This window comes from Enterococcus sp. AZ188 (genome assembly GCF_050544075.1).
Classification (GTDB): domain Bacteria; phylum Bacillota; class Bacilli; order Lactobacillales; family Enterococcaceae; genus Enterococcus_D; species Enterococcus_D entomosocium.
This window is the reverse complement of the sequence record NZ_CP172943.1, coordinates 2,573,867-2,631,537: the sequence shown is the minus strand read 5'-3', so window position 1 is coordinate 2,631,537 and position 57,671 is coordinate 2,573,867. Positions and strand designations below refer to the sequence as shown.

The window sequence follows — 57,671 nt, the reverse complement described above, 5'->3', positions numbered from 1 at the left end:
ATAAAGCAGCAACTCAGTCTAAAAAAGACTTGTTGTTTGTGGTGCCGCATTTGTTGCTGTTGATTTTGACGATTATCGGCTTAGTGAAGTTTAATTACGGCAAATTCGGCTCAGAGATTTTCTACGGCAGTGTGTTGACCTTCTGGCTGCTGACCCATTTCTTTAACTTAACCTTTGCGGTCTTATTTTATCTCGGTCGCCCGATTTATCGAACGACGGAACGGTTCAGAGCCCATTATCCTGTTGAAGTTTCCGACCAAGACGCCAGCTATTCTTTGATGACAGAAAATATCTCAGAAAATGGCTTGTCCTTCGTTTCTGACGTTCCTCTTTATTTTCCGCCAGATGCGCCGCTGACTTTTAAAATCACCCGTAATGGCTACCAAGCAGAGATGACTGGAAATATTGTCCGCGTCTTTTCTGGAAAAGATCGTTGGGTCTATGGCGTTGCTTTAAACCAGTTGACAGAAAAAGATTACTTAGCCTATCTGCAGATCATTTATGATGGCTTCAATCAAAGCCTGCCGGTTCTGCGGGATCCGTGGATGACCTTCTTTGACAGTCTTTTTGAAAATCTCGGTAAGCATCTGCTGCAAGCCAAACAAAAGCCATTGCCGCCTCAACGAGTGCCCATACTGACCATTGATCAAAAATGGCACTTTGATGAAGGAACCTATGCGGTCACAACATTTGGTTTTGATCAGTTCACGTTGGCAAAAACAGAGGAGGTCGAGATGCCGGTCCATCTAAACTTACCGATCAGTAATCTTGTGCTTCACGCTGAAAAAGCGACGCTTCAGCCAAAAGAAAATCAAGTGATATATCAAGTAAGCAATCTTTCAGAGCTGCGTTCCACAGTAGCCCTCCAAGAATGGGTAGACAGCTTGCTGAGAAAGGAGGCAGACGATGATCGAGATCCTGCTGCGATTTAGTCTATTTGGTTTATCATTAGCTGGCTATGCCTATCTTTTTGTACGAGTTTGCCATTTTCCTAAACACATCAGCTGGATCGCTGCTTGCTGTTTGCCGATCCTCGTTCTTTCCTTTGTCGCATATGGTCCCAAAGGATGGTTGATCTGGGGGGCCTGGGTTTTATTTGGTCTTGGCTTACTATTATGCGTTTGGCGTTTTTGGCAGGAGCGCTATCAGGTGCATTGGGGCTTGCAAGAGCCCATCATGCTGTGGTTTTACGGCTATTTTGCTTTGTTCGTTTTAACATTGCTTCACAGTCATTTGACCCACTATGACAACTTCTCCCATTGGGCGACGATCGTTAAATTCCTTTATACGCAGGGACAATTGCCAACGGCAGCCGATGCCATCATCAGTTTTACTTCCTATCCTTTAGGCAGCTCGCTATTTGTTACTTATACAGCGATCATCGTTGGCTATCATGAGAATGTCTTGCTGATTGGTCAATTGATTTTGATTTTCTGTAGTCTGTATAGTTTTTTTGCGATTATTCGTGATCCGAAAAGAAAGCTGGCTTTTGTCTTGGTCTTCACCAGCATGGCCGTATTCAATTATTTTAATATTGCGATTCGAATGAATAATTTGCTGGTAGACTTCATTCTTCCCGTTTTAACTTTGGCAGGCATCGCCGGGTTATTTTCCTTAAAAGGCAAAGTGCTGCCTTCAATCAGCTACTTTCTTTTGATTGGTGCCTCTCTTGATTTGGTCAAAAATAGCGCCGTCTTTTTTCTGCTGATTTTAGGCGGCTATTTACTAGTCTGCTTATGGCAAGCTTCGATTCGTTGGCGACAACGACTAGGATTGATGATTGTAGGGTTAGCTACCATTGGGCTATCTGTCCTGCCGGCGATTCTTTGGAACTTGCATGTCAAAGCGAATTTTCCAAAATCGAAGCATGAAGTCAGCGTGACCGCTTATAAACAGATTTTTGGTGAAAAGGATTCGCAGATACTGCAGCAGATTACGGATGTTTTTGTCAAAACCATCACGGATATTGCGACGATCTCCACGCAAGGGATTCTCTTGATCCAGGTCATCCTGTTGGGCAGTTGGCTATTTGTCCGATTAATCATGAAAAAACGCAATCCATTTTTAAAAGAACTGCTGTTGATCGATGGTATCATTGTGGGATATTATTTAGGAATCTATGCCATGTTCTTGTTCTCGATGCCCACTGATGAAGCACTGTCTTTGGCAGGGTTCGATCGCTATGCCTCAAGCATCGTGATTTTAGCACTTGGCTTAATGACCTTTTTCATGGTCCGAGGCATTGATCATTTGTATCATGAACAAGCGATCGATCGGCGAAACTACCGTAGCTTTGCCAGTTTGACCACAAAAAAAATCTATCAATACAGCACCTTGATTCTGCTATTTTTTGCGACATTGCTGATCCTTTCAGAAAATAATGGCATGCGTTATACCAATCGTGAATATGCTGATTCGATTCCAGCACAGGTTTCAGCCGTTACTGGCGATCACTTTGACCTGAACCAGAAAAAATATTTGGTGGTCAGTACCAACAAAGAAGCAGTAGACAGCTACTTAGTTGGCTATGTCGGCAAATATTACTTGTTTTCACCCAATGTCGATGGCCGAGAGAATTTCCTCTTATCAGATGCAGATTTTCGCACGCTATTAAAGCAATACGATGAAGTCGTCGTCCTAGAAGAGCACTATACCTTTAATGCCATGACGAAGAAGCTAACAGGCAAGACCTTTGCCCCTGGTGTCTATTCGGTGGCGGAGGTGTTGGGGCAATAAATGAAGGAATTTCTCAAGCGCATCTCCTTATTAGAGAATCAATAGTAAAAATACCAATGAAACAGACGTATCGTTTGTTCATTGGTATTTTTTTCTGTTCCCACTGAGTAATATCCTCTATACTATGAAAATACCAAAGGATATGTAAATAATCTGGATTAAACGAAAGGGTACACATGAATAAAAAAACGGCGCAATATTTTCAGTGCCTATGATTTACTGTAATCAATGCAGTAAAAGTAAGTGTTTTCATTTTTTTGAGAAACAGCTACCATTAGAAATGTAGACGAGGTGAAAGTTTCATGATCAGTGAACGGGAAAAAGCAATTATTCGATATCTCTTAGAGAATGGACCAACAACGGTTGCTAAAATTGGGTTGCATATGTCGCTTTCGCAAAAGACAGTTTCGCAATCGCTAAAGAGAATTGATGAATTTTTGCAGGAAACAGCAATAAGGCTTGTTCGCAAACCTAGAGTAGGTGTATTTCTTGATGGCGATTCAGCTGAAATTCTAAAGTATCTTGATGGGAACGAGGAATCAAACTTACCGACGAGCAAAAAAGATCGTATTCAGTTTCTTTGCTTTGAAATACTGAAACAAAAAACGTATTTTACGCGTCAACAACTGCAAGATGCACTCTACATCAGTAAATCAACTTTAGAAAATGACATGGGGCAGGTAAGCGAGATCTTTCGTCATTTTAACGTTACGATTGAAGTTTTACCGGGGAAGGGTTCCTTTTTGAATTTGTCAGAACAAGAAAAACGTCGTTTAGCATTTGATTTGATCTACTATTTCTGGGGTGGAAATTGGAAAATAACACAAGAGCAGCAACGCTATTTGCATTCGATTCAAGGAATTCCTCAGTTTGTTAATGATTTTATTGACCTGACAAAAATTTCTTTAGTTGATACGCTCTTACAAGAGTATTTGAAAAAAGAACAAATTACGCTTAATGATGCTGCCTATCACTCACTATTGCTTCATCTAATCATCATGATTGATCGGGTCAAAGAGAAGAATTATCTGACTTTCGAAGAAAGAAGCCATCCTTTGATGGAGAATAGAGCTTTTTATCGATTTATCGCATCAATAGAAGAAACGTTTTCTCTGTCGTTGCCAGTTTCGGAAGTTCATTATATTTCGCTTCATATCTATGGGGATTCGTTGATGAAGAAGAATGACTCCGATGATTTTCTTGATGAAACGATACGAAAATTGATTCATGAGACGATCTCCCTACGCAATGAAAGTCTTTTGTTAGGATTGGTATCACATATCAAAGAAGCTATTTATCGCATTCAAAAAGGATTAGTCATTCATAACCCGTTTCTAAATGATGTGAAGAAGAATTTCCCTTTGTCTTTTGAGGAAGCGCTTCGATTAGCTCATGCCTTAAATTGGCAGTTTTCGATTTCGATCCCCGAAGATGAGGTTGCTTTTCTGGCCGTACACATCCAAGTGATGAAAGAACAGCGAGAAGAAAAACAACCGCAGAAAGTGAGTGTCTTATTAGTTTGTAGCAGTGGGAAAGGCACTTCACAACTATTAGCTGCTCGCATTCGGAGAAATTATGAGCAAATCGATATTTCCAGAATTCTTTCTATTCAAGAGTTGATTCAGACCAATATTTATGAGGACTTGATTTTATCGACAGTGGATTTAAAAATCGATTCGATTCCAACAATCAATGTTTCACCTGTACTGAATAAAGATGAGCAGCGAAAAATAGAAACCTTTTTAAAAAATGTCGAAGAAAAGCAAAATGGTTCTTTCAGTCAGTTTGCGAAACTGATTCACGAGGACTTGATTTTTTTAGATCATCATTTTGAAAATTATCAAGAGGTGATTACATTTATTGGAGAGCAGTTGGTTACTCGTGGGTATGTGATCGAGGAAATGATTGATTCTTCCCTAAAAAGGGAACAGCTTTCCTTTACTTCTTTTGGACGATTCGCAACGCCTCATGGGACGCCAGAATACGTGAAAAAATCAGCGATTGTATTTTTACGTCTTAATAATGAGATCCACTGGGGAGAAACAAAGGTGAAATATGTCTTTTTCATCTGTATCAAGGATGAAACTGTACAAGACCTTGAGGAAATCTATGACACGATGCTTAATGTGATGGAATCAGATGAACGAACCTTCCTCCTTAAAGGGACGAAAGATGAATTAAAAAAGTATTTACAAGGGGGAACATAAAATGAATATAGAAACACTACTACCTTTTGAACATATTGTTCTTGGTCTAGAGGCAACCACTAAAGAAGAAGTGGTCCGTCAATTAGCAAAAATATTAGTAATTGAAGGAATCGTTCAATCCGAAAATGAGTATGTTCAATCAGTCATGGAAAGAGAAGATCACTCGACCACAGGAATAGGCAATAATATAGCTATCCCTCATGGAAAAAGTCGTGCAGTTTCTGAACCCGCAATCGTTTTTGCTCGGTTAAAGGCACCATTAGAATGGCAATCTTTAGATGATGAACCGGTAACGGTTGTGATTATGCTTGCTATTCCTGAAGAACATCAAGGAGACACCCATTTACGGATTTTATCAGAAATTGCCATGAAATTGATGGATGAAGACATCACAGAAGCGCTGAAAAGCGAAACAGATAAAGAGATTATCGCGAAATTATTAAGCGAATAAAATGGAGAAAAGGGGAAAGACGAATGAAGAGAAAAATTATTGCAGTAACGGCGTGTGCCACAGGAGTTGCTCATACCTTTATGGCGGCACAGGCGCTAAAAAAAGCAGCAGCGAAACGTGGCGATTTAATCAAGGTTGAGACACAAGGAGCAACAGGTATCGAAAATGAATTGAACGAGCGGGATTGTCAAATTGGGGAAGTCGTGATTTTTGCCGTTGATACGAAAGTGAGAAATGAGGAGCGTTTCAATGGCAAAATGATTCTCAAAGTCCCGGTAGCAGCCCCTATAAAAAACGCAGAAAAAGTAATTGAAGATGCATTAAAGCTGATTGATCAATAAAGAGGAGGAAAATCAGATGAAAAAGTTGGCAAGTGAAATGAAAAATCATGTTTTAACAGGAATATCTTATATGATTCCTCTAGTGATTGCCGGAGCAGTTATCATGGCGATTTCTCGAGTAGGTGGATCAATATTTGGGATTGTTGATATTTGGGACGCCTCTCATGGAGAAAGTGCGAATACGATTATCCGATTACTCCATAGTTTAGATGGATTCGGTGGCATTGCGTTAGGACTGATGTTTCCCGTAATATCGGCATTTATTGCTTATTCGATTTCCGATAAGCTAGGGATTGCCCCTGGTCTTGTTGGAGGTATGTTAGTAAAAGACATTAACGCAGGCTTCTTAGGCGCAATTGTTTCAGGGTTGATCGCTGGGTACATCTGCTTGTGGATCAAAAACCATATCAAACTGCCAAAATCGATGGCATCGGTAGTTCCAGTGTTCTTAGTTCCTGTTTTAGGTACTTTAGTCACTGTCCTACTTGTGAACTATGTGATCGGTACACCATTTGCAGCTATCAATGTGGGCTTAGAGTCATGGTTGAACGGATTGAGTGGCGGAAATGCGGTCGTGATGGCGGCAGTTGTAGGGGCAATGGTTGGATTTGATCTTGGAGGGCCAGTAAATAAGGCAGCTGTGACAACCGCGATGGCTTTATTGACAAGTAACGTTTATGCACCAAACACTGCAGCACAAGTGGCGATTATCATTCCGCCAATTGGTTTAGGATTAGCGACTGTTTTTGCAAAGAATAAATACAATAACGAACTAAAAGAAGCAGGAAAATCGTCGATCATTATGGGACTAGTAGGTATTTCAGAAGGAGCGATCCCATTTGCGGTGGAAAATCCACTAAAAGTGATCCCAGTGAATATGATTGGTTCAGCGATTGGTTCTGCAATGGCTGTAGGTCTAGGAGCTGTCAATACAGCGCCAATCTCTGGTTTTTATGGTTGGTTCACCGTAGAAAAATGGCCACTGTATGTTTTATCGATTGCTACTGGCTCATTATTCATTGCGATTTGTACAAGCTTGCTACGTTCAAAAGATGCGGGGAAAGAAACAGATGCCACGATGGAAGAGTTTGACGAAGCGGCTTGGGAAGAGCAGTGGGAAGCATAGCTATGACAAATGTACACATAGTAAACCACACCCATTGGGATCGTGAATGGTATTTTACTTCGATGGACTGTGTCGTTTTGAGTGACCAATTATTTAGTGATGTACTAAAAGAACTAAAGAGGCAACCGACTGCATCTTTCGTGCTAGATGGACAACTGTCTATTCTGGACGATTATTTAGAACTCTATCCTGAGCGCTTGACTGAGGTCAAAGAGTTGATCGCCAATGGTCAATTGTTCATCGGGCCTTGGTACACCCAAACAGATGCCTTTTTCGCTTCTGGTGAGTCCATCATTCGAAATGCCATGATTGGTATATTTGATAGCAAAAAATATGGCAGCTATATGCCGATCGGTTATTTGCCAGATACATTTGGTTTTAATGCTCAAATGCCAACCATATTGAACGAAGTTGGACTTGATAACATTATCTTTTGGCGAGGCATCGATTTAGGGGAACAGGTCAAATCCCCTTACTTTAAATGGACGAGTTTAAGTGGGCGAGGTTCACTGTATGCGGTGAATTTTCCTCAAGGATATGGTGCACAGCAGCAATTGGAGCCAACGAGCAGTTATGTAGATGGCAGACTCGATAGAGGTGTTGATTTTATTAAGAGCTACGCGAATGAACCTGAAATCTTGATTCCAACTGGAAATGATCAGTTAGGCATTGTTTCTGCCATAGAAGAAAAACTAACGAAAATCAATCAGCTTGGAAAATACAAGTATCAATTGAGCACCTATCCAGCATTTATGGAGATCGTCCGTCAAAAAGAACTGGAAGTTTATCAAGGAGAGTTTCGTGCACCGGTGTTTGCACGGGTTCACAAAACGATTGGTTCTGTACGAATGGATCTGAAACGTGAGATTTTTCGATTAGAAAACAAATTAGTTTTAGAAATTGAACCAATGTTAGTTATTGCGAAAGATTTAGGGATCGAATTAAGCAATCGCTTGCTAATGAAAGCTTGGAAAAAGTTATTTGAATGTCAAGCCCATGATAGTTTGGCAGGCTGTGTATCAGATAGTGTTGCACAAGATATCAGTCATCGGTTAAAAGAAATCAGTGAGATTTGTGAGAGCATTGAAAATTTGATTTTAAAAAGAATCAGTGAAGGACTCGCTTTACAAGCCAACCAATTTCTGATTCTTCATCCAACACCAGTGCCATTTCAAGGAGAGAAATTAGTTAAGATCGTATCCAGAACCAACAATATCAAGGTTATTGGAGCTGATTCATCTGTACTTGAAGCAGTGTATATCCCAAGCAGGAAAAATATTATGGAAGAAACTCCGGCTGCCAACCGTTTTATTGAAGAAGAGGGGTATTATCTGTTAACCGTTCAAGTGACCTGTGCCTTTTCAGGCCTTGGTTATCAAGTCCTTACATTTGAAGAGCAAGAGACAACTCCCGAATCGTCTTTAGATCAAAACACATGGATTAGAAATGGAAAATACATGCTTTCCTTTGAAGACGGCCACCTGATTTATTCAGATGGAAAACAACAGATCGTGGATTTCTTGTCGATCATCGATGATAGTAATGCCGGTGATACGTATGACTATTCGCCTATTTTGAATGATCAACCGATCACGCTTCGTTTTGCCAGCTGCAAAGGGAAGCAAGAAACATTGGCTTTGGAAGGAAGTTTACAGCTACCGTATACGATCGAAGAACGGATGAAAGGAATCGCCACCAAAACATTCGATTATACATTGACCCTCCAACTGACAAAAAATGGTGAGGTAAACGCAAAGCTACGTTTTAAAAATACGCTTTTAAATCATCGGATTCGAGTGAAAGCTCGATTAAACAAGCCGATAGAAAGAGCGGTTGCGGCCATTCAATTTGGCTATCTTGAAAAAAGAAATCAAACACTGGAAAATTGGCAAGAAAAATATGCAGAAAAACCTGTCAATATTGAACCATTTGAAAAACAAGTGGTTGTTTATGATCAAGAGAACGCCCTCGTTTTTTATAGCGATCAGAGCAAAGAGTATGAATATATCGATGACTCCTTATATGTAACGGTACTAGCTACAACCGACTCTTTAGGAAAACCAGATTTGTTGTATCGACCAGGTCGTGCTTCTGGCGATACAACCAAAAAGGGACATATTATGATGGAAACACCTCTTGCTCAAATGGAAAACTATGAGATGGTCTTCGATTTTTCCCTAAGGGTCGCATCAACAGCTATTTCTGAAGAGTTGTTGGCTACTTGGAAAACTGTTAAAGAACAGCCATCGATTTCTTATCAATTGCAAGATTTGAATTACTTTATTTATCGTATAGACAATAAAATTCAAAAGCACATTGATCCATTATCTCTGACCGACATGTCTCTTTCTTTGTTGTCTTGCAGCTTAGAACCAGGTGTGGGAGTCAGTGCGCTCCATAATGCGTATTACTCTGAGGGAATCGTTGTCCGTTTCGTCAATTCAACGAACAAAGAACGTCCTCTTGAGCCCAAAAAATTATTTAATGGGTACGAATATCAGCGAATCAATGCCTTAGAAGAACCGCTTGAAGCGGATCATATCATCCACGCTTATGGAGTAGCAACCTATTTATTAACTAAAAACTAGGAATAAAGAACACAAAATTTGTCGAGAAGGAATTGCTTCTGTAACGTTTTCCTCTACAAGATTTTGTGTTCTCGCTTTTTTACAATATTTAGAAGGAGTTTTTATGTCCGTACAACTTTTATTGCTTGCCTCACTGCCTGCACTAGGATGGGGCTTAATGCCAATCGTCGCTAAATTGATGGGAGGAAAATCAGAGGAACAACTGCTAGGAACAACAATCGCAGCCTTGATTTTCGGTAGTGTATTTGGTTTCTTGAATCAAGTGAGTTATGCCATGGTGCCATTTTTCATCAGTTTATTATCTGGGGTTTTTTGGGCTTGCGGACAATACTTCCAATTTCTCGCTTTGGAGAAAGCGGAGGTTTCTAAAGTAATGCCCGTCTCCGTCGGGACCCAATTATTATTTGTTACATTAGCATCTGGCTTCTTTCTCAAAGAATGGACAGATTTAACGACTGTAATTTTCTCAATCATGGCATTAGGAGTCATTCTAACAGGTGTTTTCCTTGTAACTAAGACAACTCATCAGCAAACAGGCTTAACACAGCAAGTACTTCTTTATCTATGTTGTTCTTCAGCTTTTTTGATGCTATATGTGACAGTCACTGGTCTGTTTCAGATAAGTGGCGCACAGATTTTCTTGCCTCAGGCAGTAGGGATGTTTCTCGGGGGAAGCGTAATTTCCTTGAAAAGTAAGCAACAGTTGCGTTTCCGCAAAATAATCCACAATTTAGGTACTGGTAGCACATGGGTTATCGCGAATACTTCGTTATTCGCTGTATCGTCTTCTTTAGGTGTAGGCGTAACCTATTCATTTTCTCAAATGAGCTTACTTGTTGCTACTTATGGAAGTATTGTCCTCTTAAAGGAACAAAAAGTTGGCAGAGAAAAGCAATTTGTAGCTCTTGGTAGCTTGCTCTATATTATTGGTGTATTAGGGATGAGTTGGTTGAAATAACTTTGCACCTGAGCAATTTTAGTTAGTGATCAATAAAGTAGCAGATAACAGTTTAACCAATAAAGAACTTATCTTAAAAATCAAAGAGTGGGTAACCACTCTTTTTTTTGTTTAGAACATGAATATTTAACTTATACCACATTTTTTTATTTAAGCAAGTAGCGACATAGAATCATTTTTTCTTTTTTGGCGTATGCCCATAATACAGTTTGTATTTTTTATAGAAAAAAGTGATATTGGTGAAACCTGCTTCAGCCGCACATTGGGTGATTGGTTTGGTGGAGGAAGCAATTAAGTTGTGGGCGAGATTCAATTTCTTTTCGATAATCAATTCGGTCAAATTTTTACTAGTTTCTCGTTTGATCAATGCACTTAAATAGGAAGGAGAATAGTTAAAAAGGGTGGCGAGTTTTGGCAAAGTAACCGTTTGGAAGTTCTCTTCGATATAGGTCAAGATCGCTAGAATGTGCTGTTTTTTTGCCGCTTCTTGCTTGTTGGTCTGATAGTCGAACTCACGTACGAGAAAAGTGAAAAGAATGGCTATTAGATTGCTGATGATTCGTTTACTACCAATGGCTTTTTCATAAGTTTCTTTCAGCATTTCTTGAATCACAGCATGGATCCGATCATCTTTATTGTTCTTAAAGACAATATATTGGTCATGCGCGTGCTTGTCTGACAATGCAGTCAGAACAAAATCAAGCACGACCCCTTCATTAAACTGTTCTCGACTAATCAATTGAGCGAAATAATCCCGCTTGATCAAAAGATTGATCAAAACATCGTCTTCACCAGTCATTTCAATCGAATGGGGAATTCCGGTATCAATCAGACAAATTTGTCCTTTTGTCAGCGTAACTTTCTGATCATCGATCAATTGGGTGCATGTTCCTGAGTAGATATAATTTAATTCGATAAAACTGTGGTTATGATAAGGAACTGGACTGAAGCGGCTTTGCTTTAACAGAGTAAAGTTTTCTTGTTCTTCCATCAGATTATCGAATAAGTAAACTTGTCGGCCATTGATCATCACTTTTTCCAGCTGTTGATAATAGTCAGAAAGGTGGTTTGGATGGTCTCTGTGATAGCATTCCCGCTCAGATAACTGAAAAAGCTTTTTTTCCATTTCTTCGGTTGTCATTATGATCTCCTCCTTTCGTAAATCTAAAAATGTGATAATTATCTGCAAAGAAGATGACATTGTTTCAATCTGCAGAATTGCTTATGATACATTTGAAAGCGTATTTATTATGATTTTAAATGAAGTTGAATGAGAAAGAAAGAGGAATTTGTATGAAAAAGATAACGAATTTATTGAACGAAAAATATGATAATCATATTTTTCCGTTTTTATGGATGCATGGAGAAGAGAAGGAGACGATTCAAACTTACATCAATAAAATTTACGAAGCCGGCATCCGATCTGTCTGCATCGAATCACGCCCTCATGAAGAATTTTTGAAAGCGCAATGGTGGGACGAGTTGGCGATCATCATTGAAGAGTGTGAAAAAAGACAAATGACACTTTGGATTTTGGATGACAAGCACTTTCCAACAGGCTACGCCGCAGGAGAAATTGAGAAGAATCATCGACATTTGCAGAAAGAATTTTTGAATTTTCGACAATTTGATTTTGTAGGCCCAAAAAAGAATGCTGGAATTATGTTGGATTGGTGTTTCAATGCAGAGCGACCGAATATTTTGAATTCCGAAGGGGAAACGGTTAACGAGAGTGGCAAATCATTTTTTTCTGCTGAAATCATCAGCGCCGTTGCGGTCAAAAAAACTGGATTTAAGCAGATCAGCGAGGAGGAGTGGATCGACCTTACAGACTCAATGATTGATGAGACATTGTATTGGTCTATTCCTGAAGGAGAGTGGAGTATCTTTGTCTTTTACACGACACAAGAAGGAGGGGAAGCTTCGACACAAGGGTACTTGAATCCTTTGGTACCAGAAGCAACGGATGTTTTGCTGGAAACGGTTTATCAAAGTCATTATCAACACTTTGGAGAGAAATTTGGCACAACGATCCAAGGATTTTTCTCAGATGAACCGCGGTTTGGGAATATCAAGGGTCCTGATGCAGTCCTTGGAAAAGTAGATATGCCATTGCCGTGGCGGTATGATTTGTTGACTTTGTTAGCAAACCAGCTAGCCATATCTGAAACTGAGCTGCGAGGGCTGTTGCCGGCTCTCTATCGTGGTGAATCAAAACAGACGGCTAAGATTCGTTACAATTATATGTCGTTGGTTTCTGAGCTATATAGTCAACACTTTTCTCAGCGGATCGGACGCTGGTGTCGGGAACATAAGGTCGACTATATCGGACATGTGATTGAGGATAACAATGCCCATGCACGTTTAGGCTATGGGGCAGGTCACTTCTTTCAATCGATGAAAGGACAATCGATGGCAGGGATCGATGTCGTTTTGCATCAATTGATGCCGCAACAAAATGACGGATACTTTGAAGCCATGACATCTACTGGCTGGGATGGCGAATTTTTCCATTACGCATTAGGGAAAATGGGGGCATCTTTAGGAAACTTAGACCCTGTGAAACAAGGTCGAACGATGTGCGAAGTATTCGGTGCATATGGTTGGTCAGAAGGAACCAAACTGATGAAATGGCTAACCGATCACATGCTGGTGCGAGGGGTCAATCATTTTGTCCCTCATGCTTTTTCAATGAATGACTTTCCTGATGCCGATTGCCCGCCACACTTTTATGCGCAAGGCCATAATCCACAATTTGAGGGCTTCAAACAGCTGATGACGTATATGAATCGTTTGAGTTATCTATTTAGCGACGGGAAACATCAAGCGGATATTGCTGTGCTGTACCATGCTGAAGCGGAGTGGGCAGGCGCTTATATGCCGATTCAAAAAGTTGCTCGTGAACTGATGGAACATCAATACGAATTTGAAATCGTTTCGGTTGAGATGATGCTTGATGCGCAATTTACGGATCAAACGTTTGTCATCAATGAGTATGCCTTTCAAACACTAGTCATTCCATATACTGAGCGAATGTCTGGTCCATTGATCAAAAAGCTGACAGCTCTCGCAGAATCTGGAATTCAAATTATTTTTGTTGAGGAAATGGTGAAAGAAGCCCTTGAACAAACTCTGCTTACCCATGAACTGCGGCTTCTCGCTCGCCTTACGGAAGTAACACCGCTCACAGCACTTACTGATAACGTTGGCTTGAAGGTACGGGATCGTTTAGAAACATCAAAAGCTCTGCCGTATTTGCGCTACTATCATTATCAGCAGCAGACAGATGAAATATTCATGCTTTTCAATGAAAATGACAGTGAATCGCTGCAGTTTCAGGCTGTTTTTCCTGCTAAGAAGCCTTTAGTTCAATATGATCCAGTAGAAAATAAACTGAAACCTGTGTCATATAAAAATGGCAGCTATGAGATTCATTTAGCACCAGCAGAGAGTATGATTCTTTTTGAAGCTACCTCGGAACAACCATTGCGTATTGATAGAAGCAAACCAGTGAAAGAAGTTCATCTAAACGATCAGCCATGGCAAGTCACTTTCGAAGGAATCGGGAAAGAGCAAGCGGTAGTTGCCTGTCAAAAACAATATTCGTCATTGCCTTTACTGGGAGTCGGTGATGACTTCAGTCGGTTTAGCGGGAAAATCACTTATACCGTGGACTTCCTTAAAGCAGCAGGAGAGGTTTTATTAAGTATTGAAGATGCTTCAGAAGTTGTGACTGTTTCAGTGAACGGTCATTGTGTAGGCACAAGAATCAGTACACCGTATACATTTGAGTTGACGGACCTGCTTCAAGAAACGAATAATTCCATCCAGATTGAAGTGATCAATAATTTAGGTCGCAGTATGCGGGATTATCTTTCACAGTTTGTCCTGTTCGAGCCTTTGGGGATCACTGGCGAAATCAAACTTTTTATTGAGGAGGAGCAAAAATGAACAACCAGCAGTTGGCAACAGAGGTTTTAAAGGAAATTGGTGGAAAAGCCAATATCGAATCGGTGACCCATTGCGTCACACGTCTACGTTTTGTATTGCATGATACAGATACCCCAAGTAAGGAGACCATTGCTAGTCTTGACGGAGTGATTTCAGTCGTTGAACAGGGCGGACAGTACCAGATCGTTTTAGGAAATCGTGTAAACGATGTCTATGAAGCGGTCCTGCAACAAGTCGGCGAATTAATAGAAGACACTACCCATGAAAAAACAAAAAAATCTCTTTTTGATCAGTTTACCTCCACGATTTCAGGGATTTTCACGCCAGCTTTAGGCGCTATGGCTGCGTCAGGAACGATCAAAGGGATCTTGACGATTTTATCAGTAGCAGGCATTTTGTCAGAAACTTCGGGAACCTATATCGTTTTGTATGCATTGTCTAATGCTTTCTTTTACTTCATGCCAATCTTATTAGGTGCTTCGGCGGCAAATTATTTTAAATTAAACAGCTATGTCGGAATGTTGATTGGGGCATCATTGATCTATCCTACTTTGCTGCCGTATGCGACAGAAGGTAGTTTGACCTTTTTGTCGATTCCCGTGAATATGATGGACTATACTTCTTCCGTTTTTCCGGCAATCATTGCTGTCTGGGTGGCAGCCAAAATCAATGGCTTCGTTCAGAATTGGCCGTTGAAAGATTTGCGATTCATGGTACAGCCTCTTATCGTGTTACTAGTTTCTGTCCCCTTTGCCTTGCTGGTCGTTGGTCCAATTATATCCAACTTATCAAGTCTACTGGCAACGCTTGTTAATAATGTTTATCACTTCAGTCCGGTTTTGGGCGGGCTGGTGATTGGGGGACCATGGATCTTGATGGTCATGTTCGGATTGCATTGGGCATTCATTCCAATTTTTCTTAACAACATGGCGATGCAAGGATTCGATCCTGTGATGGGTCTGCTCTTAGCGAACCAAATGGCAATGGCTGGAGCTGTCGTGGCGGTTGGTCTACGAACGAAAAACGATAAAACGAAAGCACTCGCATACTCAACAGGTCTGACAACCCTGATTGGTGTCAGTGAACCAGCATTGTACGGAGTATTACTTCCTTATAAACGTCCGTTGATCGCTGCTGTCATCGGTGGAAGTTTAGGTGGTGTTATTGCAGGATTTATGCAGACAGTGCAGTATTCTTTTGGTGGTTCAGGATTGTTGGGTATTCCTTTGATTATCAATCCAGCAGGAATCGATGGTGGATTTTATGGTGGGATTGCTTCGCAGGTAGTAGGGCTTGTTGCGGCATTTCTAATCACCTATTTTTGGGGAATTGTAGAACCTGAAAAAAGGAAAGCAGTCAATTCAAAAGAGCCAGTGAATACAAAAATCAATTTTCAAGAAGTCGTTCAAGGAGAAGTCGTTCCCTTAACAGAGGTTCCTGACAAAGTTTTTTCAGAAGGCTTGATGGGGCAAGGGAAAGCAATCAAACCACAATCAAACACCTTTTATGCCCCTTTTGATGGCGTGGTCACTGCTTTATTTCCAACAAAGCATGCGATCGGCTTGACCAGTGATCAAGGCGTTGAACTTTTGATCCATATCGGTGTTGACACAGTAGAGCTAGAGGGAAGGCACTTTACGACCCTTATTGAAGCAAATCAAGCAATCAAAAAGGGCCAGCCGCTGATAAAAGCCGATCTCGCAGCTATCCAAGCAGAGGGATATGCGACCATTACGCCAGTTGTGGTAACGAATGCGTCAGCATTTGAGAAGATCATGAATGAAAAAGAGTCACTTATTGTTGCCAACTAAAACCTTAGATTCAATGAAAAGAAACATGAAATCAGTGAATGATTTCATGTTTCTTTTTTACCGTCCATTCTCCGTTTGTCGATAATCACTAGGTGAAATGCCGACTTTTTTCTTGAATAAACGGCTGAAATAGGAGGTGTTTTCGATGCCGATCGCCAATGAGATCTCTTTGATGGAAAGACGAGAATAGCGCAAAAGGTCTTTCGAGTAAGAGATGCGTTTGCTGATCTGGTACTCGATGGGGGGTAAGCCCATGTATTTGGAAAACTCCTTGACGATTTGATACTTATTGATATGGTACCTTTCCTCCAAAGATTCCAAGGTGATCCCTTGACGGAAATCCTCTTCTAGCTGGTCACGTATCTGCAAAATATAAGGCGGGATCTCACTATCCGAAAAATCGAGATGATATTTTTGCAGGAGCAGTTCATTGAGTAGCTGATGGATCAAAACAGAGCTTTGGAAGGCAGTTTTCGCATTTGGTTCTGGCTGTAACATTAATAAATCTTGTAAGACCAAATGGATCGGATTTTGGCGGCTGCTGGCAGGATTTGTGTGAAAAACTGGACTGCCATTTTTGAGAAATTCATCATAAAACGCTGCGACGTTGGCGCCATATAGATGGATCCAGTCCATTTCCCAGGGTTCTTGACTAACGGTGTGGTAGTACTGATAGTCTAGGCAGTCGATAAAAAACACATCACCTGCTTTTAATTGATAGCTTTTTCCTTTGTAGCGCAATTCACCGCAACCGGACAATGTATATTTGATCAAATAAGAAGGCAGGTTCTCTCGTTCTGTAAAGTAAGGTTTGCTGGCTTTGAAATAGCCGATTTCTTGAATGTAATAGAAAAGTTCACGCTGCTTTTGGGTTGAAGTATTGATGTAACGCAGTGAATCGGTTGACCATGAGTGGTTGGCTTTTTCCCAGTAATCCATCGGATCCTCCTTTTTACCAAGATTGTGCAAGTCTTTATCAAAATTGTGTGATGAAACTCGTTGATTGTCAAGCTAAAATTGAGTAATCAAGAATGAATCAGTAAATTGTAATCGATTTATTTTTAAACAAGATAATGAAAGGTGGAGACCAGTGAACACATTTATCGCAATCGATATCGGCGCATCAAGCGGTCGTCTGATGTTGAGCCGTTGGGAAAATGAGCAGATCACTTTAGAAGAGATCCATCGCTTTAAAAACGGCTTTCGTCCCCATGAAGGCTTTGACCGCTGGGCGATCGATTATTTGATCCAAGAGATTTTAGTAGGACTGCAAAAAGTGAAACAAGCCGGTATCAATGACTGCTTCGTCGGAATCGACACCTGGGCAGTGGACTACTGTTTGATCGATCAAGCAGGCGAACGTTTAGGCGACCCAGTCGCTTATCGAGATAGTCGCACCAATGATGCGATCGCGGCTTTTGGCCAGCGCTATTCTTTGCAAAAACTGTATGAGAAAACAGGCATTCAGCTGCAGCCCTTCAACACGATTTTTCAATTAGCCACAGAAGAAGCGCAACTGTTGCAAAAAGCCGACAAACTGCTGTTGATTCCAGATTATTTGGGCTACGTTTTTACCGGCAAGATGGTCACGGAAAAAACCAATGCCTCGACGATGCAGCTTCTAAATGCCAATACCCAAACATGGGATGTAGAATTATTAGCTGAGATTGGCGTAACAGAAGGACTGTTCCCACCATTGGTTGATGCTGGGACGGTTTTAGGCGCACTGCAAACTCAGAAGTTTCCAGCCTATGATTTGCCACAAGCGACCTTTGTCACTGTCGCTAGTCATGATACGGCTTCGGCGATCATCGGTACACCCGGAGAAGGGTCAGAGTGGGGCTACATCAGCAGCGGGACATGGTCATTGCTGGGGATCGAAACCAAAGTACCCAATGTTTCCCTTGCCGCCTTTGATGAAAATTATACGAACGAATGGGGTGCCCACAACACGATTCGCTTTTTAAAAAATATTATGGGCATGTGGCTGATCCAAGAAGTGGCTCGGCAGCAAGATTATCAGTATTCCTATGCAGAACTGGCGGAATTGGCGCAAGCAACGCCTGCTTTTCAACAGTTTGTCGATGTCAATGATCCTCGTTTTTTGAATCCAGAAAATATGATTACTGAACTGCAAGCGTATTGTCGAGAAACCCAGCAGAAAGTTCCAGAAACCGCAGGGGAACTGGCTCGCTGTGTGTATGATAACTTAGCGCTTTGTTATGCCAGCGAATTGCAAAAGCTGGAACAGCTGACAGGTACGACGAACAAGCTGCAAAAACTGCATATCGTGGGGGGCGGTTCCAACAATCGCTTTTTAAATCAACTGACGGCTGATGCTGCGCAGCTGACGATCGAAGCTGGCCCAAGTGAAGCAACGGCGATCGGCAATCTTTTAATGCAGATGATGAGTGCTGGCATCTTCACGTCGCTGGTTGAAGCACGCCGCGCGGTCAAACACTCATTTCCTTGCAGTGTTCATGAACCACAGCCTTTTGATCACAAGATTTTAAGCAACTATCAACGTTTTATAGAAGGAGAAGGAAAAAATGACAACGATTCAACAGCGTTATGAAGAAGCTAAGACAGCATATGCCAAATTGGACGTCGACACGGATGCGGTTTTGAAAAAATTAGCCGATGTGAAAATCTCGATGCATGTTTGGCAAGGGGACGATGTGCAAGGATTTTTGAGTGATGAAGCGTTATCTGGTGGGATCTCTGTAACAGGGAATTATCCTGGTGCTGCGCATACCCCTGAGGAGTTGCGCCAAGATTTAGAAAAAGCCTACTCTTTGATTCCTGGAAAACACAAATTGAACCTTCACGCCATCTATTTAGACACCGAGGAAGCAGTGGATCTAAATGAATTGGAGCCTAAGCATTTTGAAAAATGGGTCGCTTGGGCGAAAGAACAAGGCTTAGGTTTAGACTTCAATCCAACCTTTTTCTCACATCCCATGTTCAAAGATGGCTTTACCCTTGCTTCACCAGATGAAGAAGTTCGTCAGTTTTGGATCGAACACGGCAAACGTTCGCGTCAAATCGCTGCCTATATGGGCAAAGAAACTGGGCAAGTCTGTGTCAATAATTTCTGGGTGCCAGATGGCTACAAAGACAACCCGATCGATCGTTTTACACCACGGGAACGCTTGATGACAGCATTAGATGAGATTTTTGCTGAAGAATTGCCAGCGGAATACACAGTGGATGCCGTGGAAAGCAAGTTGTTTGGTCTTGGCGCCGAAGCCTACACCGTCGGCTCTCATGAATTTTATATGGGCTATGGCTTGACGCGCGATAAACTGATTTGTTTGGATGCTGGACATTTTCATCCAACTGAAGTGATCTCCAATAAATTGTCTTCATTGGCACTATTCAGCAAAGGCATTTTGCTGCATGTCAGCCGTCCCGTACGCTGGGATAGTGATCATGTCGTGATCATGGACGATGAATTGCAAGAGATTGGTCGCGAATTGGTTCGCAATGACTTATTGCCAAAAACCAACATTGGGTTAGATTTCTTTGATGCAACGATCAACCGGGTCGCTGCGTGGGTGATCGGGACGCGCAATACTCAAAAAGCGTTGCTAAAAGCGATGCTAGAACCGATCGAAGAACTAAAAGCAATCGAATTGTCAGGTGATTTCACCACTCGTTTAGCCATGACGGAAGAATTAAAAGACTATCCGTATGCAGATGTTTGGAATTACTTCTGTGAAAGCCAAGGGGTACCAGCAGGTCTGGATTGGCTATCAGAAGTGAAAGCCTATGAAGAAACCGTCTTAAAAGCCAGAAAGTAGGAGAACGATGAAAAAGATTGATATTTTACAAGCGAATTTTGTACAAGAAATGATGGAAACGACAGCAAACCTTTACCGTTTAGGGTGGGATGAGCGCAACGGCGGCAATATTTCTTACTTATTAACAGAAGAAGAGATCTTGCCTTTCATCGATCCGCAAAGCGTCTTGCGGGAAATTCCCATGATTTTTGATGCCACGGCACTAGCTGGCAAGTACTTTATCGTGACAGGTTCAGGAAAATACTTTAAAAATGTAGCGGCACATCCAGCGGAAAACCTTGGTGTGATTCGAGTCAAAGAAGATGGGCAAACATTGGAATTGCTTTGGGGCTTGGAAAATGGTGCGGTGCCAACGAGTGAACTGCCAAGTCATTTCATGAGTCATATTGCTCGCTTGTCGGTCGATCCAGAAAACCGAATCATCATGCATAACCACGCATCGCATCTTTTAGCCATGAGTTTTACCCATGAGTTGGATGAACGCAGTTTCACACGGACCTTGTGGCAAATGTGTACGGAGTGCTTGGTGGTCTTCCCAGAAGGCGTTTCCATCATTCCTTGGATGGTCCCAGGAACGAATGAGATCGGCGAAGCAACGGCTGCTAAAATGAAAGAGACCCGTTTGGTTCTTTGGCCGCAACATGGGATCTATGGTGCTGGCAAAGATATGGACGAAGTTTTTGGCTTGATTGAAACGGCAGAGAAAGCTGCGGAAGTGTACACCTATGTCAAAGCGCAAGGCCCATTTTTACAAACCATTACAGATGAAAATCTGAAAAAATTGGCTGACGCTTTCAAAGTCACTCCCCGAGCAGGTTATCTTGAGGTATAATCAATGGTAGAAGAATAGAAAAGGCTTTCAGTCTTTTCTATTTAAAATATATTGTGAATAAACAAACAAATGGAGGTAGGAAGAATGGCAAATAGAATGATTTTGAATGAAACATCGTATTTTGGAAAAGGAGCGATCGAGAACGTACCGACTGAATTCAAGGCACGAGGGTTTAAAAAAGCGGCAGTGATCACCGACAAAGATTTGGTGAAATTTGAAGTTGCGACCAAAGTGACGAAATTATTGGATGAAGCAGGTGTCGATTATGCGTTATATGATGGGATCGTGCCGAACCCAACGATCCAAAATGTCAAAGACGGCTTAGCGTTTGTCAAAGAAGCCCAAGCCGATTGTATCATTGCGATTGGCGGTGGTTCACCGATCGATACGGCAAAAGCGATCGCGATCATTGCTACGAATCCTGAATTTTCCGATGTGATTAGTTTGGAAGGCGTGGCAGACACGAAACATCCATGCTTGCCGATTTTAGCGGTACCGACAACTTCTGGGACTGCAGCCGAAGTAACGATCAACTATGTGATTACAGATGAAGACAATCATCGGAAATTTGTTTGTGTAGATCCTCACGATATTCCTCTGGTAGCCTTTGTGGACAGCGATATGATGATGGGGATGCCTAAGAGCTTGGCAGCCGCAACGGGAATGGATGCCATGACCCACGCCATCGAAGGCTTCATTACCAAAGGCGCTTGGGAAATGACTGATATGCTACACATCAAAGCAATTGAGATCATCGGCCGCTCATTGAGAGATTCCGTGAATGGCGATCAAGCAGGACGAGAAGCGATGGCGTTAGGACAATACATTGCCGGTATGGGCTTTTCAAACGTCGGCTTGGGCTTAGTCCACGGCATGGCCCATCCATTATCCGCTTGGTACAACATTCCTCACGGAGTAGCGTGCGCGTCCTTGTTGCCAACCATCATGAAATACAACAAAGACTTTACGGGTGAAAAATACCGTGAGATCGCGATCGTTTTAGGCATTGAAGGGGCAGAAACGATGTCACTTGAAGACGTCCGCGATGCTGCTTGCCAAGCAATCGATCAGTTAAGCAAAGATGTGGGCATTCCAGCGACCATTTCTGAATTAGGCGTCAAAGAAGAAGATATCCCAGCCATCGCCAAAGATGCCTTGAACGATGTCTGCACACCAGGCAACCCGCGGGATACGACTTTAGAAGAAATTATTGAGCTTTATCGTTCGTTGATGTAAAAAGCTCAAATCATTCCTTTCAATGAGAGTGGATATTTTGCTTGCTGCACAAGCCATTTAAATCTGGATTGCTCCTTAACGGGGTTTGAAGGGTTTCGATAAGCGGCGTTTTCCTTCTCGTTTTATTGGAACTAGCAGCTTTTCTTATTCCAACAGTTGAATAAGGAACATTGATGATAACACAGATTTTGTTACAGCCATTTTGAAAAATGGCTGTTTTTTTTGTCCTTATCGTTGTATTGTAATTCTTATTATCGATCGTCTTTGTCCCTTGAAGGGGACAAAGAATGATAGAACGCTTACATTTCCTGGTGCTATGATAAGTGTGTAGAAAGGAGAACGGTTACATGACTGTTATGGAACAACGAAAGAGAAAAATCATCCATATTCTTTCCAATACGAGAGAATTTGTCACAGCCGATGAACTATCCGCAGCGCTTCGACTTTCTACAAAGTCGATTTATCGCATCGTAAAAGCGATCAATGAGGATGCCACGATTGACTATGTGATTCTCTCAGAAAAAGGGAAAGGCTACCGCTTAAGTTTCCATCATCAAGAAAAGCCCCAGAATCAGAAAGCGGAAATGCCGAATGCACTGACACCAGTGGAACGCCGTAACAAGGTGATGGAGGAGCTATTGCTTATTTCACCCAAAAGAAAGAATATTTTTTCCCTGTATCAGCCTTTTTATGTGAGTGAAACGGTCATCAACAGTGATGAGAAATTAATTTCTGAAGCTTTGCAGCGTTTTGAGCTGACGGTTTCCCGCAAAAATAAAATGATCGGGGTGAACGGTGCAGAAAAAAATATCCGTCGTGCATTGCAGGAGTATATCCAACAAACCCGCAATATCCGCTTGGATGATCTGCATATGACGAATGAGGCGTTCAACCGTTATGATGCGGAGTTTGTTTTGCGACAGCTGAATTTGATTGAAAATCACCTAGGCTTAGTAATTCCTCACCCATACAACATCAATCTTTTTTCTCACCTGTATATCTTATTGCGACGGTTTCGCAAAGTAGGGAATTCGTTTAACGAGGATATTTTAGATGAGAAAGAGAAACAGCAAATGCAAGAAAACCCAGAGTTAGCCACCATCGCCAAAGAGATCATTGGCAATAGCGAACAGTACTTGCATACGAAATTACCAGAAAACGAAAGCTATTATATGTATCAGTACCTCGTCTCCTCACGGATGCAAAAGGCCACGGATGAATTAGAGGATCTGTCAGAACAAGTAAAACTGATTTCCAATGCATTTATAGAAAAAATGAGCACCCAGCTGCAGCGCTCATTTGAAGACGAGGAGTTATTCGGTAAATTGGCTCGCCATATCAAACCAATGATCAATCGATTGCGACATGGGATTGAAGTCAAAAACAATCTTTTGGAGCAAATCAAATTAGAATACACAGATTTGTTTTTTGCTACCGAAGAGACTGCAAGAGAAATCTGCCAAGTGTACGATTTGCCAGCGCTCACAGAAGATGAAATCGGCTTTGTCACCCTTTACTTTGCTCAAGCGATCGAAGAACATCCTCAACAACTCAAGGTTATGATCGTCTGTACTACGGGAATCGGGACCTCCGAATTATTAAAAGTAAAAGTGCATAAGAAATTTCGTGAGTTGGCAATCACCGCTGTCCTACCTTCTCGTGATGTGGAAGCGGCTTTAAAGCAACACCCGGATACGGAGATGATCATCTCAACCGTTCAATTAACGATCGATAGTCCGATTCCGGTCGTGATCGTGAGCGCCATGCTGACGATGGAAGACCAAAAACGCCTTGAAGTGATGATTGGGAGGGTGAGAAATGACTAAATTCCCTTTGTCCCTTACTTTAGTTTCAACAAAAGCAGGAGAGACGAAAGTCGATGTTTTAAGGAAGATTGCAGCTGTTAGCCAAACAATCGGGCTGACGGAGAGCAAAACCCTGCTATTTGAAGCACTGCAAGCCCGAGAAGCGAGCGGCAATACGATGATTGCTGAAGATTTTGCGCTACCACACATTGAAAGTGCTGTGGTGAAAAAAAGCGGAATCGTCCTAGTCAGAGGTGAAAAAGTCCTTTGGCAGGGAACGCTGCAAGCAAAAACGATTTTTGCGATCCTGATGAAGACTGACGAAACAACCGCGGTGAAACAAGCAGTCATCCGCTTAATGAAATGTTTCGCCTATGAAGAAAATCTGCAATTCATTGCAGAAAAATCAAAAGAAGAAATCGAAGCCTTCCTTCTCAACCAACGCGGCTGATAGGAATGAATGGTCAATTCAGTAAGGCAAGAGGTACTCAACTAGAGGAGGAAAACGAATGGATATTTCAACAGTGATTGATCCAAAAATAATCAAAACCAACATGGAGGCAGCTTCTAAAGAAGAAGCCCTGCAGCAATTGAGTCAGCTTTTATATACCAATGAGTACTTGACGGATCAGGCAGCATTTTTAAAAGATGTCTATGAGCGGGAAGCAGTTGGTCAAACAGGGATTGGTAATTACATTGCCATTCCTCATGGAAAAAGTGCTCATGTGAAGGAGATCGGCGTAGCAATCGGGGTTTTAAAACAAGAGATCCCTTGGGAAACGTTGGATGGCAAGGGAGTGAAAGGAATTATCTTATTCGCCGTCGGTGATGACATGGAAGGGGCGCAAAAGCATTTGAAACTGCTCTCTTTGTTCGCTCGGAAATTAGGAAATGACGAGGTGACGGCTGCCTTGTTGAAAGCAAAAGAGCCGCAGCAAGTGATTGAAGCATTTCAAGGATAACAGAAAATTTAAGGAGGAATTATTTATGAAAATCGTCGGAGTATGTGCATGTACAGTAGGGATCGCTCACACTTATATTGCGCAAGAAAAGTTAGAAAATGCGGCTAAAAAGGCAGGTTACGAGATTCATGTGGAAACACAAGGAACGATCGGTCGTGAAAATGAATTGTCACCTGAAGCGATTGCGGCTGCAGATGTCGTGATTTTAGCAGTTGACGTCAAAGTAGCAGGACGTGAACGATTTGAAGGGAAACGGATCATTCAAGTGCCGACCGAAGTTGCCATCAAGTCCCCAAGCAAATTGTTGGAAAAAGCCAAAGAGGTCGTCCAACAGCAGGCGGTCTAAGCAAACCGAAGGAGGAAGGAAACTATGGAAAAAATCAAAGCATTGAATTTAAAAGGACATTTGTTGACAGCCATCTCCTATTTGATTCCGATCGTCTGCGGTGCCGGATTCTTGATTGCCATTGGCATGGCTTTCGGCGGCACCAGTCAGGGACAACTGGTGCCAGGTGAATTTACGATTTGGGATGCTTTAGCTACGATGGGAGGCGCAGGACTCGGGTTGCTTCCGGTGGTCATTGCGACAGGAATTTCTTATGCGATTGCCGAAAAACCGGGGATCGCGCCAGGGTTTATTATTGGTTTGACAGCCAATGCCATTGGTGCAGGTTTTATTGGAGGAATCTTGGGCGGCTACTTAGCTGGATATCTAGTAATTGCTATTTTACGATTTATTAAAGTACCAAATTGGGCGAAAGGCTTGATGCCGACATTGATCATTCCCTTTTTGACCTCTTTGATCGGTGGTCTGATCATGGTCTATATTATCGGTACACCGATCACTGCCTTTACAAACTTACTAACGAACGCATTAAATAGCTTAGGCTCCTCTTCATTATTGGTTTTTGGTGCGGTCATCGGCTTGTTGAGTGGCGTTGATTATGGCGGACCAATCAATAAAACGGTCTTTGCTTTTGTTCTGACGATGCAAGCAGAAGGGATCAATGGACCGATCACTGCGTTGCAATTAGTCAATACTGCAACACCAATCGGTTTTGGTTTAGCATTCTTTATTGCAAAATTGTTCGGCAAAAACATCTATACGCCTGTAGAAGTGGAAACGTTAAAATCTGCCGTACCAATGGGTGTGATCAATATCGTTGAAGGGGTGATCCCAATCGTTATGAACGATATCGTCCGAGGGCTGATCGCAACAGCTATCGGTGGCGCTGCTGGAGGTGCTGTTTCAATGGTCTTAGGGGCAGATGCAACGGTACCGTTTGGTGGTGTGCTGATGCTGCCGACTATGACTCGTCCATGGGCTGGGGCAGTAGCTTTGTTGGTAAATATAGTAGTGACTGGGATCACCTTGGCTTTGATCAAGAAAAATGTCACTGAAGAACAAGTAGCCGTACAAGCAGAAGTGGAAGAAGAAGAAATCGATTTAGATGATATTCAAATTTTCTAAAAAAGCGATTCAATTGAAAGAAGAGTCGTTCCTCTCAGTACAAGACTGATTGAGGAGAAAGGATAAGTCTATGAACAAAGTTGAATTTTCACCGTCATTGATGACGATGGATCTAGATAAATTTAAAGAACAAATCACTTTTTTGAATGACCAAGTGGACTCCTATCATATTGATATTATGGATGGTCATTACGTACCCAATATTTCCCTATCTCCATGGTTTATTCAAGAGGTCCGCAAAATCAGTACGTTGCCTCTGTCCGCTCATTTGATGGTCACTGAACCTGCTTTTTGGGTGCAGCAGCTGATCGATATCAACTGTGAATGGATTTGCATGCACGCTGAAGTTTTGGATGGATTAGCATTTCGTCTGATCGATCAAATCCATGATGCTGGATTAAAAGCCGGGATCGTTTTAAATCCTGAAACGCCAGTATCGGTCATTTTGCCTTATATCGATCGTTTGGATAAAGTCACGATCATGACAGTTGATCCAGGGTTTGCTGGCCAACGCTTTATTGAAGGGGCGTTAGATAAAATTGTTGAACTACGGGAATTACGGGAAGAATACGACTATCACTATGTCATTGAAATGGACGGTTCCTCCAACCGGAAATCCTTCAAACGGATCGATGAAGCCAATCCAGACATCTATATTGTCGGACGCAGTGGATTGTTTGGTTTAGATGACGACATTGCCAAAGCATGGTCGATCATGGTCGCAGATTATCAAGAAATGACTGGAAAAGTTTTGAGCAGCTAAGCAAAGCCAAAAGCAAAAGAATCGGACGACCAAAGTTAGGACTGTTAAAAAGAGGAGCATTCGTTGCCTATTAGCCAGTAAACTTTGGACGTCCGGTTCTTTTCTATTGTGAAAAGGCAGTGAATAGAAACATGCTGGCTGAAGAAAGTGAAGGAGGCAATTTAATTGAAAAAACTATTTGATAAAATCGATCAATTAGGAGTGAACACCCTTCGTACATTAAGTATCGAAGCCGTACAAAAAGCCAATTCTGGACATCCAGGATTACCGATGGGGGCAGCACCCATGGCCTATGCCTTGTGGATGAAACACTTGAAAGTCAATCCAACGACTTCTCGCAACTGGGTGGATCGTGACCGTTTTGTTTTGTCTGCTGGACACGGTTCGGCGTTATTGTACAGCTTGTTGCACGTGTCTGGTTACGATGTGACCATTGAGGATCTAAAAAACTTCCGTCAATGGGATAGCCGCACGCCAGGACATCCAGAAGTCGATCACACAGACGGCGTGGAAGCAACCACTGGACCTTTAGGACAAGGGATCGCCATGGCAGTCGGTATGGCAATGGCCGAAGCCCACTTGGCTGCAACCTATAATCGCGAAAAGTATCAAGTCATCGATCACTATACCTACGCTTTATGTGGCGATGGCGACTTGATGGAAGGTGTTTCGCAAGAAGCTGCATCCATGGCTGGTCACATGAAATTAGACAAACTGATCGTCTTGTACGATTCAAATGACATCTCCCTAGATGGCCCAACTTCAAAAGCCTTTACAGAAAATGTCGGTGCGCGTTTTGAAGCGTATGGCTGGCAACACATTCTCGTTGAAGACGGCAATGATTTAGAAGCGATCTCGAAAGCGATCGACGAAGCAAAAGCTGAAAGCGACAAACCAACCTTGATCGAAATCAAGACTGTGATCGGATACGGTGCGCCAAATCAAGGCACCTCTGCCGTTCATGGTGCGCCGATCGGTGCCGAAGGCATTTCTGCAGCCAAAGCGATTTATGGTTGGGAATACCCAGAATTTACCGTACCTGAAGAAGTTGCCGCGCGCTTCAAAGAAACCATGATCGATGAAGGACAAAAAGCTGAAGCCGCTTGGAACGAAACTTTCCATGCCTATGAAGCAGCCTACCCAGAACTTGCGGCGCAATTCAAACAAGCCTTTGCGGGTGAATTGCCAGCAGATTGGGATGCAGCATTACCAAGCTACGAAGTTGGCAGCTCACAAGCTAGCCGGGTATCCAGCAAAGAGATGATCCAAGCCTTATCCAAAGCCGTCCCTAGTCTCTGGGGCGGATCGGCTGACCTTTCTGGTTCCAACAACACGATGGTGGCAGCAGAAAAAGACTTTGAACCTGGCCAATACGAAGGCCGCAACATTTGGTTTGGTGTCCGAGAATTTGCGATGGCGGCAGCGATGAACGGAATCCAATTGCATGGCGGTACGCGAATCTATGGCGGAACCTTCTTCGTCTTCGTTGATTACATGCGTCCAGCGGTGCGCTTGTCTGCGATCCAGCATGCACCTGTGATCTATGTCTTGACGCATGACTCCGTGGCGGTGGGAGAAGATGGACCGACGCATGAGCCAATCGAGCAATTAGCCAGCGTCCGGTGCATGCCAAATGTCCAAGTGATTCGTCCAGCAGACGGCAATGAAACCCGTGCTGCCTGGAAATTGGCCATGACGACAACGGATAAACCAACGGTCTTAGTCTTAAGCCGACAAAATCTACCAGTGATCGAAGGCACGCAAACCGGTGCGGATGAAAATGTCGCAAAAGGTGGCTACGTGATTTCAAAACAAGCTGGTGAAACACCAGCGGGGATTTTGATCGCCACAGGTTCTGAAGTGAATCTTGCGGTCCAAGCACAAGCTAAATTGGCAGAAGAAGGCATCGATGTATCGGTGGTCTCCTTACCAAGCTTTGATTTGTTTGAAGCACAAAGTTCAGAATACAAAGAAAGCGTCTTGCCAAAAGCAGTGAAGAAACGGGTAGCGATCGAAGCGGCTTCCCCATTTGGTTGGGAACGTTACACTGGCTGTCATGGAAAAGTGATTGCGATCGATCATTTCGGTGCATCCGCACCTGGTGACAAAGTCTTAGCGGAATTCGGCTTCAGTGTTGAGAATGTCGTGAATACCTTCAACTCACTATAATCAAAAAACAGGCGATCTTTAGAGGGAACATTCCTTTGAAGATCGCCTGTTTTTGTTTACTAAAGAAGCATGGCCAAATCTGCGCTTAATTTTTCTCTATTGTTAAAAGGAGCCATGAAATCATCTCTCGATAGCAGTCATCAGCGATCGCATTTGGTGTCCGATCAAAGTCATGCTGTTCTAAGTCGAGCCAAAGTGTTTTGGCACGGGGGACTTGTGCAGCGAAAGCTTCGGAGGCGCTGAAGGGAACGTCTGGATCTTTTTTGCAATGAACGACAAAGCAAGGAGGAAAGTCTTTGTAAGCGGCAGCAGGAATCGCCAAGGCTGCCAGCTGTTCCCGATTGCCTAAATAACGCTGCCAGTTGCCATATTGACGGGCGGAAAGGTACAAAGGGAATCGTTTTTCTAACGTGCCGTGGGTGATTGGTTGGCTTTCGATCATAGCTTCGGCGTCGAGTGGCGGGACTTTCGGAAATTGCGTGTAAAAGCGTGCCGGCTGCAAAAATTCTTTATAAAACAACTCTTGGTATCCGTAAAATCGGATCAAGCCTTTTTGCTCCGGATGCTTTGTGCGTGCGGTCAGTAAGGTCGCTAAAAAACCGCCGGCGGAGCGACCGAATAGAATGTACTCATTTGCACCAACGCCGCTGAAGTGCCAGCCCTCTGTCAAAAACCATTCCACTGCCTTTTTTGTATGAAGGTAAATGTCGTTCAGCGCTACTTCGGGAGCCAGTGGATAATCAAAGAGATAAAGGCTAACACCGGCAGCCAGCAATTGGTGGACATAATCCTGCGGAAGGTCTTCCCGCTGACCATAGAGGAAGCCACCACCATGAAAATACAAAAGGCTGATCCGAGGCTGCGCTGCTTTTAGGATCGTCACTTCTAACGGCAAAGTGCCGTAGGTGTCAAATTGGATTTTTTCTGTTTGCGCAAAGGCATTTTTAGGATAAACCATTGTTTTCTTCCTTTCTCTTCTTCGATAGTATAAGGAAGAGTATAGGAGAAGGAAGCGGTTTAAAAAACAGCGTTATGACTAAAAATAGAAACGGTTTTGTCGAAAGTGAACAATGATGTCCTTCAGTAACACGCTTACAATAACCGTATAAATTAAAGGAGGCAGAACAATGGAGTTGAAAAAAGAAGTAGCGGCAATGATCGATGCATTATCTCAGATTGGGAATGATCCAACTGGAGGAATGACTAGACTGCTTTATACCGATTCATGGAAAGAAGCGCAATCATTTGTAGAAAAACAATTAAAAAAAACTGGCTTAACGACGTCCTATGATGCAGTCGGCAATCTCTTCGGCAGAATGGAAGGCAGCCAGTATCCAGAAGAAACGATTCTTTCAGGGTCACATATCGATACCGTCGTCAACGGTGGCACATTAGACGGTCAATACGGGGTCGTTGCTGCTGCTTTAGCGATCAAGTATTTAAAAGAGACCTATGGGCAACCTTTACGCTCCTTGGAAGTCATCTCAATGGCAGAAGAAGAAGGCAGTCGTTTTCCAACCGTTTTTTGGGGAAGTAAAAACTTTGTCGGAGAGGCCAAAAAAGCCGATGTTGAAGCGATCGCAGATTTTGAAGGCAATAGCTTCGTGGCAGAGATGCAACGCCAAGGCTTTGATTTTCGCGACCCACAAGAACCGGTTCGATCAGACATTAAAGCCTTCGTGGAAATCCATATCGAACAAGGCAGTGTTTTAGAAAAAGAAAATTTGCAGATCGGTGTCGTCAATAGTATCGCTGGTCAAAAGCGCTACACCTTTGTCTTAAAAGGACAAGCCAATCATGCAGGAACCACACCGATGGGCTATCGCCAAGATGCTGTGTATGGTTTTGCCAAAATGTGTGCCGCAGTGATCGACCGTGGCTTAGAGCTTGGGGATCCATTAGTAGTGACATTCGGTAAAGTTGAGCCAAAACCGAATACGGTCAACGTGGTTCCTGGTGAAGTGTTGTTTACGATGGATTGTCGCCATACTGATGGGCAGCTATTGGATGCCTTTACTGCTGAAGCAGAACAGATCATTCAAACGATCGCCCAAGAGCATGACTTGACAGTGGAGATGGATCTATGGATGGATGAACGCCCTGTGCCGATGGACGATACGATCGTTGCCACGGTGGAACACGCGGTGAAGCAAACTGGCAAACGCTACAAAGTCATGCATAGTGGGGCGGGGCATGATTCCCAAATCATTGCACCACATTTTCCAACGGCGATGCTTTTTGTACCAAGTATTGATGGGATTAGCCACAACCCAGCCGAAGCAACGACTATCGAAGATTTAACAGCTGGGGTAGAAGTTTTAGCAGCTTCCCTTTACGAGCTAGCATACAAAGAATAGAAAGCAGGGACACACATGGGATACAAAAATAATAATACGGGCTATTTAGATGGATTGCTGCAATCACGAGCAGTCATTAGAAAAAATAATTTTGCGATCTTGCCGCATGATGGGCTAGTGAATAATGTCATTCCAGGCTTCGAAAACTGTGAATGTTCGATACTCGGCACACCAAAATTAGGGGCGTCTTTTGTCGATTACATCATTTCATTCAAAAAAGATGGCGCCAACCAATTGGGCTTCGGCGGTCCAGAGATCGAGAGTTTTTTGTATGTCATCTCGGGCAAACTGGAAGTAAGTGATGGCAAAGAAACCCATACATTGACGGACGGAGGCTATATCTATCTGCCTGCTGGAGAAAAACTGTATATGAAAAATCTCCAAGAAGAAGCGACAGAAGTGTTCTTGTATAAGAAACGTTACCAACCACTTGAAAATCACCAAGCCTACAAAGTAGTGGGGAATCTCTCAGAGTTGACACCGATCCAATACGAAGGGATGGAAGACGTCTTGCTTTGGGATTTCTTACCAAAAGAGCTGGGCTTTGACATGAATATCCATATCCTTTCCTTTGAACCAGGGGCAAGTCATGGCTACATTGAGACCCACTACCAAGAACATGGAGCGTACTTACTGTCAGGTAAAGGGATGTATAACTTAGATAATGAGTGGTTCCCAGTGGAAAAAGGCGACTACATTTTCATGAGTGCCTATGTACAGCAAGCGGCCTATGGTGTTGGTCGTGACGAACCATTGACCTATATTTATTCCAAAGATTGCAACCGCGATCCGGAAATTTAAAGGAGTTTAGAAAATGGAAGAGACGGTTATTGTACAGTCACAAGAGTTACAGCAATTGATCCAAAAAAAATTAGCGGCTGCTGGTTTGTCTGAAGCGCACGCAGCCATCGTTGCAGAGCATTTGGTCTTTGCCGATGCCAGCGGGATCCACTCTCATGGGGCTGTACGGGTAGACTATTACGCAGAGCGGATCGCTAAAGGTGGAATGAATCGCACTCCACAGATCACGTTTGAAGAGACTGGGCCTAGCAGCGGGATCGTTCACGGTCAAAATGGCGCAGGGCAGGTCGTTGTATTAGAAGCGACAAAGCATGCCATTGAGATGGCCAAACGTTCTGGGATCGCGGCGGTTGGTGTACGGAAAACGAGTCATAGTGGGGCGCTATCCTACTATGTCAAAAAAGCTGCAGAAGCTGACTTGATTGCATTATCTATGTGCCAATCAGATTCAATGGTGGTTCCTTTTGGCGGCAAAGAAAATTATTTTGGTACCAATCCAATCGCATTTGCCGCACCACGAAAACAGGGGGCACCGGTGGTCTTTGACATGGCAACGACGGTCCAAGCGTGGGGCAAAATATTAGATGCTCGCTCCAAAAATAAAGAGATTCCTGCGACATGGGCCGTGGATGCTCATGGCAAGCCAACGACGAATCCACATCATGTCCACGGCTTACTGCCTATCTCAGGGCCAAAAGGCTTTGGGTTGATGATGATGGTGGATATCTTATCAGGAATGCTCCTTGGGCTGCCTTTTGGCAAGCATGTTTCCTCTATGTACAACGATCTGACGAAAGGTCGCGACTTAGGGCAATTTATTTTGCTGATCGATCCGCAACGCTTTACAGATTTAGACACATTTAAAGAGTCGGTGGAGACGATGGTTGCCGAACTGCACGACATACCGGCTGCTGAACAGTTCCAGCAAGTCTATTATCCAGGCGAGATCAATCAACTAACCTATGAAAAATATATGGCAGAAGGCATTCCCATCGAGAAGAACATTTATCGCTATCTCATTAGCGACACGGTTCATTTTGACCAGTATTCTAGGTCAGATGCCTTTGCACAGACAGGAACAGGAGAGTGAGGAGACCCATGTTACACACTATTATTCAAAAAAACAATTACCAAGATTCCATTGTTTTAATGCTTTTGACCAATCGTCTACTGACGATCGAAGGGATCAACAACGCTTCGGTCATGATGGGCACACCTGCCAATAAGGACATTTTCAAGACGGGTGGTCTTTATACCGAGGAGATGAGCAATGCGACATCTAACGATATGGTGCTCGTTTTAGACATCGAAGAGGAAGAAATCATCGAAACAGTCCTGTCAGAAATCGATGCCTTCTTATCGGACCAAAGCAATAGCGCAGGAGAGGAAACCCAAAGCGTCAAAACTTGGGAAAAAGCCTTAGATCTTGGAAAAGATGCGAAGGTCGCTGTCTTATCGATTCCCGGTACTATGGCAGCACCAGAAATTGAAACCGCATTAGCAGCGGGCAAACATGTATTTTGTTTCAGTGATAACGTTTCATTGGAAGAGGAAGTTCGGCTAAAGAAACTGGCGCATGAAAAAGGACTTCTTTTAATGGGACCAGATTGTGGCACAGGGATTCTCAATGGGATACCAGTAGCCTTCACCAATGCCGTCCGTAAAGGGAAAATCGGTGTTGTCGGCGCTTCGGGTACTGGTATCCAAGAAGTCACCACTATTATTCATAAATTGGGTGCCGGTGTGACACAAGCCATCGGAACCGGTGGACGAGATCTCAAAGAAGCCGTCGGTGGGATCACCATGAAAGATAGCATTCTTGCCTTGGAACACGATCCTGATACGGAGGTGATCGTGGTGATCTCCAAACCACCTGCACCACGTGTCCGAGATGAAGTGTTGGCACTTTTAAGAAGAGGAACAAAACCTGCAGTCACGATTTTTCTTGGGGAAGAGCCAACGGACCACGAAGAAAATCTTTACCGAGCCTACACGCTGGAAGAAGCGGCTCAATTAGCCGTGCAGCTGCTACGTCAAGAACAGATTGGACTAGAGCCAGTGAAAGAGGAAACAGCAGCTGCCACTTTTGGACCTGAACAACAAAAAATCAAAGCTTACTATTCTGGCGGAACATTGGCGTACGAAGCAGCGATGCTTGTTAAAGCAGGATTAAATCTGGAACAAGAAGATACCCATCAGGAAGGATACATCTTAAAAGCAGCTGGCCATGAGATCATCGATTTAGGTGATGACATTTATACTCAAGGCAAGCCCCATCCGATGATCGACCCAACAAAGCGGATCGAACTGTTGAAACAAGCGGGGGAAGATCCTGAAACGGCAGTGATTTTGTTAGATATCGTTTTAGGGTACGGCTCTCATCAAGATATGGCGAGTGAATTGGCACCGACCATCAAATCATTGAAGGAAGAAGCACAAGCAGCTGGTCGGGAGTTAGCGGTGATCGCTACGATCGTTGGAACTGATTTAGACCCCCAAGATAGCAACGAGCAAGCAGAGATTTTAACCGCAGCTGGCGTGATTTTGTGTCAAAGCAATGCCCAAGCAGTCAAAAAAGCTTTAGCAATGCTCGGCCATCCCTTTTCCCCAATTAGTCGTAAGCTGTTGCCAAAAGCAGTGACAACTGCCGATGGGTTGCCAGAGCCATCTGAAAAGAGCCGCGAATTGTTGTCGAATGACGCGTTCATCAATGTAGGGTTGCGTAGCTTTGCAGAAGCGATCCAGACGCATCACGGTCAAGTCGTTCAATACGACTGGCAGCCAATTGCTGGTGGGAACGTAACGTTACAAAAAGCCTTACGTTTCTTAGCACAAGTGTCACTATCAGAGTAGGAGGAAGTTATCGTGTACGAAACTATTGAAGAAGCAAACCAAGCCGTTATTGCCAAGATCGTTGCCGGTTCGCCTTTTTTGTTGGATGTCGTTCCAGCAGTCAGTGTCATTCCAGAATTAGGTGAAGGAAAAGTCCTATTGCACGCAGGACCACCGATCCGCTACGACCAGATGATCGATCCGATTCAAGGCGCTTGTGTTGGAGCGGGACTTTTTGAAGGCTGGGGCGAAACGGAAGAAGAGGTACGTCATTTATTAGCATCTGGGGAAGTTCAACTGATTCCTTGTCACCACGTGCAAGCGGTTGGCCCAATGGGGGGCATCACCTCTGCCAATATGCCGGTTCTCGTGGTGGAAAACAAAACAGACGGCAACCGAGCGTACTGTACGATGAACGAAGGGATTGGGGCAGTTTTACGTTTTGGCGCCTATTCTCAAGAAGTCATTGATCGCTTGCATTGGATGAAAAATACGTTAGCACCAGTTTTAAGTGCTGCACTACAAACAAAACCCGATGGCTTGAACATCAATGTCTTAGTCGCAAAAGCAATCGCCATGGGGGATGAGTTCCATCAACGGAATATCGCTGCTTCGTTGGCGTTCTTAAAAGAAGTAGCACCAGCGATCGTTACCCTTGAAGGATTTGAAAAAGAAAAACCAGAAGTCATTCAGTTTCTAGCAGACACGGATCAGTTTTTCTTGAATATCATGATGGCTTCTTCAAAAGCGGTGCTTGATGGCGCCCGGACGATTGAAGAAGGAACGGTTGTGACAGCAATGTGTCGCAACGGGCATGAATTCGGTATCCGTATTTCTGGTATGGGGGACGAGTGGTTTACCGGTCCTGTCAATACACCAAAAGGGTTGTATTTCTCAGGATTCAGTGAAGAAGATGCCTCTCCAGATATGGGCGACAGTGCCATTACGGAAACCTTTGGTGTTGGGGGAATGGCGATGATTGCTGCCCCAGCTGTGACACGCTTCGTTGGTTCCGGCGGATTTCACGATGCGTTGAAAACCAGCAATGAGATGTTAGAGATCTCCATTGATACCAATCCGAATTTTCCCGTTCCTACATGGGACTTCAAAGGGATCTGTTTAGGGATCGATGCTCGGAAAGTCGTGGAAACAGGGATCTTACCGGTGATCAATACAGGGATCGCCAACAAACAAGCTGGACGGGGACAAATTGGGGCCGGGACAGTGACACCACCAATGGATTGCTTTGAAAAAGCTGTCTTGGCTTATGCAAAAAAATTAGGATTTGAAGAATAACTCAGGGTCTGAAAACGTGAAAAGGAGCAACCTAGCGATGATACAGGCAAAATGGATCGACCAAGCTTTATTTGAACCCGCATTTATCAATGGCACCTGGCTCGTTCACAGTGTGTTTCAGCATAGTTTCAATCTGCAAGATCCTCGTCAGGATCAGCTGATCTGTGTCTCCAAACAAGCGGCTCGCGTGCCCAAAGGGATGATTTTAGCTGCCGACGATTATGCAGCGTTGGCGACCGACTTGCTTGCTGGTACCACTCTTTTGGTTCAGCAACGAGTGATCCATTTTCCGCATCATCGTCTGTCTTTTCAAAAGGCAGCCATGTTTACAACCACCTTCCCAGCTGGCACAGTCCCATTTGATCGAGAACTGTTTTGGTCAACCCTCCAACATGTCACGGAAAAGACGGGGATTCAAGAAGCTGTTTCACAAACCATCAGCAGCAATCATCCGTTTTATGACGCAATCGATCAGCTATGCACGCCTTCATTTAAAGAACAACGGCAAGCAGTCGCTTATTTAGTCGGACGGGGTGTCGGATTGACCCCCACAGGCGATGATATGCTAGTTGGTCATTTACTGGCTCGCCGAGTGATGGGACAAGAAGATACCCGCTTGGTGGCTTATCTACAAAGAAGGCTGTTGACAGTCAATGATTTGACGACTGACGTCAGTAAACATTATCTTCTGCATGCGTTGACAGGCGCATTCAATCAATCGGCGTTATCCTTGACCAGGTGTACCGATTCAGCGGCTTTTTACCAAGTAATCAAAGAGATACTAGCGATCGGTCATACCTCGGGGGCTGACTTTTTGGCAGGGTTTGCTCGCAGTATCAATCAATTTCAAAACAATAGAAATGAGGAATTCATATGGCAAAACGAGTGGTCATCGCTCTAGGGGGCAATGCAATTTTAAAACCGAATCAACCAGCGACCGTAGAGACACAGCTTGCAAATATCCAGTTAAGTGCAGAACAGATCGCTAAAATCGAGAAACTTGACCATCAAATCGTTGTGACGCATGGCAATGGGCCGCAAGTCGGCAATATTTTACGACAAAATGAAGAAGCCAAAGAAGTCGTGCCGCCTTTTCCACTGGATGTCTGCAATGCAGAGTCACAAGGCTTTATCGGTTATTTGATGGAGCAAAGCATCAAAAATAAAATCGAGCAAGAAGAACTGACCAGCAATGTCGTGACCTTATTGACTCAAGTGGAAGTGGCAGCGGATGATCCCGCGTTTGAAAAGCCAACGAAGCCGATCGGCTTGTTCTACTCAGAAGAAGAAGCAAAAACAATGGCTGAGGAAAAACATTGGGTGATGGAAGAAGATGCTGGACGTGGGTACCGTCGCGTCGTGCCATCCCCACAACCTGTGACGATCCACGGCGTGGAATCAATGGTTCATTTATTGAATCAAAATACCATCGTGATCGCTGGTGGCGGCGGTGGGATTCCAGTCGTAAAACAAGCGGAAGGCTTGAAAGGGATCGAAGCAGTCATCGATAAAGACCGAACTGGGAAAAAATTGGCAGAACAAGTGGATGCCGATGTATTTATGATGCTGACCGACGTCAGCAACGTTTATATCAATTACGGAACACCGGAGCAAGAAAAATTAACGGGGTTATCCGTAAGTGAAGCGCAAGCATATTTTGATGCGGGGCATTTTGCAGAAGGCAGTATGGGGCCGAAAATGGAAGCAGCGATTGCGTTTGCCAAGCAAGGAAAGACGGCAATCATCTGCTCATTGGAAGAAGCAGACTTAGCATTGTTAGGTGAAGCAGGCACAAGGATCGCTGGGTAACACCAGCGATCCAACTGCTTGATTCGCCTATTAGTCGCCTTCTTCGGACAGCTCAAGGGCTAAGCGCAGATCCAGGCTAATGCTAGGATCATGCACGTTTTTTCCTAGTAGCTTTTGGCACTGTTCGATGCGGTATTTGATCGTATTGCGATGAACGAACAAGGCTTTGGCGGTGCGGGTGATCTCACATTGATAATCCAAGTAAGCCCGTAAGGTTTTGCGCAATTCGATGGTGGCATCTTCTTGCGGAAACGCCAATTCTTTGAGGATCGTGCGGCAGAAATAATGGATATCTTCAGGGCTCATTTTTTCAAATAGACTCCGCATTCCCCGTTGATGGTAGAAAGAGACGATGGGAGAATCATGTTGGCCTCTTCGTTCTTCATAAGCAGTCTTTGCTTCAATGTAGGAGCTGGCTAAATCATTGATGCTTTCACAGACACTCCCTACACCAAAGGCCATTCGAAAAGGCAACCGATTGGTCAAAGCATTGGCGGTCTCAATCAAATGGTCTTCTAAGGCATCACACTTATGCTGCACGAAAATCGCAAAGTGATTGCTGCCCTTTAAGCGAAAGAGACAAACATCTTTGATGCGATAAGGCAGTTGTTCACTAAACCACTGATAGACCAAGTCACTTTCTTCTTTTAGGTATTTGTCTTTGCCTTTGGTTTCTTTGGTTGGTTCGCAGGCACCATAGATGACACGATAATGGCGGGCTTTGACCAACCCATAAGTTTTTCCGAGATCTAACCAATCCTTTTGTTCTTGCTTGGTCGATTGCTGGTATTCGATCATTCGTGTTAAAAAGTCACTTTTTAAATCTTCAAAAGATTCTTGCACTTTTTGGTTTTTGTAGAGCATAAACGACAAGACCAATGCTGCTTGTTCCAGCGCAAAATCCGAGACAGGATAAGGAATCGCCTCAGGATTCAAAATGACTAAATAATGGGGGAAATAAGTGGAGGTTTCAATGGCATAATAAGAAATTTGTGACGTTTTTTCATGAAGATCTTTGATAGGGATTGCCCCGCTTTTTTCACCAGTAAAAACCCCTTTCGTTTGTCCTAATTGATGGATGTAATACTCCGCGGGTTTTGACATGCGGGTGAAATGCTTGGAGTGGGCAATCACTTGTTTAAAAGGATTCAACAAAATGATCGGTGTATTGACCATTTGGCCAAAATCAGCGATAAAGCGAGCGATGCTGACATCCTTCATCAAGGAAGCAGAGAACCGTTTTTGAATGTCTAATGCATAACTCAGCTGCTCGGTTTTGGTGTTCCATAGCAAATTCAAAAGCTGGTGCATCAAACGCCCCAGCGGCATCGTGGCAGGTACTTCTACGATGGGGAAACCCAAGCTATCGGCGTAGGCGATGACTTCAGGATCGATGACATCCAAAAAACGACCAATCTTGATGCCTAATCCAGCGGCATTTTTGGCTACGAGAGAATCGATCAGCTCTAGAAGCGCTCCTTGATTATCTTTATAAACCATCGCCGTGCTTAAGATAAAGGTATGCTCAGGAATATAGTGGGCGATATCGGGGGTCTCGGTGATTTCGATACTGTCGACGGGAATTTCCGCAGTCAGGGGATCTGTCAATAAACGCAAATTGGAAAAGCGTGGTATAGCAAGCAATTCAGCAACTAACTTCATAGAGAAACTCCTTTTGGAATTGAACAAAACAAACAAAAACATGTCCTTTTTTAGCTTTATTGTACAACAAACTTGGAAACGTTGACAAGGCGTTGGACAGTGAAATCAAAAAGAGAAATGAGGGAAAAAGATGTATAAAGAGTTAACGATCGCACAACGTACGATCATGACACCTGGGCCTGTAGAAGCCCATCCAGCTGTTCTACAAGCAATGACCAATCGCATTTTGGGGCAGTTTGATCCGAATTTTTTGGCGATCATGGATGAGGTCAAAGAAATGATCAAACAACCGTTTGGAACCAAAAATAAAGAGGCATTTGCCATTGATGGGACTTCCCGAGCTGGTTTAGAAGCGGCGCTGATCGCTTTGATCGAACCAGGGGACAAAGTCTTGATCCCCGCCTATGGGCGCTTTGCTTTCTTACTTGGAGAAATCTGTGAACGTGCCCAAGCGCAAGTCAAATATGTAGAAAAAGAATGGACGGCTCCTTTTGCACCCGCAGAGGTCATCAAAGAAATCGACGCATTTCAACCCAAGATCGTGGCGATGGTCCACGGGGAAACTGCCAATGGGCAAATGCAGCCGTTAGCAGAAATCGGGCAGTATTGTCGCGCAAAAGATATTTTCTTTGTCGTTGACATGGTGGCGACTTATGGTGGCGTGGCCCTGTCAGTCGATGATTGGTGTGTCGATTTGGCAATTGCCGGTACACAGAAGTGTTTAAGTGTGCCGTCTGGTCTTTCATTAGTGACCTACAACGATCGAGTCGAAGCCGTCCTTAATGCCCGTTACCAAAAAGAATTAGGCTTGAGCAAAACGGATCGAAACAAGCGGTACATTATGAGTAATTACTTGGATTTGAGTCAATTGCAACGCTACTGGAACAAAGAGCGAATCAACCATCACACAGAAGCGACGAGTATGATCTATGCGCTTCATGAAGGATTACGGATGTTGCTAAACGAAGGCCTCGATGCAGCCTATCAACGTCATTTGACGAATGAAGGGGCGTTGGTCGCTGGACTGGAGGCAATGGGGCTTTCGATTTATGGCGAAAAAGCAACCAAAATGCCGACAGTTACCCCCATCTTTATTCCAGAAGGTGTTGATGGCGAAGCTGTCCGAGAAGAGATGCTTCACTCCTTTGGTGTAGAGATCGCTAGTTCATTTGGTGATCTAAAAGGAAAAATCTGGCGGATTGGAAATATGGGCTACAGCAGCCGCAAAGAAAATATTTTACATGTCCTAGCCGCGTTAGAAGGGGCACTATTGTACCAGCAAGCACCAATTTCTGCCGGCAAAGCGCTCATCGCTGCGTTAAATTACTACCAAAAAACGACTTAAAATTTTAGCACAAATGCACAACGACTGAAAGCGCTTTGTGAAAAATGACAAATGCAATAGTCGGCAAAAAAACGTACACTAAGACTATCTTAAAGCGCTTTCGTTGGCGTGCTTCACAAACTTTACTTGTGTAACTGATGGAGGGAAAAAAATGGAAATCAATAAAGAACGTGGTGGGCTTGCCTACTGGAAACAAATTATTATCTTAATGTGTTCAGGCTGGGTCACTATCTGGATTTATCGCGCTGCGTTATCACCGGTCTATCCGCAAATCAATGAGTCACTTGGCGGCAATATTTCTGATACAGCATTAGGATCGATCGCCAGCTTTTACTTTTTCGGCTATGTGATCATGCAGATCCCTGCCGGCTTTTTAGTGGATAAGATTGGGAAGAAAACAGTTCTGCTTCCGGGATTTGTGGTATTTGCACTGGCAGCTTTACTGATTTCACAAGCCTCTTCAATCTCCATGATCTATACCGGTAGCTTTTTAGCAGGGATCGGCTGTGGATCATTTTATGGTTCCGCGTATTCTTTGACCTCACAGAACATTCCGAAAGAAAAGAAGAGCTTCTCAACAGCGATCGTCAATAGTGGTTCTGCCGTTGGTTCAGGGTTTGGGATGATCTTATCAAGCTTTATCGTTATTCAGATGAACATGCCTTGGCAAACAATGATGTATTTATCCGCTTTCTTGATCGTTTGTATGACGATCGCTTTCGCATTGGTGATCCGCAGCAACAAAGAAGACGTAGCTTTCTTGGAGAGTCAAGCAGCAGCTGAAGAAGAAACAACGGATCAGCCGAAAGAAAAAGTTTCCCTTTCGACCTTGTTCTCCCTGCGGATGCTCTTTACGTATGTGTTATATTTTGCGACGTGTTATGCCTACTATATGACGGTTACTTGGTTACCAAACTTCTTAGGAACAGAACGAGGCTTCCAAGGAGTCGCAATCGGCTTCTCTTCTTCATTGGTGGCATTTGCTTCGATTCCTGGGGCCTTGTTCTTTAGCCGCTTGGCAGACAAATACATGCATAAAAAAGTTACCTTTATCGTTATTTTAGAAGTATTAGCGGCGTTGATGTTATTAGTAACGGTGCAAGCAACAAATTCGACCTTCTTAATGATCGCGTTGATCTTGTACGGGTTCCTTGGAAAACTAGCGGTTGAACCAATCATCATTTCTTGGCTAGGGGAAAATGCACCAAAAGTTGGGGTCGGTACGACATTAGGGGTCTTCAACTTTTTCGGCATGATGTCTTCCGTTATCGCACCAACATTGACCGGATCGATCTCGGATGCAACAGGGTCAAAAGTAATGGGCTTTTATATCGCAATTATTTTGTTGATCGGTGGTACATTCTTATTCTTGACTGTAAACTCTAAGAAAACAGCAAAGTAGAAAAGTGAGGAACAACAGATGAAAAAACGATCCTTAAAAATCAGTTTGACCAACCAAATCATGATTGCAACGGTATTGGGGATTTTTTGGGGCGTTTCCTTTCCCGGTTTAGGTGATCAAATGCAGCTAGTCGGGGACTTCTTCTTGCGACTGATTCAAATGTCTGTGGTCGTGTTGGTCATGGGCTCGGTGATTGAAGCGGTGGGGGGACTTGATCCAAAAGAATTAGGTGGGATCGGCGGGAAAGTCTTCCTCTGGTTTACCGGTTCGACCCTCGTCGCCGCTATTTTCGGTCTCTTGTTCGCCTTGATCCTCAAGCCCGGCGCAGGCCTTGACCAGTCGCTGCTGCAAAGTACAGAAACTGCATTAAGTACCAGCAGTATAGAAGAAGTCATCTTGAACTTTGTTCCACTGAACATTATTCAAGCCATGGTGGAGCAGAATATGGTCCAAGTGATTATTTTTTCGCTCTTCTTTGGCCTTGCCTTGAGCTTAATCAAGCATGAAAAAAAGAATCAGCTGTTTCTAGATATGATCGGTAGTTTTAATCATATTTTGTTAAAAATGGTCAGCATGATCATGAAGTTGGCGCCGATCGGGATTTTCGGCCTTGTTGCTTCCTTGGTAGAAGATACCGGCATTCGTGTGTTGGGAATGTTAGCCAGTTTTTTATTGACGTTAGCAGCGGCATCTTTGCTCTTTTTGTTTCTTTGGTTTCTCTTGACGTCGCTCTATTGCAAAGTTTCCTTGTTTCGTTTGATAAAGAATATGTGGCGTCTATCGGTGGTTTCCTTTACGACCACCTCTTCTGCTGTTTCATTGCCGTTTCAAATCGAAGATGGCAAAGAACGATTTGGGATCAGTGATCGAATCAATAAGCTCGTGATGCCTTTAGGCATGACCTTAAATAGCAATGGGCTCTCCTTATTTTTAGCCCTGGCAATCGTAACCGTTGCTCAGGCGTACCAGATCCAATTGAGCTGGGGGGATCTTTTGCAAGTGGTCTTGTTGTCCTCGTTGGCATGCTTGGGAACGATCGTCGTTCCAGGCGGCGGATTAGTCACACTGGCTACGGTTTTACCTATGTTAGGACTGCCTAATGAAAGCATCGCCTTACTGGCAGGGATCGATTGGTTTTCTGGGATGTTTCGGACCCTCTTGAATGTTGACCCTGACGTCACGGTGGCGTTGATCGTTGCTCATGATGAAGGAGAACTGGATCGTGCAATCTTCAATGGTGAAAAAGCCCAGGTCAAATTAGCAGAAAAAATCACCGATGGCGTATAAGACCAATCATTCTTGTGATGAAACTTTACTCTTTTTTGGAAACGTGCTACGATTGATTCGTTGATAGACTAAAGAAGCTTCCTGAAATACCGTAAACGGTAAACAGTAGCGGCTGATTTTCCGCTTGTCATTCAACAGACAAATACGACAAAAAGAGGAGGAAAAAACATGACAGCATCGATGAAATTGTGGATTGACCTTTTGAATAGCTAATTTAAATCTATTTCAAAAGTCTAGGCAATCGTGATTTCAAGGGATGAGTGTCCTCTTTTTTCCAATTTCTTATTAAAATCAGGGTATAGCGGTAGGCTATGCCCTTTTTTTGTGCTTGCGTTTTCCTAGACGGGAAGGACAGACTGATGGAACAATTAAGTGTAAAAATAAACAATCTAATCAAAAATTATGGGGCCAAAGAAGTACTGAACATTGAAGAACTGAGTGCCTATCAAACGGATCGTATCGGGATCGTGGGCGCAAACGGGCAAGGCAAGTCTACCTTGCTGAAGTTGATTGCGGGAGTGGTCGATCCTGATTCAGGAACGATCCAAAAAGAAAATTCGTTTCACTATTTCCCGCAAATCGCTGAGGTGACTGAAAAGACGGAGGCCCTTGACTGGGCGCTGTTCGGTCGTTTTTCGATCCCAACAAATGAATTGGCGACACTAAGCGGCGGGGAGGAGACCAAATACCGGTTGGCACAAACGTTATCTTCCTATCAGTTAGGACTTTTGCTCGATGAGCCAACGACCCACTTGGACCAGCAAGGAATTCAAGTCTTGATTGATGAACTGCAGTATTATTATGGCACCCTGATCGTGGTCAGTCATGATCGGTATCTATTGAATCAGCTGACAACGAAAATCTGGGAAGTCGATCAAGGAAAAGTCACCGAGTATTCTGGTAATTATGACAGTTACCGACAGCAAAAAGAGCAAGCGGCACAGCGTGTTGCCTGGGAGGCTGCGCAGTATCAGCAACAAAAACAGCAGTTGACCCAAGCGATCCAAAAGAAAAAAGAACAAGCGATCAAGAGCAGTCGCATTTCTGAAAAAAAGCGGCAGCAGAACATCCGACCAGACCGTTTGTCGTCATCAAAACAAAAAGACACGGTGCAAAAGTCATTGCAAAAAACAGTCAAAGCCATGGAAAGTCGCTTGGATCAGTTGGAAGAAGTGAAGGGTGTTGCCCGGCAGCAGGTGATTCGTTTTCCGGTAGTCCCTGCAGTGGAGCTGCATAATAAACGACCGATTCGTGGGGAGCAAGTAACCATTCAAAGAGGGGCGAAACGTTTGCTAGACAGCAGCAGTTTCCAGTTTGCTGCCGGGAAGAAAATCGCTATCGTGGGTCCGAACGGTTCGGGAAAGTCGACTTTACTAAAAGAAATCATCGCAGGTGGAGAGGGAATCTATGTATCACCGAAAATCGTCTTTGCGGTCTACGAGCAAATGGGCTATCGAAAAAACAGCACCACACCGCTTTTGACGGAATTGATGGCTCAAACAGACTATCAGGAACCACTGGTCCGCAGTATTTTACACAATCTGGGATTAAGCCAGATTGACGTGATGAAGCCAGTCAATGTGCTAAGCGGCGGGGAAGCGACACGGGTCGAGCTCGCACGCATCTTTACTCAACCTGCCAATGTCTTGATACTTGATGAACCGACGAACTTTATTGATCTACCGACAATCACCGTCTTGGAACAATTGATTCGCAGCTATCGTGGTATGGTTTTGTTCACATCTCACGATCAAGCGTTTATCGATGCCGTCGCGGATGACGTGTGTCTAATCGATCATGGGAAATTAACATTGGTTTCTAGTAACTAGCAGCATTGTCGCTTTTATACCTGTATAGAGAAAAACAGCGCGGGAAAGGAAGCGACCGCCCAACGTTCGATCAACAATCGGCCGTTGAGCGGTCACTACAAAACCCGCGCTGTTTTTTTCGCAATCATCGGTATCGCCTCGCTGTTGCTACATCGCTTAATAAATCTTTTTCGTAAAGTATTTTAAGATCAGGGGAGAGATCAAGGTACTCAACAAGACAACGATCACCAAAGGGGAATACAATGCGGACGAAATCAATTGGTTTTGTTGACCAATCTGTAAAATGATCAATGCCATTTCACCTCGGGAAATCATTCCAGCTCCCACCATCCAAGCACTGTTGTTTGAGAATTTCGCGATTTTCGCCCCGACATAGCCGCCGACCAATTTGGTCATGATCGCGACCACGGTAAAGGCAAGAATAAAGAATAATTGCTCATTTAAGCGGGAAAAATCAACTTCTAAGCCAACGCTGACAAAGAACACCGGAATGAAGACGGCGTAACCTAATGCTTCGACACTGTGTTCCACTTCCTCACGAACCTTCGTTTGACTGACAGCGATCCCTGCGAAGAAGGCACCAATGACCGAGCTTAACCCAACGAGGTCAGCAAGATACGCCATTCCTAAGCAGATGATCAGTGACATGATGATCACCGCGGAATTTGCAAATAGCTTTTCTGCAAGTGCCAATAAGAACGGAGCAATCCATTTCACTAATAGAAAAATCAACACAAAATAAATCAATTCTACCAATAAGGTGACCGGCAGTGGTGTTGCTTGGCTGCTTTCGCCGCCTAAAAAGGAAAGGCTAAGACTCAAAACCAACACGACCAAAATATCATCCACGACGGAAGCACCAAGAATCGTCGACCCTTCTTTCGTATTCACCACATTCAACTCTTTCAATACTTCGACAGAAATACTGACTGAGGTGGCAGCTAATACGATCCCGAAAAAGAACGCTTCTGTGGGACTGCTTTGAAAACCGACCCCCGTGGCATACCCGAAGAGCATAGGGAACACGATCCCCAAAAGGGCAACGAGCATCCCTGGACGAAAATAGCGTTTCAATAAAGAAATATCACTTTCCAATCCCGCTAAAAACATCAGCAAAATAACACCAATCTCTGAAAAATCATGAACCAGAATATCTGGATGGACCCAATTGAGTCCTGCGCCTCCTAATAAAACCCCCGCTAACAACTGCCCGATAACAGCAGGAACGCCCATCCGTCTCGCCAGATGCGAGAAGAGGGTCGTCGTGATTAGGATCAAACACAAAATCCCGACAAAATGCATAAAACCTCATCCTTCTTTCCTATAACATACTCCCCTTTAGTATAGCATTCTCTCTTGAATTGAGCCTGTATCAAGCCTTTTTTTATTAAAAGAGTTTCATTAAACCACACGTTTTTTGAGATAAGGAGGAAGCGAAGGCAATCAGAGTTTTTCTGTGCACTCGTCGAAATAAAAAAACATTATTTTCACTTTACTTGTATCAAATTATTGTTTGAGCCAACGGGCGAGCTGCTGAAACACCATTTGGACTTGCGGCTCCTCGACGTTTTTCAAAAAGTCGTGGGGCAAATCATAGACAGGGACAAATTTGCTTTTAGGCACTTTCTTCAAGCCTTTGCTGTAACGAAAAGGAACTTCCTCATCGGTATTGCTGGCACTGCTGAAAATTGGAGGAAATTGAGCAAGCAGCTCAGGATCAATGGCATAGTCAGAAAGAGCTTCAGCTGTTAGACCATAGATCGTGGTGAGTTCTTGCTGTTGAACCCAATAAACATAAGGCAAATAGCGCTGAAACTGCGGATCATCCCAAACGATCTCGGTTTGATCCAAAGAAGGGACTTGCTCTTTGCTTAAGAGCGGCTGCTGCAAGACTCGTTTGTTTTCAATAAAAGAAAGATCGGTATACCCATAAAAATTGACCAGTTTTTCAGGCAATCCCTGTTGTTCCTTCAGTAATTGCTGGGTCAGCGCCAGCATCAAATAACCGCCAGCTGAGCGTCCGCAGAAACAAAACGGGTTATCTTTAAGCACAGTTGCTTGCAATTCTTGAAAGTTCTGCCAGTTCATTGCTAAAATCTCCGCTAACGAGGAATTAGGTGCCAGCACATAATCGACTGTGAGGACGCTGTATTGCTGCGCTTGAAATAGTGTGATCAGTGATGCGGGAATGTCTTGGCGCGTTCCATAAACAAAACCGCCGCCGTGAAAATAAATCAGGTATTTCTCCGAAGCAGGATAAAGGGTCACGGAAGCACCGGTGGTCAATTGCCATTCTTTTTTCATTTTGCTTGACTCCTTTTTTGAAGCTCTAATAAATAGGTGCCGATCTCGTAATTGACTAATTGGATCGGACTTGTTAGATCGATCTCTAGTAGCTGTTCAATTTTGCTTAGCCGGTAGCGAATCGTTTTGGCATGAAGAAACAAGGTTTCAGCCGTATTTTTGTAATTGCGATTCGTGATAAAAAAGGTGTACAGCGTTTTGAACAGCTCTTCATTTTCTTCCGAAAGTTGATACAGCTTCGGGGGAATGCTTTGCTGCAGCTTTTCCAGTTGGTTCTCCTTGATAAAGGAACTAAAGATACCTAAGTCGCTATAGGCAATGATCGGCGCCAAATAAAACTGCCGATTGAAGCGGATCGCATCCAAACACTCTGGCAGGATCTCTTTGATCTGTTCCTTGCGTAAGACTTCGCTGACCACCAAGCAGCCATGTTCATCGGCTAGCAGGGCATCATCAAAATGTGTCTGCAGCATCTGTTTCGTCACCTGATGGGCGATCGATTGGAAATTATAAAGGATCACCAAATAATTATGGTGTTCGAAAAAGACGTGGGGTGTTTTCAACGCCCGTAGCTTGTGTAAAACGACGGACTTACGCTCCTTATCTTTAAAGCTGTTGGAAGCAAAGGCAATGCCTTGGTAGAAATCATAGCGATCCAGTTGCGCTTCTTCTAACAAAAGATCCAGCTCAGCCAAATTGCTAGGAGTGTTTTGCAAGATCGCATCGGCAAGATTGTTCATGCGATTGTAGCGCTCTTTCTTCAACAAATACGCCATTTGGAGGCGTTCATAGATGACGTCGATTACATTTTCAATGATCATGACTTTTGCCTCAGGGATCTGCGAATCTTTCTGATAAACGATCAGGGTACACAGATCATTGTAAGGATTGATGATCTCTACTTTGATGGCAGTCACATATTGATTGTTCTCATGAGAAAATAATTCCAAATATTCGTAGTGGTTCTTGGTAAACTCGATGGTCTTCATAGGTTCTTGTTTGGTCACCACGAAATTCTTAAAGGATTGACCGACGGACACATGCACATCTAAATGGGGGATGCGCAAAGAACAAGGCTTTTCGATCAATTGATAGAACTCTTGCATGATCTGATCGAAAGAAGAGTGGTTGCGCTCGACTTTCATGAAGCGCTGGCGAACTTCGTAATAGGTACGCAGCAGCTGGGTTTGGTGATTCAGCAATGGTTCGTAAACCGCTAGCATGATGGCTTCATAGCTGACTTCTTGCTGTACTTTGATCAAAGGGATCTGATAAGCAAAGCTAAGCTCAATCACCCAATCTGGAATCATAGGGATCAAGCGATCCACTTTGATCACTAAACCGCTGACACCGATTTGCTGCATTTTTTCAAAAAAAACACGCAGTTCCTCAGGCGATTGGTCTTTGAAGGCATAAAAAGAAGTCAAAATCAATTGATGGGCTTTGCTCCATTTTTCGATATCCATCGCTTCCAACACCATAACGGAACCAACGGAATTTGTTAAACCAATGGAGCCAGTCAGGACTTTACTTTTTTCAAAAAGCGGCAGTTCAACCAATTCTTTTAATTTCATAAAATGCTCCTTTTTTCTCTTTTGGATAAAAAGTATAGCATTTTTTTAGAACTTTATCCAATGAAAACGCAAACAAGGCTCGTTAGAATGAGAGTATAAGAAAAGGAGGAGAACAAATGCTGCACACAGTAATCTTAAAGAATAACTACCAAGATTCCATTAACTTAATGCTGCTGACGAATACGATCAATGATCTAGGCGATGTCGAAATGAGTCAAATCATGATGGGGACGGATGCAAACAAAGATATATTAAATAACACTGGATTGCTTTCTAAAGAGGCAGAAGGTGCTTCACCCAACGATATGATGATCGTGGTCGATAGCCAAAACGAACAGATCATGGATCAAGTAATGCCAGCGATCGATTCATTTTTAGCTGATCTTTCAGCAAAAGATCAAGGCAAAGAAACGCCAGCGGCGGCTTCATGGCAAGAAGCCTTGAGCGCAATGCCGGATGCCAATGTTGCACTATTTAGTATTCCTGGGGAATATGGTGCTGCCGAGATGGAAAAAGCCTTGAAAAATGACTTGCATGTATTCTCGTTTACGGACAATGTTGCTATCGAAGATGAAGTGCGTTTGAAACAGCTGGCTCATGAAAAAGGCTTATTGATGATGGGGCCAGACTGTGGGACCGGTATTATTTCCAGCATTCCGATTGCCTTCACGAATGTCGTGGCACCAGGAAACATCGGTGTTGTTGGTGCCTCTGGTACGGGGATTCAAGAAGTGACGACGATCATTGACCGATTAGGCGGTGGTGTCGTTCATGCCATCGGGACCGGCGGACGTGACTTAAGCGACAAAGTTGGGGCGATCACTGTCAAAGATGCCATCGTTGCTTTAGAAAATCATGAACCGACAGATGTGATTTGCGTGATCTCGAAACCACCTGCAAAAGAAGTGCGGGATGAAGTCGTTCAATTGCTACAAAGTATCAGCAAACCTGTAGTAGCGATTTTCTTAGGAGAAAAACCAGAAGCCCATGAAGGAAAAGTCTATTTGGCACATACGCTGGAAGAAACAGCGCGCATCGCTGTTGATCTTGCCAATGAAGAACCCGTCAAAGCGAACTATTTTGAACGCGTGGCAACCCCAGATGTGCCCAAACTCGCTGAAGACAAAGTGGTCAAAGGTCTTTATTCTGGCGGTACATTAGCTGCCGAAGCAGGAATGCTGATCTCCGAAGCCTTGAATCTAGAAGGCCTTGTAAAACAAGAAGGCTATATCTTGCATTCCCACGGCTATGATGTGATCGACCTTGGTGATGATATCTATACCCAAGGCAAACCGCACCCAATGATCGATCCTGAAGTGCGCATCAAAAAAATCGAAGACTATGCGCAAGATGAGCAAACCGGGGTCATTCTATTTGATGTGGTGCTAGGTTACGGCGCGCATGCAGATATGGTAGGAGCTTTGTTACCAGCTATCGAAGCTGCACAGCAAACAGCCCAAGCAGCTGATCGCGCGTTGTACTTTGTTGCTACCGTCTGCGGAACTGAAAAAGATCCGCAAAACTACCAAGAAGCGGTCAACCGTTTGAAAGCAGCTGGCGTCTATATGGCACCAAGCAATGCTCAAGCAGTGCAATTAGCCCTAGCTTTAAAAGGGGCGACTCTTTCTGAAGCAGACAAAACAGTCAATGACTATATTGGTAGCAAGGTTGAGGTGCCGACAGTCAGCGAGAAAGTAATGGACCTGTTGACCACCAAACCACGGATCATCAATGTTGGCTTGCAAAGCTTCAATGAATCGATCCTGCAATATGGCGGGAAAACAGAACAATTCAACTGGCGTCCTCGTGCTAACGGCAACAAGAAAATGATCCGTATTTTAGACGCGTTAGAAGAATTTGACGAAAAAATCACAGCTGAAAACCAAGCAGTGACGGATAAAATCAAAAATGCCCAACCATTCTTGATCGATGTCGTTCCGGCTAAATCAGTGATCGCTGAATTAAACGAAAGTCAGAAAACCTTGCTGCATGCAGGACCGCCGATCCAATGGTCGGAAATGACGGGACCGATGCAAGGATCTTGTATCGGCGCTGCCTTGTTTGAACGCTGGGCGAAGGATGAAGACGAAGCCCGCCGCCTACTAGAAAGTGGGGAAGTCCGCTTTATGCCATGTCACCATGTCCAGGCAGTCGGTCCAATGGGCGGGATCACTTCAGGGAATATGCCTGTCTTTGTGGTTGAAAACCGCCTTGTCGGCAACAAAGCCTACTGTATTTTGAACGAAGGGATCGGTAAAGTCTTGCGATTCGGTGCTTATTCACAAGAAGTCATCGATCGTTTGGATTGGATCAAAGACGTCTTAGGACCAACCATTGCCAAGGCATTAAAACTAACTGAAGAAGGCATCAATTTGAATGTATTGATTGCCCGGTCGATCACAATGGGGGATGAATTCCATCAACGAAATATTGCAGCATCATTGAACTTCTTGAAAGAGATCGCGCCGTTGATCATCCAAACAGAAATCGATGAAAAGCAAAAATATGAAGTGATCAAGTTCTTAGCAGATACCGATCAGTTCTTCTTGAATATCATGATGGCAACCGGCAAAGCCATCGTTGACGGTGCCCGTGTCGATGCCAAAGGAACGATCGTGACCACCATGACGAGAAACGGCGTCAATTTTGGGGTTCGTGTCGCCCAAACAGAAGACCAATGGCATACTGCACCAGTCAATACGCCGAAAGGTTTGTACTTTACTGGGTTTACCGAAGCAGATGGCAATCCTGATATTGGGGACAGTGCCATTACTGAAACCGTCGGTGTCGGAGCAATGGCGATGGTAGCCGCACCAGGTGTAACACGCTTTGTCGGCGCTGGTGGCTTTGAAGATGCGCTAGAAACTTCCAATGAAATGGCAAAAATCTGTTTCGGTCATAATCCGACCTTCTCGATCCCAACATGGGACTTCCAGGGGACTTGTTTGGGGATCGACATCCGGAAAGTCGTTGAAACAGGCATCACCCCAATCATCAATACTGGGATCGCCCATAAAGAAGCAGGTGTCGGTCAAGTCGGTGCAGGGACGGTGCGTGCACCGTTAGGCTGTTTTGAAAATGCCTTGACGGCTTATGCGAAGGATCTGGGGATCGATGTTGACTGAGAAAATCAAAATCAGTGATTATCTAGACCCATTGCAACGATTCGGTCGTACCGGTCGGGTGCATAGCGTGTTTGATCGTTCATTCAATGTGATGATCGGGCAGCAGCTGGTCAATATCAACAACTATCGCAACTATTTGACTGGCTTCGGAGTCTTTTTACCAGATGCATTGTTTGAGCAAGTCCTGCCTTTGATCGAGGTCGGCAATCGCGTGCAAGTCCGAGAGCATGGTCTGACCTTTTACAGCACAAAAGGAACATTTTCTCTTTCATTAGAGGAAAAAGAATTGGTTTCGCTGCAGGTGAAGGAGCTATCCTTCACCTCTGCGGAATTGCAGCTTTTGAAAGAAATCCTGCTTCAACAAAAACTAGAAACCAAGATTGGGTTGCCCGAAGATGAGAAAACCCAAGCAGTGTTTGCGGCATTGCGGCAGCCTGTCTCAGATTGGGAACCAATCATTGCTCACCTGATTGGCCGCGGCAAAGGATTGACACCTAGCGGCGATGATCTTTTAGTTGCCTATCAAGCGATGCTCTATGCCTTGCAGCAGCCGGAAGCTGACGCGTTAGCGCAAGCATTGGCAAAACCGCTGTCTACGACGGATGTCAGCCTTGCTTATATTCAAAGTGCCAGTCAAGGGTATGTCAATTCTCTGATGCTGCAATTATTCAAAGACTTAAAAAAGCAAAACCCACAAGTGATTGAAAAAGATGTGCAGCAGTTGATGTCCGTTGGTCATTCGTCAGGCAAAGATCTTAGTTTTGGGTTGTTGTTAGCGTTGGAGTCATTGTCACTTGAGGAAAAAGAATAGAAATGGGGAGAAATCATGGAAATCAGTAACCAGAAAGATGCGGTCAAAGTAAGCAATTCTTACTGGAAAAAAGTCATTGCTATTTTCTTTGTCGGCTGGATTTTAATGTACGCCACACGGACGATCTTCAATCCAATCATGGGTGTGATCGGAGAAGAATTCAATTTAAGCAACACACAACTAGGACTTGCCAATAGTATTTTCTTTTTGACATATGCCGTTGCGCAAATTCCTTTTGGCATCATCGGCGACAAAATCGGTCGCAAATTGGTGATCGCCCTAGGTTTTGTTTTATTGGCGGTGACTACTTACTTCAGTGGGCTAGCCACAAGCTTCGTTTTGTTCTTAGTGATTCGTGCCATTGCAGGGATTGGTCAAGGTGCCTATTACGGTCCGCAATACGCATTGTCTACCGAAGCGATTCCCGACAACAAACGGACCGTCGGAAATGCCATTATCAACAGTGGGATGGCGTTTGGAACGTCTGGCGGGTACTTGCTTTCTAGTAAATTGGTCTTGGATAACGGGGGCCATTGGAGCCAACCCTTCTTCCTAATGGCGTTTCCGACCTTGATTGTCGGTGTCTTGTTCTATTTTGTTTTGAAAGAAAAAGTGATTCGTCCAGAAGATGAAGGACAAGAAATAAAAGAAGAGGGGCCAAAAGAAAAGATTTCCTTGAAGCAGATTTTTTCAAACCGCAATCTCGTGGCAGCCTTTGTTCTATGCTTTACCAGCATTTATGCAAACTTTGTGATTATAACTTGGCTGCCGCAATTCTTGATTGCCGAGCGTGGCTTTGAAGGGGCGAGTGTCGGCTTTATTGCTTCCTTAGTCCCATGGGCATCGATTCCAGGTGCGTTGATTTTTGCTCGATTGAATGATAAAACTGGCGCGACGAAAAAATTAGTCTATTTATTGGTCCCATTGGCGACCCTTTCCGTATTTGCCATTGCCTTTGTAACGGATCGTACCTTATTGATCACTGTTTTGATTTTGTATGGATTGACTGGCAAGCTGGCGCTTGATCCAATCGTCGTGACCTTTGTGACGAAAAACGCACCAAAAGGCGCCTTAGGAACAACCTTGAGTGCCTATAACTTTATCGGGATGTCGGGGTCGATCTTAGCGCCTTATGTTACTGGCTTTTTAGCCGATTCTTTAGGATCGATGCAGGTCGGGTTTTACCTGTCTTGTCTATTACTGCTGATCGGATTAGGTGTTTTTGCCGTATTAGCAAAGGAAAATCAGAAGGAGAGCATAAAATGAGTTTGAATGTGATCGCGTTAGGCGGCAATGCTATTTTAGATAAAGACCCTAGTGATGAAGGACAAAAAGCAGTTGTTGCGCAAGCAGCACGTTATATTGCCGATTTTGTCGAAAAAGGGGAAAAAGTCATTGTTTGTCACGGCAATGGACCACAAGTCGGCAACTTGCTGTTGCAGCAAAAAGCAGGGGAAAGTGAAAAAAATCCCCAATTGAAATTAGACAGCTGCGTGGCGATGACCCAAGGAAGTATCGGTTATTGGCTGCAAAATGCCTTGATCAATGAGTTTGCCACACGTCAAGCACATCCATCGGTAATCTCATTAGTCACCCAAGTTCGTGTCGATCCAGCAGATCCATCGTTTGAGAGACCTTCCAAACCAGTCGGACCTTTTTATAGTGAAGAGGAAGCCAATGCTGCGATGGCAGCCAATGGCGGGGTGTATCAAGAAGACGCTGGGCGTGGTTACCGCAAAGTGGTTCCATCGCCGAAACCGCAAGAAATTGTTGAAAAAGAAGCCATCAAAACATTGGTCGATGCAGGTGTGATCACGATTTGTGCCGGTGGCGGTGGCGTACCTGTCGTTCGCAACGATAATGGGTTTACTGGCGTGGAAGCCGTCAACGACAAAGACTTTACCGCCAGTGTCTTAGCAAAAGATGTGCAGGCCGATCGCCTGATCATTTTGACCGGTGTCGACAATATCTACATCAATTACAATCAGCCGAATCAGCAAGCCTTAGGGGAAATCAGTGTGGCACAAGCCAAGGGCTACATCGAGGAAGGCCATTTTGCAGCGGGCAGTATGTTGCCAAAAATAGAAGCTGCGATTGATTTTGTTGAAGAAGATGCAGCCAGAACCGCGATTATTACCTCAATCGAAAAGTTAGCTGAACTAGATCAGCATACAGGAACCATACTTCGAAAATAAAGAGGGGATCAAAGTGAAAGCAAAAAAACTACCGATGGTGACGCAGATCGTTATTGCCGTTCTTCTAGGGATTCTTTGCGGTTTGTTCTTTGGGCAAGCCGCTTCATTCCTAAAAATCTTGGGCGATCTTTTCTTGCGTCTGATGCAAATGGCGATCCCGTTATTGATCGTTGGACAAATCATTCAAGCAGTTGGGGGGATTGCCCCGAAAGAACTCACTCGTTTGGGTGGAAAAACGATCGCTGTCTTTGGGATTTCCTCCTTATTCGCTGCTGCATGGGGCGTGCTGATGGCGCTCTTCTTTGCTCCAGGCAAAGGGATCGACTTTTCACAAGCTGCCGGCGAACCTCTGCAAGCACAAGAAATTTCTATATCAGAGACTGTGATCAACTTTATTCCCACGAATATTTTCGATGCGTTGAGTAAAGGGTCAATTATTCAAATCATCGTTTTTGGGTTGTTCTTTGGTGTTGCTCTCAATCGCTTTATGCAAAAGAAACCTGAGTCATCTCTTTATGGGCTGATCGTGGATCTAAATGAGGTTGTCATCGCTATCATTCGTTACGTGATGATCGTGGCACCAATCGGTATTTTTGCTTTGATCGCTTCAACGATCAGCTCCCTGGGCTTGCAGATCATTTTGCCATTAGGCAGCTATTTGCTCGTCTACGGTCTAGCCACCGTCACGTTCCTTGGGCTGTGGCTAGTCTTGTTGACCGTGTATTGTCGGATCAATCCGTTACGATTGATCAAAAATATGAAAAATATGTCGGTCATGGCATTGGCGACAACCTCCTCTGCCATCACGCTGCCGATCGCTATGGAAGAATCCCAGAATAAATTAGGACTCAGTAGCCGCATCACCAATTTGGTATTGCCGTTAGGGATGTCTTTGAACAGCAATGGGTCAGCGATGCATATGGCGATTACAGTCATGACGATCGCCCAAATGTATCAAATCAACTTTGACGGGATCCAAATGGTGACGGTAGCTGTAACTGCGACTTTCGTTTCTTTAGCCAATGCAGTTGTTCCCGGAGCGGGGTTAGTTTCCTTGGCAATCATTGTTCCCCAGCTCGGTTTACCAATCGAAAGCATTGCGCTATTTGCTGGTGTCGAATGGTTTGTTGGCATGCTGCGGACGATCTTGAACGTGAACTCAGACGTCTATTCAGCGCTTTTGATCGCTAAGTCTGCTGATGAACTCGATTATCGCGTGTTTAATCAATAAGAGAAGCCGTTGCCAAGCGTGCTTCTCTTTTTCTAAGGAGGAGAAAAGATGGAAGAAATGAGCAGACGTTCTCTGCTGGAATTAGAAGCATTGATGAAAAAGAAACTATTGGCTGCTGGTTTGCCAGAAGCCGCTGCCAGTGAAACAGCGGCGCATTTGACCTTTGCGGATGCTTGCGGGATCCATTCTCATGGTGCCGTGCGGATGGACTACTATGCCGAGCGTTTAGTAAAAGGTGGCATCACGCTGGAACCAAACATGTCTTTTGAAAAAACAGGCGCCGCTACCGGAATTTTCCACGGAGATAACGGCATGGGGCATTATGTGTGCAATGAAGCGATGGCGATCGCCATTCATCTGGCAAAAGAAGCCGGGATCGCTGCAGTAGGAATCGAGCAGACCAGCCATAGCGGGACGATGGCGTATTACGTCAAACAGGCTGCTGAAGCCGACTTAGTAGCGATCGCCATGTGTCAATCGGATCCGATGGCGGTGCCTTTTGGTGGAACCGAAAACTATTTTGGCACCAATCCAATCGCGTTTGCTGCACCACGAGCCAATCATCCACCGGTGGTTTTTGATATGGCGACGACGGTTCAAG

The 57,671-nt window shown here is 43.9% G+C and carries 45 protein-coding genes (2 of these 45 running past the window's edge); 38 read left to right on the top strand and 7 right to left on the bottom strand.

The features are described from left to right. From IGI86_RS12205 to IGI86_RS12170, 8 genes are all read left to right on the top strand, one after another. Positions 1 to 932 carry the final stretch of a glycosyltransferase family 2 protein gene (locus tag IGI86_RS12205; RefSeq protein WP_430617325.1) on the top strand. It extends 1,333 nt beyond the left edge of the window, so only the last 932 of its 2,265 coding nucleotides appear in the window; its start codon lies beyond the left edge, outside the window; it ends in the stop codon at positions 930 to 932. Further along, the gene (locus IGI86_RS12200; protein WP_429967329.1) at positions 907 to 2,736 is read left to right on the top strand and encodes a lantibiotic ABC transporter permease; all 1,830 of its coding nucleotides are present in this window, start codon (positions 907 to 909) and stop codon (positions 2,734 to 2,736) included. The genes IGI86_RS12205 and IGI86_RS12200 overlap by 26 nt, the downstream gene beginning before the upstream one ends. A 302-nt stretch (positions 2,737 to 3,038) precedes the next feature. Next, positions 3,039 to 4,943: a BglG family transcription antiterminator gene (locus tag IGI86_RS12195; protein WP_086372285.1), complete on the top strand. Its 1,905-nt coding sequence runs from the start codon at positions 3,039 to 3,041 to the stop codon at positions 4,941 to 4,943. A gap of 1 nt (position 4,944) precedes the next feature. Next, a complete protein-coding gene (locus tag IGI86_RS12190; protein ID WP_005234407.1) occupies positions 4,945 to 5,394 on the top strand; it encodes a PTS sugar transporter subunit IIA in 450 nt (149 codons plus the stop codon). 23 nt (positions 5,395 to 5,417) lie between these two features. Then, the gene (locus IGI86_RS12185) at positions 5,418 to 5,735 is read left to right on the top strand and encodes a PTS fructose transporter subunit IIB (protein ID WP_005234408.1); all 318 of its coding nucleotides are present in this window, start codon (positions 5,418 to 5,420) and stop codon (positions 5,733 to 5,735) included. Continuing rightward, positions 5,725 to 6,861, top strand: coding sequence for a PTS fructose transporter subunit IIC (locus IGI86_RS12180; RefSeq protein WP_086316458.1), 1,137 nt, complete (start codon positions 5,725 to 5,727; stop codon positions 6,859 to 6,861). Before IGI86_RS12185 ends, IGI86_RS12180 begins: the two co-directional genes overlap by 11 nt. A gap of 2 nt (positions 6,862 to 6,863) precedes the next feature. Next, positions 6,864 to 9,449, top strand: a complete 2,586-nt coding sequence (locus IGI86_RS12175; protein ID WP_430617323.1) for an alpha-mannosidase — start codon at positions 6,864 to 6,866, stop codon at positions 9,447 to 9,449. A 103-nt stretch (positions 9,450 to 9,552) separates the two neighbouring features. Next, complete coding sequence (locus IGI86_RS12170; RefSeq protein ID WP_429967327.1) at positions 9,553 to 10,407, top strand: GRP family sugar transporter; 855 nt, start codon at positions 9,553 to 9,555, stop codon at positions 10,405 to 10,407. Between the two features lie 172 nt (positions 10,408 to 10,579). Here IGI86_RS12170 and IGI86_RS12165 read toward each other — a convergent pair whose 3' ends face one another. Then, complete coding sequence (locus tag IGI86_RS12165; RefSeq protein WP_008380931.1) at positions 10,580 to 11,548, bottom strand: AraC family transcriptional regulator; 969 nt, start codon at positions 11,546 to 11,548, stop codon at positions 10,580 to 10,582. A gap of 152 nt (positions 11,549 to 11,700) precedes the next feature. Here IGI86_RS12165 and IGI86_RS12160 point away from each other — a divergent pair, with 152 nt between their 5' ends. Next, positions 11,701 to 14,358, top strand: a complete 2,658-nt coding sequence (locus IGI86_RS12160) for a glycosyl hydrolase (protein ID WP_429967326.1) — start codon at positions 11,701 to 11,703, stop codon at positions 14,356 to 14,358. Then, positions 14,355 to 16,169, top strand: a complete 1,815-nt coding sequence (locus IGI86_RS12155; RefSeq protein WP_430617322.1) for a beta-glucoside-specific PTS transporter subunit IIABC — start codon at positions 14,355 to 14,357, stop codon at positions 16,167 to 16,169. Before IGI86_RS12160 ends, IGI86_RS12155 begins: the two co-directional genes overlap by 4 nt. A gap of 57 nt (positions 16,170 to 16,226) precedes the next feature. Here the strand turns inward: IGI86_RS12155 and IGI86_RS12150 are convergent, their stop codons facing one another. After that, positions 16,227 to 17,108, bottom strand: coding sequence for an AraC family transcriptional regulator (locus tag IGI86_RS12150; protein ID WP_429967324.1), 882 nt, complete (start codon positions 17,106 to 17,108; stop codon positions 16,227 to 16,229). Positions 17,109 to 17,259: 151 nt separating this feature from the next. Between IGI86_RS12150 and rhaB the strand changes: the two genes are divergently transcribed. The 11 genes from rhaB to tkt all read left to right on the top strand — a co-directional run bounded on the left by rhaB (position 17,260) and on the right by tkt (position 29,210). Beyond that, the gene (gene rhaB, locus IGI86_RS12145) at positions 17,260 to 18,744 is read left to right on the top strand and encodes a rhamnulokinase (RefSeq protein WP_008380940.1); all 1,485 of its coding nucleotides are present in this window, start codon (positions 17,260 to 17,262) and stop codon (positions 18,742 to 18,744) included. Beyond that, a complete protein-coding gene (rhaA, locus tag IGI86_RS12140) occupies positions 18,719 to 19,972 on the top strand; it encodes an L-rhamnose isomerase (RefSeq protein ID WP_005234414.1) in 1,254 nt (417 codons plus the stop codon). Before rhaB ends, rhaA begins: the two co-directional genes overlap by 26 nt. A gap of 7 nt (positions 19,973 to 19,979) precedes the next feature. Further along, on the top strand, positions 19,980 to 20,804 hold the full coding sequence (rhaD, locus tag IGI86_RS12135) for a rhamnulose-1-phosphate aldolase (RefSeq protein ID WP_413132866.1): 825 nt from the start codon (positions 19,980 to 19,982) through the stop codon (positions 20,802 to 20,804). Between the two features lie 84 nt (positions 20,805 to 20,888). Further along, positions 20,889 to 22,040 carry a lactaldehyde reductase gene (gene fucO, locus IGI86_RS12130; protein WP_159161253.1) on the top strand — a complete coding sequence of 384 codons (1,152 nt, stop codon included), beginning with the start codon at positions 20,889 to 20,891 and terminating at the stop codon, positions 22,038 to 22,040. Positions 22,041 to 22,387: 347 nt separating this feature from the next. Next, on the top strand, positions 22,388 to 23,866 hold the full coding sequence (locus IGI86_RS12125) for a BglG family transcription antiterminator (protein WP_413132864.1): 1,479 nt from the start codon (positions 22,388 to 22,390) through the stop codon (positions 23,864 to 23,866). Further along, the gene (locus IGI86_RS12120; RefSeq protein WP_312190490.1) at positions 23,859 to 24,296 is read left to right on the top strand and encodes a PTS sugar transporter subunit IIA; all 438 of its coding nucleotides are present in this window, start codon (positions 23,859 to 23,861) and stop codon (positions 24,294 to 24,296) included. Before IGI86_RS12125 ends, IGI86_RS12120 begins: the two co-directional genes overlap by 8 nt. Before the next feature lie 58 nt (positions 24,297 to 24,354). Then, positions 24,355 to 24,807, top strand: a complete 453-nt coding sequence (locus IGI86_RS12115) for a PTS sugar transporter subunit IIA (protein WP_429967320.1) — start codon at positions 24,355 to 24,357, stop codon at positions 24,805 to 24,807. A 25-nt stretch (positions 24,808 to 24,832) separates the two neighbouring features. Beyond that, the gene (locus IGI86_RS12110) at positions 24,833 to 25,153 is read left to right on the top strand and encodes a PTS fructose transporter subunit IIB (protein ID WP_008380953.1); all 321 of its coding nucleotides are present in this window, start codon (positions 24,833 to 24,835) and stop codon (positions 25,151 to 25,153) included. Positions 25,154 to 25,177: 24 nt separating this feature from the next. Continuing rightward, positions 25,178 to 26,278 (top strand): PTS fructose transporter subunit IIC, encoded by a 1,101-nt coding sequence (locus tag IGI86_RS12105; RefSeq protein WP_216691456.1) that lies wholly within the window; start codon positions 25,178 to 25,180, stop codon positions 26,276 to 26,278. 70 nt (positions 26,279 to 26,348) lie between these two features. Then, a complete protein-coding gene (gene alsE / locus IGI86_RS12100; RefSeq protein WP_008380955.1) occupies positions 26,349 to 27,041 on the top strand; it encodes a D-allulose 6-phosphate 3-epimerase in 693 nt (230 codons plus the stop codon). 165 nt (positions 27,042 to 27,206) lie between these two features. After that, the gene (gene tkt, locus IGI86_RS12095) at positions 27,207 to 29,210 is read left to right on the top strand and encodes a transketolase (protein ID WP_430617321.1); all 2,004 of its coding nucleotides are present in this window, start codon (positions 27,207 to 27,209) and stop codon (positions 29,208 to 29,210) included. An 85-nt stretch (positions 29,211 to 29,295) separates the two neighbouring features. Here tkt and IGI86_RS12090 read toward each other — a convergent pair whose 3' ends face one another. Further along, positions 29,296 to 30,168: an alpha/beta hydrolase gene (locus tag IGI86_RS12090; RefSeq protein ID WP_016613703.1), complete on the bottom strand. Its 873-nt coding sequence runs from the start codon at positions 30,166 to 30,168 to the stop codon at positions 29,296 to 29,298. Between the two features lie 169 nt (positions 30,169 to 30,337). On the opposite strand from IGI86_RS12090, the gene allC reads away from it, so the two are divergent. From allC to arcC (IGI86_RS12055), 7 genes are read left to right on the top strand one after another with little or no spacing between them, the layout of a single operon-like run. After that, positions 30,338 to 31,567 carry an allantoate deiminase gene (allC, locus tag IGI86_RS12085; RefSeq protein ID WP_016613702.1) on the top strand — a complete coding sequence of 410 codons (1,230 nt, stop codon included), beginning with the start codon at positions 30,338 to 30,340 and terminating at the stop codon, positions 31,565 to 31,567. Between the two features lie 15 nt (positions 31,568 to 31,582). After that, the gene (gene allE / locus IGI86_RS12080) at positions 31,583 to 32,368 is read left to right on the top strand and encodes a (S)-ureidoglycine aminohydrolase (RefSeq protein ID WP_016613701.1); all 786 of its coding nucleotides are present in this window, start codon (positions 31,583 to 31,585) and stop codon (positions 32,366 to 32,368) included. A gap of 13 nt (positions 32,369 to 32,381) precedes the next feature. Then, positions 32,382 to 33,458 carry an ureidoglycolate dehydrogenase gene (gene allD, locus IGI86_RS12075; protein ID WP_429967317.1) on the top strand — a complete coding sequence of 359 codons (1,077 nt, stop codon included), beginning with the start codon at positions 32,382 to 32,384 and terminating at the stop codon, positions 33,456 to 33,458. Positions 33,459 to 33,466: 8 nt separating this feature from the next. Next, positions 33,467 to 35,221: an acyl-CoA synthetase FdrA gene (gene fdrA, locus IGI86_RS12070; RefSeq protein ID WP_008379230.1), complete on the top strand. Its 1,755-nt coding sequence runs from the start codon at positions 33,467 to 33,469 to the stop codon at positions 35,219 to 35,221. Between the two features lie 12 nt (positions 35,222 to 35,233). Next, positions 35,234 to 36,496 (top strand): DUF1116 domain-containing protein, encoded by a 1,263-nt coding sequence (locus tag IGI86_RS12065; protein ID WP_005234461.1) that lies wholly within the window; start codon positions 35,234 to 35,236, stop codon positions 36,494 to 36,496. Between the two features lie 37 nt (positions 36,497 to 36,533). Next, positions 36,534 to 37,397, top strand: coding sequence for a DUF2877 domain-containing protein (locus IGI86_RS12060; protein WP_086332612.1), 864 nt, complete (start codon positions 36,534 to 36,536; stop codon positions 37,395 to 37,397). Then, on the top strand, positions 37,370 to 38,305 hold the full coding sequence (gene arcC / locus IGI86_RS12055; protein WP_005234464.1) for a carbamate kinase: 936 nt from the start codon (positions 37,370 to 37,372) through the stop codon (positions 38,303 to 38,305). Before IGI86_RS12060 ends, arcC (IGI86_RS12055) begins: the two co-directional genes overlap by 28 nt. Before the next feature lie 30 nt (positions 38,306 to 38,335). Here arcC (IGI86_RS12055) and IGI86_RS12050 read toward each other — a convergent pair whose 3' ends face one another. Further along, positions 38,336 to 39,967, bottom strand: coding sequence for a PucR family transcriptional regulator (locus tag IGI86_RS12050; RefSeq protein ID WP_087665007.1), 1,632 nt, complete (start codon positions 39,965 to 39,967; stop codon positions 38,336 to 38,338). Between the two features lie 130 nt (positions 39,968 to 40,097). On the opposite strand from IGI86_RS12050, the gene IGI86_RS12045 reads away from it, so the two are divergent. The 4 genes from IGI86_RS12045 (at position 40,098) to abc-f (ending at position 45,830) form a co-directional block, all read left to right on the top strand. Next, entirely contained in the window at positions 40,098 to 41,312 is a 1,215-nt protein-coding gene (locus tag IGI86_RS12045; RefSeq protein ID WP_429967316.1) for a pyridoxal-phosphate-dependent aminotransferase family protein, read from the top strand. A 151-nt stretch (positions 41,313 to 41,463) separates the two neighbouring features. Beyond that, complete coding sequence (locus tag IGI86_RS12040) at positions 41,464 to 42,714, top strand: MFS transporter (protein WP_005225368.1); 1,251 nt, start codon at positions 41,464 to 41,466, stop codon at positions 42,712 to 42,714. Between the two features lie 18 nt (positions 42,715 to 42,732). Then, complete coding sequence (locus IGI86_RS12035) at positions 42,733 to 44,001, top strand: dicarboxylate/amino acid:cation symporter (protein WP_429967315.1); 1,269 nt, start codon at positions 42,733 to 42,735, stop codon at positions 43,999 to 44,001. 359 nt (positions 44,002 to 44,360) lie between these two features. Further along, entirely contained in the window at positions 44,361 to 45,830 is a 1,470-nt protein-coding gene (gene abc-f, locus IGI86_RS12030; protein WP_429967314.1) for a ribosomal protection-like ABC-F family protein, read from the top strand. Between the two features lie 156 nt (positions 45,831 to 45,986). Here abc-f and IGI86_RS12025 read toward each other — a convergent pair whose 3' ends face one another. The 3 genes from IGI86_RS12025 to IGI86_RS12015 form a co-directional block, all read right to left on the bottom strand. Beyond that, positions 45,987 to 47,132, bottom strand: a complete 1,146-nt coding sequence (locus IGI86_RS12025) for a cation:proton antiporter (RefSeq protein WP_005234488.1) — start codon at positions 47,130 to 47,132, stop codon at positions 45,987 to 45,989. A gap of 204 nt (positions 47,133 to 47,336) precedes the next feature. Next, complete coding sequence (locus IGI86_RS12020) at positions 47,337 to 48,134, bottom strand: alpha/beta hydrolase (protein ID WP_429967313.1); 798 nt, start codon at positions 48,132 to 48,134, stop codon at positions 47,337 to 47,339. Next, positions 48,131 to 49,708 carry a PucR family transcriptional regulator gene (locus IGI86_RS12015; RefSeq protein ID WP_008379210.1) on the bottom strand — a complete coding sequence of 526 codons (1,578 nt, stop codon included), beginning with the start codon at positions 49,706 to 49,708 and terminating at the stop codon, positions 48,131 to 48,133. The genes IGI86_RS12020 and IGI86_RS12015 overlap by 4 nt, the downstream gene beginning before the upstream one ends. Positions 49,709 to 49,824: 116 nt before the next feature. Here IGI86_RS12015 and fdrA (IGI86_RS12010) point away from each other — a divergent pair, with 116 nt between their 5' ends. The 6 genes in view from fdrA (IGI86_RS12010) to allD (IGI86_RS11985) are tightly spaced (at most 48 nt apart) and all read left to right on the top strand, a layout consistent with a single transcriptional unit that may run on beyond the window. Beyond that, positions 49,825 to 52,833 carry an acyl-CoA synthetase FdrA gene (gene fdrA / locus IGI86_RS12010; RefSeq protein WP_430617320.1) on the top strand — a complete coding sequence of 1,003 codons (3,009 nt, stop codon included), beginning with the start codon at positions 49,825 to 49,827 and terminating at the stop codon, positions 52,831 to 52,833. Continuing rightward, positions 52,823 to 53,644 (top strand): DUF2877 domain-containing protein, encoded by an 822-nt coding sequence (locus IGI86_RS12005; protein ID WP_061054456.1) that lies wholly within the window; start codon positions 52,823 to 52,825, stop codon positions 53,642 to 53,644. Before fdrA (IGI86_RS12010) ends, IGI86_RS12005 begins: the two co-directional genes overlap by 11 nt. Positions 53,645 to 53,659: 15 nt before the next feature. Then, a complete protein-coding gene (locus IGI86_RS12000) occupies positions 53,660 to 54,910 on the top strand; it encodes an MFS transporter (RefSeq protein WP_430617319.1) in 1,251 nt (416 codons plus the stop codon). Beyond that, complete coding sequence (gene arcC / locus IGI86_RS11995) at positions 54,907 to 55,839, top strand: carbamate kinase (protein ID WP_005234499.1); 933 nt, start codon at positions 54,907 to 54,909, stop codon at positions 55,837 to 55,839. The genes IGI86_RS12000 and arcC (IGI86_RS11995) overlap by 4 nt, the downstream gene beginning before the upstream one ends. Before the next feature lie 13 nt (positions 55,840 to 55,852). After that, on the top strand, positions 55,853 to 57,070 hold the full coding sequence (locus tag IGI86_RS11990; protein ID WP_081343838.1) for a dicarboxylate/amino acid:cation symporter: 1,218 nt from the start codon (positions 55,853 to 55,855) through the stop codon (positions 57,068 to 57,070). Between the two features lie 48 nt (positions 57,071 to 57,118). After that, a protein-coding gene (allD, locus tag IGI86_RS11985; RefSeq protein ID WP_430617318.1) for an ureidoglycolate dehydrogenase crosses the window boundary here: on the top strand, positions 57,119 to 57,671 show its 5' portion. Its footprint extends 509 nt past the window's final position; the window shows 553 of its 1,062 coding nt (coding positions 1–553); its start codon is at positions 57,119 to 57,121; the stop codon falls past the right edge of the window.

Bases quoted from the DNA above. Each gene is read 5' to 3' on its own strand.
- IGI86_RS12025 (WP_005234488.1), bottom strand. From the start codon at position 47,132: ATGCATTTTGTCGGGATTTTGTGTTTGATCCTAATCACGACGACCCTC.
- IGI86_RS12060 (WP_086332612.1), top strand. From the start codon at position 36,534: ATGATACAGGCAAAATGGATCGACCAAGCTTTATTTGAACCCGCATTT.
- rhaA (WP_005234414.1), top strand. From the start codon at position 18,719: ATGACAACGATTCAACAGCGTTATGAAGAAGCTAAGACAGCATATGCC.
- abc-f (WP_429967314.1), top strand. From the start codon at position 44,361: ATGGAACAATTAAGTGTAAAAATAAACAATCTAATCAAAAATTATGGG.
- IGI86_RS12175 (WP_430617323.1), top strand. From the start codon at position 6,864: ATGACAAATGTACACATAGTAAACCACACCCATTGGGATCGTGAATGG.
- alsE (WP_008380955.1), top strand. From the start codon at position 26,349: ATGAACAAAGTTGAATTTTCACCGTCATTGATGACGATGGATCTAGAT.
- IGI86_RS12185 (WP_005234408.1), top strand. From the start codon at position 5,418: ATGAAGAGAAAAATTATTGCAGTAACGGCGTGTGCCACAGGAGTTGCT.
- IGI86_RS12035 (WP_429967315.1), top strand. From the start codon at position 42,733: ATGAAAAAACGATCCTTAAAAATCAGTTTGACCAACCAAATCATGATT.
- IGI86_RS12045 (WP_429967316.1), top strand. From the start codon at position 40,098: ATGTATAAAGAGTTAACGATCGCACAACGTACGATCATGACACCTGGG.
- allD (WP_429967317.1), top strand. From the start codon at position 32,382: ATGGAAGAGACGGTTATTGTACAGTCACAAGAGTTACAGCAATTGATC.
- allC (WP_016613702.1), top strand. From the start codon at position 30,338: ATGGAGTTGAAAAAAGAAGTAGCGGCAATGATCGATGCATTATCTCAG.
- fdrA (WP_430617320.1), top strand. From the start codon at position 49,825: ATGCTGCACACAGTAATCTTAAAGAATAACTACCAAGATTCCATTAAC.
- IGI86_RS12110 (WP_008380953.1), top strand. From the start codon at position 24,833: ATGAAAATCGTCGGAGTATGTGCATGTACAGTAGGGATCGCTCACACT.
- IGI86_RS12020 (WP_429967313.1), bottom strand. From the start codon at position 48,134: ATGAAAAAAGAATGGCAATTGACCACCGGTGCTTCCGTGACCCTTTAT.
- IGI86_RS12090 (WP_016613703.1), bottom strand. From the start codon at position 30,168: ATGGTTTATCCTAAAAATGCCTTTGCGCAAACAGAAAAAATCCAATTT.
- IGI86_RS12200 (WP_429967329.1), top strand. From the start codon at position 907: ATGATCGAGATCCTGCTGCGATTTAGTCTATTTGGTTTATCATTAGCT.
- rhaD (WP_413132866.1), top strand. From the start codon at position 19,980: ATGAAAAAGATTGATATTTTACAAGCGAATTTTGTACAAGAAATGATG.
- allE (WP_016613701.1), top strand. From the start codon at position 31,583: ATGGGATACAAAAATAATAATACGGGCTATTTAGATGGATTGCTGCAA.
- IGI86_RS12125 (WP_413132864.1), top strand. From the start codon at position 22,388: ATGACTGTTATGGAACAACGAAAGAGAAAAATCATCCATATTCTTTCC.
- IGI86_RS12040 (WP_005225368.1), top strand. From the start codon at position 41,464: ATGGAAATCAATAAAGAACGTGGTGGGCTTGCCTACTGGAAACAAATT.
- arcC (WP_005234499.1), top strand. From the start codon at position 54,907: ATGAGTTTGAATGTGATCGCGTTAGGCGGCAATGCTATTTTAGATAAA.
- fdrA (WP_008379230.1), top strand. From the start codon at position 33,467: ATGTTACACACTATTATTCAAAAAAACAATTACCAAGATTCCATTGTT.
- IGI86_RS12105 (WP_216691456.1), top strand. From the start codon at position 25,178: ATGGAAAAAATCAAAGCATTGAATTTAAAAGGACATTTGTTGACAGCC.
- IGI86_RS12000 (WP_430617319.1), top strand. From the start codon at position 53,660: ATGGAAATCAGTAACCAGAAAGATGCGGTCAAAGTAAGCAATTCTTAC.
- IGI86_RS12120 (WP_312190490.1), top strand. From the start codon at position 23,859: ATGACTAAATTCCCTTTGTCCCTTACTTTAGTTTCAACAAAAGCAGGA.
- IGI86_RS12170 (WP_429967327.1), top strand. From the start codon at position 9,553: ATGTCCGTACAACTTTTATTGCTTGCCTCACTGCCTGCACTAGGATGG.
- IGI86_RS12195 (WP_086372285.1), top strand. From the start codon at position 3,039: ATGATCAGTGAACGGGAAAAAGCAATTATTCGATATCTCTTAGAGAAT.
- arcC (WP_005234464.1), top strand. From the start codon at position 37,370: ATGGCAAAACGAGTGGTCATCGCTCTAGGGGGCAATGCAATTTTAAAA.
- IGI86_RS12005 (WP_061054456.1), top strand. From the start codon at position 52,823: ATGTTGACTGAGAAAATCAAAATCAGTGATTATCTAGACCCATTGCAA.
- IGI86_RS12115 (WP_429967320.1), top strand. From the start codon at position 24,355: ATGGATATTTCAACAGTGATTGATCCAAAAATAATCAAAACCAACATG.
- IGI86_RS12160 (WP_429967326.1), top strand. From the start codon at position 11,701: ATGAAAAAGATAACGAATTTATTGAACGAAAAATATGATAATCATATT.
- fucO (WP_159161253.1), top strand. From the start codon at position 20,889: ATGGCAAATAGAATGATTTTGAATGAAACATCGTATTTTGGAAAAGGA.
- IGI86_RS12155 (WP_430617322.1), top strand. From the start codon at position 14,355: ATGAACAACCAGCAGTTGGCAACAGAGGTTTTAAAGGAAATTGGTGGA.
- IGI86_RS12150 (WP_429967324.1), bottom strand. From the start codon at position 17,108: ATGGATTACTGGGAAAAAGCCAACCACTCATGGTCAACCGATTCACTG.
- IGI86_RS12165 (WP_008380931.1), bottom strand. From the start codon at position 11,548: ATGACAACCGAAGAAATGGAAAAAAAGCTTTTTCAGTTATCTGAGCGG.
- IGI86_RS12015 (WP_008379210.1), bottom strand. From the start codon at position 49,708: ATGAAATTAAAAGAATTGGTTGAACTGCCGCTTTTTGAAAAAAGTAAA.
- IGI86_RS12190 (WP_005234407.1), top strand. From the start codon at position 4,945: ATGAATATAGAAACACTACTACCTTTTGAACATATTGTTCTTGGTCTA.
- IGI86_RS12050 (WP_087665007.1), bottom strand. From the start codon at position 39,967: ATGAAGTTAGTTGCTGAATTGCTTGCTATACCACGCTTTTCCAATTTG.